This is a genomic window from Yersinia artesiana (assembly GCF_902726545.1).
Classification (GTDB): domain Bacteria; phylum Pseudomonadota; class Gammaproteobacteria; order Enterobacterales; family Enterobacteriaceae; genus Yersinia; species Yersinia artesiana.
Map to the genome: position 1 here is coordinate 1 of NZ_CACVAD010000040.1, position 43824 is coordinate 43824.

Genomic DNA, 43824 nt, shown 5'->3' on the forward strand with positions numbered 1-43824 from the left:
CCCTCATCACTTTATACTTATAACCAGTAACAGGCCTTGTTAATTTTAATAACATATAACGATAAGCTAACTTTTCAATTAACAATAGCCGTATTAAATGAGTAGAAGTTGTTATTCATCAAGAATAGCGTTTCCGCATAAAGATATTATGCACCGCTTAATACCCGTTCTGGGGGAAATATGGAAACAAAACTTAATATTTTGTTAGTACATGGAGCGTGGGCCGATGGTTCACAATGGCGATATATTATTCCTGCCCTACATGCAATGGGACATCGGGTTATTGCAATCCAAAATCCATTAACATCATTGGCAGACGACGTAGAACGTACTATCAAGCAGACTACGGCCTTGTATGGCCCGACACTATTAGTCGGTCATTCTTACGGTGGAATGGTGATTACTCAAGCGGGGCATTTGCAAAATGTCGTCGGGATGGTTTATCTCGCCGCTTTTGCACCGGATGCCGGAGAAAGCTTATCCAGCACTTATGCATTGCGTAAACCACCGGTGGGCGCGGCATATATTCGCCCTGACGATAATGGCTTTTTATGGATCGATGCCGACCAGTTCCACGAGAATATATGTCAGGATATTGATGAAAGTGAAGCGCTAGTGATGGCCCTGACACAAAAACCTTTAGCAGCTCGTAGTTTTACTGATAAGTCTGCGCAGCCAGCCTGGCGAGTCAAACCCTGTTGGTATCAGATTTCAACAGAAGACAGAATGCTGCCCGCTGAAACACAACGCGATTTTGCCGAACGAATTAAGGCGCAGAAAGTGATTGAACTGCCTTCCAGCCATTCAGCTCATCTCTCACATCCGCAACAAATTATTGATTTAATTAATGATGCAGCAAATGCAGTTAGATAATTTTTAGTTACCCATCAAAACTATCACTATAACAGACGAAAAAAATCCGCCCGAAAGCGGATTTTCATCACATACAGCGTTCACCTTTAAAGATGAAGGCTGATCATCCTAAGCTGTTGCTTAGAAAGTGTAACCCACGCCAGCAACCCAAGTACCAACGTCAACGTTACGGATGCGGCTCTGTTCGTAAGAAACGTCCAGGGCAACATTTTGCATTGGGTTAAACTGCATACCCGCGCCGTAGGTGAAACCGTAATCGCTGGTGCTATTTTTGTCGCCAAGAGATGTTGGGTAGTTCTGGCTGAAACGGCCATAACCCACACCGACCAGGCCATAAACGCTAGCCCAATCGTTGATACGGTAAGCTGGGCCAGCAGTGATGGCGTTGTATTGTGCTTTGTTGTAAACAGACGCGCTATCGCCGAAGCTGCTTTTTTCAGTGTGAGTGAAAGAGGTGATATAACCCAGTTGAGAATCACTCCACTCATAACGGTATTTCAGGTTGAAGCCTGAAGATTTGTTAGCAACACCCTGGTAATCGCTCTGGGCATAACCACCAGAAACGGTGCTTTGACCTGCAAAGGCTGAACCTGCGGTCACTGCTAATACACAAGCTGCTACAGCTGAAAGACATGCAATTTTATTCATAACCACCTCGAAAGACGCAAATTTTTAGATGAAACTAAAACACCTCGAAATTATAACAAAAAGTAGCGTGAAACTCTGCTTACTAATGATTGTCTAATCATTTATTTGGTGTAACAAAGAGTTTCAAGTATCATCTATCTTACTAATACACTTATAAATTTTGGCTATGTTACTCCTTTTTGTGACATCCATCACCAAAAGCCATTCCAGACTATTCTTATTTTTAACGTTCAAAAAGACATCAAAAAACGCTTTAAAAATAAGCATTCTTAGCGAGTGATGATTTATTTTTCTTTTTTTTCGGCTTTATTATGTCTGGCGGTAATTTTTAAACACTCAAGCGACATTTCATTTACACTGACAAGAATTGATACTTACTATTCTCTTTGAGGCTCAACAGGATGTCTTTGTCTCCTCCATCCAAACATTCACTTCCGTTACTCCCCATTTTCTTGCTTGTGATCGCCATGATCTCAATACAAAGTGGCGCATCGTTAGCAAAAAGTCTGTTCCCGCTGGTTGGCGCACAAGGGATAACATCGTTACGACTCGGCATCGGTACGCTGATTCTGTTTATTATTTTTAAACCCTGGCGGATGCGGTTTGAAGCGGGTAGCCGGTTACCCTTGCTGATTTATGGGGTGACCTTGGGAGGAATGAATTTCCTTTTTTACCTGTCATTAAAAACAGTGCCATTAGGTATTGCCGTGGCCTTGGAATTCACCGGCCCGCTGGCAGTCGCCATGTTATCTTCACGTCGTCCGGTTGATTTTATCTGGGTGGGGTTGGCGATCCTGGGGCTATGGTTCCTGTTACCTCTGGGAAGTAACATCGGCACTATTGATTTATTTGGCGCAGCTTGTGCTCTGGGTGCGGGTGCCTGCTGGGCGCTTTATATTATTTCAGGGCAAAAAGCGGGCGGTGATCATGGGCCAGGGACTGTGGCAGTTGGCTCTTTAATTGCTGCATTGGTTTTCTGCCCGATTGGCGTGGCTTATAACGGTCTGGCGCTGTTCGATCCCGCAATTTTGCCGGTTGCTTTAGCCGTCGCTATTTTGTCTACCGCTTTGCCCTATTCGCTGGAGATGGTCGCACTGACCCGCCTGCCTACTCGTACATTCGGCACATTAATGAGCTTAGAACCCGCATTGGCGGCAATTTCAGGGCTGGTTTTCTTAAATGAGCATCTGACATTGATTCAATGGCTGGCTTTGGCATCCATTATCAGTGCCTCCATTGGCGCGACTCTGACCATAAAATCTAAACCGCAGATAGACGAAATTGCTTAAACAGGAGCCAAATATGGAAATCAGAATGGCAGCAGCAGCCGATTTTGCTGAAATTTGGCCGCTGTTTCGGGCAGTAATCAGTAGCGGCGACACCTATGTATTCACACCAGAAACCCCAGAACAAGATGCCTATGATTACTGGTTTGGTGCTGGCGTGCGGTGCTGGGTAGCCCTGCACCAGGGGCGAGTGGTCGGCATGTACAAATTAATCGATAACCAGCGTGGCCTTGGTAACCATGTCGCCAATGCATCCTTTATGGTTGATGGGGAAGCCCGCGGGCTGGGTATCGGCAAAGCACTGGGGTTACACTGTATCGAGCAGGCAACCGCTCTCGGTTATCGGGCCATACAGTTTAACTTTGTGGTCAGCACCAATACGCTGGCAGTTGCTCTGTGGCAAAAACTCGGCTTTGAGATTATCGCCACACTGCCTGGCGCGTTTAATCACAGCCAATTGGGTTATGTGGATGCCTATGTGATGCATCGAACTTTGCTCCCTAATTAGCGCTGAACACGCAGTTTCCCGCCCAAGACAGATTCATTAATAGCACGCCAGCCCAGTCATTACGCGGGTTGGCTTTTTTTATTTATTATTTTTCACTTTTTTGCATCCAAAACACCCTGCTGATTCGTATAGGTAGATGTGAGGCAAGGCTTCACCTCAACCTACAGGAATACATTATGAAAACGCTCATTCGTACCGCTATCTGTGCTTCTTTAGTCTTCAGCAGTGTTTCTATGGCCGCCATGATGTCTGACACTGTAATGGTCGGGGGCGCGTCGATGCTCCCAAGCAAAAATATTATCGAGAATGCAGTCAACTCAAAAGATCACACCACCTTGGTTGCCGCAGTTAAAGCTGCCGGGTTGGTGGATACCCTACAAGGGGCTGGCCCCTTTACCGTGTTTGCGCCCACCAATGCCGCCTTTGCAAAATTGCCGGCAGGTACGGTGGAAAATTTGGTCAAACCAGAAAATAAAGCCTTGCTCACGCAAATCCTGACCTATCACGTGGTGGCCGGGAAGTACGATATGAAACAACTGGAAAGTAAGATCAAGGCCGGGGGCGGGACTGCCGAACTGAAAACGGTCAACGGCCAGCCATTATGGATTATGAATAATGGGCCGCATAATATTCAGATTAAAGATGGCAAAGGTAACATCGCGAATATCAGTACCTATGATGTACAACAGAAAAATGGCGTGATCGATGTTATTGATACTGTCCTGATGCCTAAATAAAACCGGTCTATACTGGGTGCAGTGTCTCACTGCACCTGACGGTTTTTTTAGGGATTGGCGCATGAATGAATGTTCTGTGGAACAGCAGGTCGGGCTGATAGATGCCATTGCTCAAGGCGATCAGTCCGCTTTTGAAAAGCTTTACCGTCTCACATCTCCTCGATTATTCGCAGTCGCCCAACGCATGTTGCGTAATCCCGCCCGGGCAGAAGAAGTTTTACACGACAGTTTTCTCACGGTCTGGAGCCGGGCCGGTCATTACAATGCTCAACTCAGTGCGCCACTCACCTGGTTAACTCATATTGTTCGCAACCGGGCTATCGACCTGATGCGAGGCAATGATAATCGCCTGCAACCATTAAGCGATGACGAAACCGATTCGCTGACCGACAACACTCTGACACCACTGGCGCAATTGCAGCAAGACAGTGAGGCTAAGCAACTAGCCGATTGTCTGACACATCTGCCCGTTGAGCAGCGCCAAAGTATTATGCTGGCTTATTATCAAGGGCTTTCTCATGGGGAAATCTCTGTTCATTTACAGCAACCCCTCGGTACGATAAAAAGCTGGATACGTCGTGCACTGGACCATCTAAAGGACTGTGTAGGCTTATGAAAAACAGACGCGAATATGACTCAGCACTCGCCGCAGAATATGCGTTGGGCACCCTGCGCGGGCTGGCACGAATGCGTTTTGAACGCAGGGTCCGCCGCGACCCACGGCTAGCCGCTGATGTTGCCAGTTGGCAAAGCCTATTTACTCAATTAGATAATCAGCTTGCCCCGCTAGCACCACCAGAGCGCGTCTGGAAACGGCTCGAATTGCAGTTGCCCCCTGTCAATATCCGCCACATAAAGCGAAACTCTTGGTCTTATGCCGGTTGGGCCGTCGCTGCGAGCCTGGCCGCAATATTGCTCATCCCGCGTTTATGGGTCGAGCCGCCGACAGCCATTCCGGTGGCCGTGCTGTCCAATAGCCAGCAGAACGGCCAATGGGTGGTCAGTCTGGAAAAATCGACTCGCCGTTTGACATTAACACCACTGAATCCGGTGACTGTCAGTGATACGAATAGCCTTGAATTATGGAGTATTCCAACTGGCGAAAAACCACATTCATTGGGGTTACTGAATACACAAGGACCGACACAACTGACATTGGCTGAAAACCAGTTAACGGGTAATTCAATACTGGCAATCAGTTTGGAACCTCATGGTGGCTCGCCTACTGGCCAACCTACCGGGGCAGTCTTGTTTAGCGGACCATTACAAAATCTATAAGACGTTTTTCTACCGGAGGCCACACATGCAAGACTGGGATCCCGATTTATATCGCCAATTTGAAGCAGAACGCACCCGCCCTGCTCACGATCTGCTGGCCCATATTCCAGCAGAAATACCGCAACGTATCAGTGATTTAGGCTGTGGGCCAGGCAACTCGACTCAACTATTGCACCAGCGTTTCCCAAAGGCGCAGTTGGTCGGTATTGATACTTCGCGGGCCATGTTGCTCAGTGCACAACAGCGCTTGCCTGATTGTGCCTTTCTCGAAGCCGATATCAGCCAATGGCAGCCTACCGAGCCGCAAGACCTGATTTATGCCAATGCATCGCTACAGTGGCTAACTGACCACCAGCAACTTTTCCCTTATCTGTTTTCTCAACTGGCCGCCAATGGGATACTTGCCGTACAGATGCCGGACAATCTGGATGAACCCAGCCATAAGGCAATGCGGGAAGTCGCCGAGAACGGCCCGTGGCAACAAACATTGCAAGAGGCGGGAGTGGTGCGGGCCAAAGTGCTCACCGCCAATCAGTATTATGACTTACTGGCCCCCAATGCTGAACAAGTCGATATCTGGCGCACCACCTATTACCACCCAATGCCGTCAGCGCAGGCGATTGTCGATTGGCTACGCGCGACCGGTTTACGACCTTTTCTTGAGCCGCTCTCTGAGTCTATGCGATTGGATTTTCTGCAAGATTATCTGACTATTATTGATGCGGCATATCCACAGCAAGTGAATGGACGGCGTTTACTCGCATTTCCGCGTTTATTTATTGTTGCTCGTGCGTTGAAATAACCTCTTGAGTATGCCGGTTAAGTTAATTTACCGGCATACGGTACTGATATAACACAATAAAATAGTTTCCATATAAAACCACTTATATTTTAAATATAAAAATACATATAAATCATAGTAATAGTCATTACCAATTGGACGCAATAATAAGAATGATAATATTTTAGTCATGAAACACTAAATTACATTTTCAAACAAATTCAGCAATGAGCTATTTAATTGATAGGCACTATCTGTCCTGCAAAATTAAATATCTTTGTTATACTTATTGCGGTGAAGAAATTGGTAATCAACTCAATAAAGGGATACCTATTATGAGTACAGCAAAACTGGTAAAAGCAAAATCTTCTGAACTCATCTATACACGTAATGATGTTGATGAACATACTAAAGAAAATACCATTAAACTATTAAACGATATGGTTATTCAGTTTATCGATCTGTCGCTTATCACCAAACAGGCGCACTGGAATATGCGCGGTGCCAATTTTATCGCCGTCCATGAAATGCTTGATGGCTTCCGCACCGCCATCAATGATCATCTGGATACCTTTGCAGAACGCGCGGTACAACTTGGCGGCATTGCTCTCGGTACTGCACAACTTGTCACTGATAAAACACCGTTGAAGAGCTATCCAACCCATATTCATAGCGTGCAAGAGCATCTAAAAGAGTTGGCGGACAGATATGGTGTGGTCGCAAACTTCGTGCGTAAGGCCATAACAAAAGTCAAAGACGAGGATAGCGCAGATATGTTTACTGCCGCATCGCGCGACCTTGATAAATTCCTGTGGTTCCTTGAAGCCAACATAGAATAACCAATCTGCATAGGTAACTCTTTGCGACAATACAGGGCCGGCTATCCGGCTCTGTTCAGGAGGTCATATGGCAAGTGGATGGGCTGGTGACGGTGCAGTACAAGAGCAAATTGACTCCACGCTTGAAGATGCTATTGAGCGTGCGCGTCTTGCGCTGGGCAAAGGCGATAGCGAAATATATTGCCTGGAATGTGGTCAAATCATTCCAGAAGCACGACGCAAAGCGCTGGCCGGTGTCAAACATTGCCTGGCCTGCCAAAATGAATTAGATAAGCGTCAAACAACCCATTCCGGTTATAACCGCCGTGGCAGTAAAGATAGCCAACTCAGATAGTTCCCCCTCTCCCCCTTGTTGCCCCCTTTTCGAACAAAAATCCGATACAGTTAACAATATTGTTACATCAATGTTGGTTATGGATTGATTATCATTGGCTCTAGAGTTAATAATAAGTAAATAATTGGATTCTTGCACCATAATGACAGTAACGCACCATTTTGGTGATCTAGTTTGGTGCAACCAAAGCAAGCTAAGTAGTGGCATGCTAATTAGTTTGAGAAAATTCTTTATTTTTAAATGACTTGCATTTCTGGCACGATCTTTTCATATTGCACCCTGAAATATAAAAATGGATCCCCATGCCCCGCGCGGTTGGCGTTGTAGTTAGACCGCAATATCAACCACAAAGGGTAATCCACAAAAAGCACAAAGGAACTCCCACTTATGAAGTCACTTGTCAAAGTTTCATTGGCCGCTCTCGCACTGGCCTTTGCCATTAACTCCCACGCCGCAGAAAAAGAACTGATTGTTGCCACAGACACCGCGTTCGTTCCTTTTGAGTTCAAACAAGGGGATAAATATGTCGGTTTCGATATCGACTTATGGGATGCTATCGCGAAGAAACTGGATCTGAAATACACCCTGAAACCAATGGATTTCAGTGGCATCATTCCGGCGTTGCAAACCAAAAACGTGGATCTGGCTCTGGCCGGGATCACCATTACCGACGAGCGTAAAAAAGCAGTCGATTTCTCTGATGGCTATTACAACAGCGGCCTGCTGGTGATGGTTAAAGCGAATAATAACGACATCAAAGGCGAAGCTGATCTGGCAGGCAAAGTGCTGGCAGTGAAAAGCGGCACCGGCTCTGTCGATTATGCTAAAGCCAACATCAAAACCAAAGACCTGCGCCAATTCCCGAATATCGACAATGCGTATTTAGAGTTAGGTACAGGCAATGCTGATGCTGTTTTACACGACACCCCCAACATCCTTTACTTCATCAAAACTGCCGGTAATGGCCAGTTCAAAGCCGTGGGCGATTCCATTAAAGCTCAACAGTATGGTGTCGCATTCCCACAAGGCAGTGACCTGCGTGAAAAAGTTAACGCAGCGCTGAAATCCCTGAAAGAAGACGGCACTTACGCTGCAATTTATAAAAAATGGTTTGGCGTAGAACCTAAGTAATTCATTTTTAAAATTTTTATACTCTGAAATTTCGAAGAATGACGAGAGTATAGACCAGGAGAATATCCATGCAGTTTGAATGGAGCGCTATTTGGCCCGCCATCCCAATCCTGCTTGAAGGCGCCAAGTTAACCCTATGGATTTCGGTCCTGGGGTTGCTTGGCGGCCTGATTATTGGGGTTATAGCAGGTTTTGCCCGCGCCTATGGCGGTTGGCTGAGCAGCAATATCGCATTAGTGTTTATTGAGCTAATCCGTGGCACGCCAATTGTGGTGCAGGTGATGTTCATCTACTTCGCGTTGCCGATGATGATGCCAGTGCGCATCGATCCCTTCACCGCAGCCGTGGTGACGATCATCATTAACTCAGGCGCATACATCGCGGAAATCACCCGTGGTGCGGTGCTGTCAATTCATAATGGGTTCCGTGAAGCTGGCCTGGCGTTGGGCTTGTCCAAACGCGATACCTTGCGCTACGTGATAGCCCCCTTAGCTTTGCGTCGCATGCTGCCACCATTAGGTAACCAATGGATCGTCAGCATCAAAGACACCTCACTGTTCATCGTGATTGGCGTAGCTGAACTGACTCGCCAGGGTCAGGAAATTATTGCCGGTAACTTCCGCGCCATGGAAATTTGGAGTGCGGTTGCGGTTATCTACCTGATAATCACCTTGGCTCTGAGCTTCGTTCTGCGCCGGTTAGAAAGAAAACTGAAAATAATATGATTGAATTCAAAAACGTCTCCAAACACTTTGGTAAAACCCAGGTGCTCCACGACATCAATCTGAATATCACCAAGGGAGAAGTGGTGGTTATTATTGGTCCTTCCGGCTCGGGTAAGTCTACCCTGCTGCGTTGTATCAATAAGCTGGAAGTCATTACCAGTGGTCAGCTGATTGTCGATGGCCTGGATGTCAATGATCCCAAAGTTGATGAACGCCTGATTCGCCAGGAAGCAGGTATGGTATTCCAACAGTTTTATCTGTTCCCGCATTTGACTGCGTTGGAAAACGTGGCATTTGGCCCCATCCGTGTGCGTGGAGCTTCTAAGGAAGCGGCCAACAAACTCGCGATGGAGCTATTGACCAAGGTGGGGTTGGAAGAGCGCGCTCATCATTACCCGGCAGAGCTGTCCGGTGGGCAACAGCAGCGCGTGGCTATCGCCCGTGCTCTGGCGGTCAAACCTAAGCTAATGCTGTTTGATGAGCCGACATCAGCACTGGATCCGGAATTGCGTCATGAAGTCTTGACGGTAATGAAAGATTTGGCTGAAGAAGGCATGACGATGGTCATCGTCACCCACGAAGTGGGCTTTGCGCAAAAAGTGGCATCGCGCCTGATCTTTATCGATAAAGGCCGGGTGGCGCAGGATGGTGACCCTGATAGTTTAATTTCAAATCCACCCAGTGAACGTTTACAGGAGTTCCTGCAACACGTTTCCTGATGTGCGATTTAGCAGAGCTAAAATCACGATGTTAAACGGGTATCTTTACTGATACCCGCCTGCGCTTAATGGCAAAGCTGTTGATAACTTAGTGAGTGAAGGGTTTACCGCACCTCGGGGCACTCCGGTCGCTTACGCGACTACGACCCCAACGGCACGATTCCCCTTCATTTGACGGTGACAGCAGTCTGTGGCGGGCATTTTTACTGATACCCGCCTTTTTTTGTGCTGATGCTCAGTCATATATGGGGTTGCTGATTCTTGACCTGAGAAAACGCCGTCATCAACTTCACCACATCCTGCATCCCAATATTCACCTGATGAATAACTTCACCGGCATCTTGGGTCAGAGTGACTCCGCCACCGGCCTGCTCGACACACACACCCATGCCCTTGATGGCCGCCATCACCCCGTTCTGAATCGTCTTGGTCATATGCTCGATTTCAGTGGCTGCTTTACGCGAACTTTCTGCCAGTATGCGCACTTCACTCGCCACTACAGAAAACCCTTTACCGTGTTCACCGGCATGAGCCGCTTCTATTGAAGCATTGATTGCCAATAAGTTAGTTTGCGAGGAAATTTTGCGAATGGCTTCAACAATAGTGCCAATCTCGTTCGAGCAACGGCCTAACTCGCTGATAACACCTGAAGTTTCGCGAGCTACCGACTCCACTTCCTGCATACCGCGAACCGCCTGCTGGACAATCTCAGCCCCTTGCGACGCTGACCGGTCTGTGGTTAATGATAAATGGTGCACATCACGAATCAGATTCTCTTCCTGCTCCTGCTGCAACATCAATGGCGTAATATCCTGCGCGATTTTCACCACTTTCAGCACCTGCCCCTCTTTATCCATAATCGGGTTATAGCTCGCTTCCAGCCAGACACGCTGACCGCGACTGTTCATGCGCTCAAAGCGCCCAACAATGAACTCACCACGGGCTAACCGCTGCCAATGCTGACGATATTCATCGGAATGAGCGAATTCTGGAGTGCATAGAATCTGATGAGACTTATGCCGAATATCAGCCAGTGAATAACCAATAACATTTAGCAAATTATCATTGGCATCTAAAATAATGCCTTGGGGTGTGAAGGTGATCATTCCCATTGAGCGATTTAGCGCAGCTAATAAACTCTGGTGTTCCTGAGACTGCAACATTCGCTCAGTCACATCACTGGCAAGTTTAATAATTTCCACTACCCGGCCTTGGCTATCGAGCACTGGCGTATATGTCCCTTGCAGCCAAATAATCGTGCCGTCTTTGCGAATGCGTTTAATATTATCGGTAATGGCCCGCCCTTCATTGAGCAATTGCCAATGGCGGCGGTAAGCATCACTTTGCACATATTTCGGGTCACAAAACAGTTTATGGTGCTTCCCGAGCACCTCTTCTCGTTGATATCCCATAGCGTGTAAAAATAAGGCATTAGCGTATTTTACTGTGCCATCAGGTTTGAAAATAATCATAGGAACGGCACTATCAATCGAAGTCAGTTCGGCGCGCTTTGATACATGAGATGAGCTGAAATTGAACAACATAAGTTGAGTCCTTATGGTGAAAGATCGTGCTACAAATAAGTCATGTGACCATTGACATGTTTGCACAACAAAACCCAGAAAACCCTTAATAGAATTTTCTTTAAGTTTTATTCTTCACCCTGGACGATGAATTAGCTGGGTAAATAAAATTAAATATGGAGAAAAAATCAAAATAAAACCTACACTTGTCGGCTATATTGCCTAACTAATAATTATCTTAATTAGCATAGCCGAAAGTATTTGAATTGACAGCCAACTGAGCGATATTGAAATAAAACAGCAGGAAATAGGGCAATACCCAGATAATTGAATATTGCCACCAAGCTGCCAGTAAACGCATCCCGATGAGTCTATTTATTTTAAGGTCAACGGCAGACAGTGATTCGGATAAGTGCACGCCGCTAACACCCCTGTAGTGTCAAGGACGAAGGTATGCCCAAAGTCATTGGCGCTACAGGTAGGCAGCCAGTAAACGCATCCCGATGAGCTGACACAAGTCAGTGATTCGGGTAAGTGCACGCCGCTAACACCCCTGTAGTGTCAAGGACGAAGGGGATTACCATCGTTCAGCTTTCCAGGCCGCCTGTTGCTCCGGTGTCAGGAACGTCCATGCAACAAAGCGGCTGACTTTCTGCCCTTGAGCCATATCAATGGTTCGAACCTCAACCGCATTGGCGTAACGCAGAGCATGATAGATAGCAGGTAATGTTGTCTTTTTAGAGATCAGTGAAGTAAACCAGAAGCAATTTTGTGCCTTGGTCGCGCTCTCTGCCACCATGCGGCTGACAAAACCTTCTTCGCCGCCCTCACACCACAGCTCACTATTTTTACCACCAAAGTTTTGCACCGGCTTGGCTGCAACTTCACTTTTACCCAGTTTGTGCAGTTTACGCCGCGTGGTGGCTGCTGCTTCTTCCGCTGAGCCATGGAACGGTGGATTACACAATGTGGCATCGTAGCGTTCATTCACCGCCAAGATACCCTCGAAAATCGCTTGTGGATTTTTTTGTTGCTTAAGTCGCAGGGTATTTTTCAATGTCGGATTCATGGATACCACCATTTTTGCCGCACTCAGGGCTTGCGAGTCAATGTCAGTCCCGGTGAAGCGCCAGCCGTATTCTCGCTGACCAATAATAGGATAAATACAGTTCGCACCCACACCAATATCCAACACAGCAATATTCTTACCTTGCGGGATAACTCCGTCATTGCTGCTGGCTAATAAATCAGCGAGATGATGCACATAATCGGCACGACCTGGAATGGGTGGGCATAAAAAGTCAGCCGGAATATCCCAATATTCAATGCCATAAAAATGTTTTAATAATGCCTTATTCAGCATTTTTACTGCCAGTGGGGAGGCGAAGTCGATAGAAATATCCCCGTAAGCTGTTGGTGCCAAAAAAGGGATTAGCTCGGGGCAACTCACTGAAAGAGCATCAAAGTCATAACGTGAGCGATGACGGTTGCGCGGGTGCAATCCACTTTTTTCTTTCGGGAATACTTTTTTGTTTTCCATCGTACTGACTCTCTGATAGGCATTTTCTGGCGCGTAAGATAGCATAAATTCATGTGAAACGGGTCAGCAACACATATTGCTTGCCGTCCGAGAGAATGAAAACCTGGTAATTATAAGTCAAATATTTTGAATGAATAACTCAATTCTATCCGGTTTTAAAATTTCACCGAGGGCGTAATATAGCTTCCATCGAAAGGAAACGCCCTTTCAACCTTAAAACCGAATAGGAATACATCATGAAAAACATCAAAAATTTAGTTGCAGTTATCGCCCTATCTACTTTATCTTTCGGTAGTTTTGCTGCTGAATACGTTAGCAGCCAGGATGCGGCTAAATTAGAGCAAGTTGGTGTAATCTCCGTCAGTGGCGTCACTGACCTGAGCAGCTTGAAAGCACAACTGGCGGAAAAAGCAGATGCTGCCGGTGCTAAAGCCTTCACTATCACTTCAGCAACAGGCAATAACTTGATGCACGGTACTGCGGTTATTTATAATTAATTTAACCTTAGATAGATTGCAGCAATATTGGTGGAGTTTATCAGCCCAATCGTTGCTGTGAGAGAAAAGGCCCATCAGCAACCCTGATGGGCTTTTTTATATAGAAAAAACAACACACTATACTGACTTAAGCCGTGCATTTATTGCGCTCGCGAATGTGCGACACATTGCCTCATCCCCTTGCAAATTGTCAGCCAACTGTTCATCCCCATCAACCACTCGCAGAGTAACGTTTAAATCAAAATCTGCCGCCGGTTGTGGGCGTATTGCCGCCAGTTCAATTGTTTTCTGTGCTTCACGCCAGGATTCTTCAACGGTTTGATTACACACCTTGGCCAGATAATCTGGATTGAAACCCTCTCCGGTCAAGCTGCGCAATGTCTCATCGTGACTGACACTATTACCAGGCCGCCAATAATGCTCAGCGAGATCTGGGCCAATAGCCGGGTTGTCCGTCAGATAACCATCGCGTTTGAGGAAGAATGCCCTGGTCTGCTCTACCGCCATCAATGCCAATAGATAACCTTGATAGGAGCAAGCAGATTCCATTGATAACAAATGCGGGATAGCCAATGTCGGACGTGGACTACCGCTGACACCCAGAATTTTTAGCTCAATATCCCGAGCAAGCTGAGTCATCGCCTCTGGCGTGCATTGTGCATCATCCCACTGATATAGCTGCCATTCAAAATAGGGTACTAATAAAATATGGCGATCATTAAAAGCTCGCATAGGTTGCCGCGCCTGAATACTTTCCTGAATTAATACATCAGGAACGGATTCACCCGCACTATTTTTAGCATAACGTTTTAACCAATCAGCATCATCAAGCAGGCTATCACAGAACATGGATTGCGTTTCGGCATAGGCCATTGAAGTTGGAGGGAATTCTTGTGAGAAACATGGCGAGTTTTGTGCAATATTAGAAAAATGAGCCGCATGACCACCTTCGTGGAATAAGGTATTTAGGCCCGAAGCACCACTTCCTATCTGATCAGGTTTAGCCAAACTCGTGAAGTTGATCCGCGCCGGTATCCATTTTCCCTGATCAACAAAAGGCGGTACTGGCCCATGCATAAACCCATTTTCATACTTCCCTTTGCGTACCAGCAGATCCAAATTCATCTGTGCGCCGCGAAAACCAATATGCAGCCGCTTAAAGCTATTAATCCAGCGGTCGAGTGACTCGGCAAAGGGGAAATAAGGGTCTAATTGACGGGTAACATCGCCCCCACTGGCAAAGCGGATATTCCAGGGTTCCAGCGTTTCAGGGCCTTTCTCTTCTGCTAATTGCTGCAAACTACGCAAGTTCGCCTCGCGGGTCTGCTCTTCGAAGCGCTCCAAAATGGCAAATAACTGTTCCGGTGTCATCTGTTCGGTTTTATTCACTTTGTAATCAAAGTAATTGCGGTAACCCAATTTCCGCGCAAAACGATTACGTAAACGGATTAGTTCAGGCAATCCATTGTGCAATAACCATTGTTCCAGCTCACGTAATGCCAAATGCGAACTGTATCGACATTCCGCATTTTCATTGGTGCCTTGGTTGGTCAATAACTCCCCCAAGGAAGCCGGAACCCGCTCACCGGCTGTATTTAAATGTGTCAAAGTGAAGGTTTTGCGCTGCTGGTAAAGATTTGATTCAGCAGCAATAATCTCATCAAGTAATACTTGTGCGTCCGGATCTTCAATGGCATTACAATCAAAAAAGCGATACCACCCCTGCAAGCCGTGCAGTAACTCATCCCGCTCCACGGTAGCGGGTTCACTTCCTAACTGAGCAATCAGATCACGTAATTCCTTTAAACGATGACTCTGTGCGATAAAGCGCTTATAAACCGTTTCGGCTGCGGAAAATTGCTGTGCAATATCATCTCCCCCCAACCCCATGTAGTTCTGCCAGAAAAGATCTTCTTTGGCCTGATGGACAGCCAGATAATCCTTATTCAGAGCAGTAAAGTAGTTCAATGCTTGTTGCATAGTGTTCCTTTTCAGCAATTATTCATTAAAACCTGATTAAGACAGGAAAACCAAACGACTTATTCAGTCTATCACCGTAAAAAAAGACAACAAGCCGTGATCACATTAAAATAAAAAACTTTATATTTTATTAAGTAAGAGTTATTTAAATAGGAAAATAGCCAGTACAAACTTAACAAAAACTAAAAGCCAATAAAATACACAAAACGTCATGATAACTACCGAATAATGGTGATTCCGTATAAGTCATTAATCCGTTGTTGTGCAAGTTCGACTGTGTTCGCCTGCCCTGCGGCAACTAAACAACATGCCAGCTGTTTTTGGATAGAATCAGGAATAGGTAACACTCCAGCCAAACAATCTTCAATCCAGCGTGCGGTTTTAGCTGCATCTTTCGACGAGGGTAATTCAAGCTCGCCCGACTCAGGTTGGCGTTCCAGTAAAACTTGCTGCTCACCGTTATTGATATAGTGAATTGGCGGGCAACGTAGCGGGTTAGCATAAACTTCCCCTTCAGTCCCTTGCTGCAACAAGGCGGGAGCATTAATCGCCTGGAAAAAGCCGCCGACTTTTTGCATATATTCTGGATGGGAAACACTGGCCAGGCGCAGGTGGGGTTCGTGAATAAAGGGCGCTGCCAACTTTGCCAGGGTATGGCTACTGTTTCTGACGCCCATACGCCAGCGTTGCTGTAATTGTTCGTCCAATTGAGCGGACAGCGCTGAAACGGGAATAAACACCGGCAGCCCGTTATCCAGACGCTGTTGAGCCTCTGCAGCGTTATGTGACCAGGGAATGTTTAATTGCTGGAAAATCTCGGCACTGGTCACCCGACTGCTATCTTCTGTCACGCCGTGAACCACCACGGGTAGCCCAAGACGCGCGAGCAATAACGCCAATAACGGGGTGAGGTTGGCTTGTTTACGCGCTCCGTTGTAGCTTGGAATAACGACTGGCAATGGGCGGCCAGTGGGTACACGCAGTGACATCATCTGTTCTTGCATCGCCTGATAAAATCCCAGGATTTCCTGCTCAGATTCACCTTTAATACGAAATGCAATCAGGATCCCACCCAGTTCCAGCGCCGGTACTTGTCCTGCCAGCATGGCTTTATATAATTCGTAAGCGGTATCCTGATCCAGGTCGCGGGCATGATTTTTACCGCGCCCAATCTCTTTGATAATTTTGCTGTAATCCATGGTGCGGTATTTCTCCTATCAATATTCCGTAAATATAAATCAGTTAAATATAACTGAAACTTTATCATTGATAGGGATAGATATGCCCGAAATAGTTATCAGGTTAAGTAGGGGATAAAAGCTGCGGGTAACAATATCGCTGACGACGTTAGCGGGGGAAACAGACCACTGCGGAGAATGAATCAGTGGTCTGTCTATCTCTATCAATTATTCAACTCTTCCGGTGGGCTAAACAGTACACGGTAGATAGCCCCCCCTAAGGCCCCGCCCACTAAAGGCGCTAACCAGAATACCCATAATTGCTGTAATGCAATTCCACCGGCAAAAATGGCTACCCCGGTGCTACGGGCTGGATTAACTGAAGTGTTATCTACCGGAATGCTGATTAAGTGAATCAGTGTCAGACACAAACCGATCGCCAGCGGAGCGGCTACTGCCGGAGAACGTATATCCGTCGCCCCCATAATCACCATCACGAACCCCATAGTTAGAATCACTTCGGCGACCAATACCGCTTGTAAGCTATAACCCCCCGGTGAGCGCACGCCAAAGCCATTACTGGCGAATCCGGCAGTCACATCAAAACCGGCCTTACCACTGGCGATTAAATACAAAATTGCCGCCCCGGCTAGCCCCCCCAGCACTTGTGCGATGATATAGGGGATCAATTGTGCGCCAGAAAAGCGGCCTCCGACCCATAAACCAAGCGACACTGCAGGGTTAAAATGCGCACCAGAAACGTGCCCTAATGCATACGCCATTGTGACAACAGTCAGCCCGAATGCCAACGCCACACCGAGAAATCCGATCCCCGCCACCGGGAACATTGCCGCCAATACTGCGCTGCCGCACCCGCCTAACACCAGCCAGAAAGTGCCAATAAACTCTGCCATTAGCTGTTTCATTCTGATCTACCTCTGCCCGCCAAATATGTCGATAGCAGTTAGCATTGCCGCTAACCAATAACCAGCAATTTTCACCGGAGGTACTGCCAGGCTTAACTTGTCAGAGTCAGCTCACCAGCGGTTGATATAATATTAGTCACTGGATTTATGCCTATCAGAAAAGATTTCAGATCAAATGGTTTTTTTCAGAAATGATTAACTTGAGGGATGATATTTGCCATAAAATTTCAGTGAAATCGCAATATAGGCTGGCCGATTATCAATCGGAGTAATCACTCGCTCCGTTTCAATAATCAAACCAGCATACCAAGCGACCACTAGCTATAAGGTCGTTCGTTTTCTTCGTACTTTCTTCCCTGCCGCCTTAGCAGCCACCTTCGCCATGGGAGTGACCACAACGTTGCCTTCCGGCATATCCGGTTGCTCGATAGGAAAAACAGGTAACGCCGCCAGCAACCGCGAACCATAACCCTTGGTTAATAAGCGCCGGTCATAAATAATAATTTCACCATGGCATTGGTTACTGCGGATCAGACGTCCAACTTGTTGAATCAAATTAAATGACGCACTTGGCAAACTTTGCACCTCAAACGGATAGCGATTCAACGACTTAAGCCATTCCCCTTCAGTCAAGATCACCGGGCTATCGATAGGGGGAAATGAAATTTTGTGGATATGAACCTGAGTCAATAATTCACCTTTCAAATCCAATCCCTCAGCAAAGGATTGCAAGCCTATCAATACACTGGCTGTGCCCTTTTTCACCCGCTTGCGGTGCTCTTCTACCAGCCGGTAGCGCGGTTGATCCCCTTGAACCAGTAGCATCAAGCGCAGATCAGTGACATGACTGAGGAACGTTTGCATCGCCCGGTGGCTGCTAAATAGGATCAACATGCCCTTATGCTGCCCGCTGGCCTGTTGCGCGCGGAAGAATTGCGCCATTTCCGCCAGATGCTCAGCCTCATGGGCCATAGTGGGTTCAAAGCGCATTTTGGGAATAATCAGCTTCCCTTGCTCTATATGATTAAACGGTGATGACAGGGTTTCAAACCGGTCTCCGGCTTTCTCGCTCAATCCGCTAAGTTCCTGCAAACGCGCAAAACTATTAAGCGAACGTAAAGTGGCCGACGTGACAATGACATGTGGCACTTTACGCCACAGCATTTTATCCAACTGATCACTGACGCGTATTCCCACACAGTGGAAATAGAGGTGCGTCTGATTCTCGCGATAATCGCGGGTAATCCATTTGGAAATCGGCGCATTCGACGCTTTTGCCATCGCCGCCAAGCGCCAAAGTTTGCTCATGGCCTCCAGATAACCCAATGTCCGGCTCATTTGCAAAATGGCACGATGTAACCGCACGATATCGTGCTTGCCGGTTTGTTCGCTTAAATCATTGAGAACAAACTCAGCCAGACCACGTAACGCATCGGTTAACTTGAATAATTTGGCGCAATCTTCCGTCAAACTACCGGGTAGTTCACCCATTTCAAAACGATATACCGCCGGACTGCCATCGGCTGGCAGCAGTTGGCTAACTTGCTGCTCAACACTCAGCATCAGCTCACGCAGTTGTTCACAATGATCTTTTAAACGTTCGGGATTAGCCAAACCGGGTGGGTTTTTAGGCCGATATTGCACCATGCATTGATCCACCAGCCGGACAATCATATCCAACTGCATATTGGCAAAAAACGCGGTGATTTCACCCTCAATCTCAAGTGCATCACGGGCAACATCTGGCAAATGATGGCCCTCATCCAACACCAGCAGCAGCTCTTTAGGATTGGGTAATACGGATTCGGTTTCCAGTGCCGCCATGACTAATGCATGATTGGCGACCACGACATCGGCGCTTTCTATTTCCTTGCGGGCAATAAAGAACGGGCATTCACGAAAATAATGACAATTACGGCCCAGGCAATTGGCTTTGTCGGTACTTAATTTGGCCCACAAACTGTCACTGAGTGATAACTGATGATGGTCACGCAGCCCATCCCAGACATGGCTGTTCAATGATTTGGACAGCGCTAAACAGGTTGCCTGCTCCTCGCCATTGGCAGGAGCCAGTTCATCACCGAGAAAGAGTGATAAATCCCCTTGCCCGGAGACATCGGTGCACATCGCCGCCAGATTGCGCGGACAGACATAGCGCCCACGCCCAAAGGCACCGGTGAACTTAAGGTCGGGAATAATCTTCTTCAACAGCGGCAAATCTTTGCTGTAAATCTGATCCTGTAACGCCACATTTGCGGTACTGACCACCAGCGGCTTGCTTTCCGCCCGGCCGACGGCAATGCCTGGGATCAGATAAGACAGGGTTTTGCCGACCCCCGTCGGGGCCTCAATAGCCAAATGGCGACCAGCATCACCCGCCAGCGTTTTCGCCACTTCGGCAATCATTTGGCGCTGCGGCGCTCGGGAAATAAAATCCGGAATCTGCTGCGAAAGAGCCTTATACCACTGACTAATTTGTTCTTTTACTGCCGGGGACAACGCCATGCATATCTTATCTAAACTGAATGTTGCCCTATTGTCCCACACCGCAACGCTCACGTCAGCCCGAAAGCAGCATAAGTACTGGTTGAAGTGTCAGTTTATCGCCAATAAAAATGAACAATATTTACGCAATGTCGCAATTATTTATCTTTTGTCATAAATATATCACACAGATGCGGTAAAAATTCTGCGCTGGATGAATTCAGACAGATATTGAATACAGCAAAAAATTCTACTACTCGCGTCTTTTTAAATAAGAGAAACAGGGCAAAAATATGAAACGTAATATTCTGGCAATCCTGGTACCAGCCTTATTAGTTGCCACAACTTCACATGCAGCAGAAATCTATAATAAAGATGGTAACAAACTCGATTTATACGGAAAAGTAAAAGCTCTGCACTACTTCTCTGATAATAACAAAAGTGATGGCGATAAATCTTACGTTCGTTTTGGTTTTAAAGGTGCGACTCAAATTACCGACCAACTGACAGGTTATGGTCAGTGGGAATATAACGTTGCAGCTAACTATGCTGAAAGTCAGGAAACAAAAGATAATAAAACACGCTTAGCCTTTGCCGGTTTGCGTTATGGGAAATTAGGTTCGATCGACTATGGTCGTAACTACGGCGTGTTATATGATATCGCCGCCTGGACCGATATGTTGCCAGAGTTCGGTAATGACAGCTACACCAGAACCGATAACTTTATGACTGGCCGTACAACTGGCGTTGCTACTTACCGCAACACCGACTTCTTCGGTTTGGTTGATGGCCTGAAGTTCTCCCTGCAATATCAGGGCAAAAACGGCAGCGAAACTGACAATACCAATGGTCGCGCAGATGCCACCAAACAGAATGGTGACGGCTTCGGTTTGTCTTCCAGCTATGAAATTGGCGCAGGTGTCAGTGTCGGTGCGGCCTATGCTTCATCTAACCGCACCACCGCGCAGAAAGAAGGACGATTTGGTAAAGGCGATAAAGCAGATGCCTGGACTACCGGTCTGAAATATGATGATAACGGTGTTTACTTAGGTGCAACTTATGCCGAAACACGTAATATGACGCCTATTTCCGGCACCGCCGTTATTAATAATGTCTCAACCAGCGTCAGTGGTTTTGCTAATAAAACACAAAACGTTGAATTAGTTGCGCAATACCTGTTTGATTTCGGATTAAAACCTTCTTTGGCTTATATTCAATCTAAAGGAAAAGATATCGAAGGAATTGGTGATGCCGATTTAGTTAAATATGTCGACATTGGCGCTTACTACTACTTCAACAAAAACATGTCTACCTATGTTGATTACAAAATCAACCAACTTAACGACGATAATAAGTTAAAACTGAACACTGATAACGTTCTGGCTGTTGGCCTGGTCTATCAGTTCTAATCGTTATTAATTAGCATTACCCTCATCGTTTTATTGTTTTAATGTTTCATCGTGTTTTGTGAATTTATTTTATTCGCAGTCATCAAATTTTGCCGGGAGATCCCTCCCGGCTTTTTATTATCCACTATTTGTTAACCGATACAGATAATAACCCAATCTCACGCAAAGCTTCAGTTACCGCACCGCTTCGCTTGTTATTGGTAGCGGAAAAATCAGCTTGCCGTATCCATCGTTGGTAGCGATTTTCACCCAGCGCCTTGTCTGCCTGAACCATCAGAGGGACTAGCCGTACACCAATATGATCAAGGCTACGATAGGGCCATTTACTCTGCTCCACAGAATAAGGAGCCATAAAATCAAGCGCTTTAATTAAACCACTACCATTCGGTGTTTGATAATGCCACAGATCGACATGAACTTTATCTGCCAATTGGGCCATCAGTATGGCCGCTTGCAAACTGAAATAGCTGTAATGGAAAGAACGTGTTCGTGCCAACTCCAGCGGTTGTGAACCCTCTGCTGCTAATTGGCTATTCAGTTTGGTTTTCAGCAACTCAGCCATCTCAACCACAATAGTCGGTTGTTGCAAATACCAGGCGATAGCCGCCACTTGTACCACATACCAATTGCCGTGATTATTCTGCGCCGCAGCTTCTTTTTTACCTGCTGCGCTGTAGCGTAACCACTGTAGATATTCCGTCATCCAGTGGCGAGTCTGCTTTTCATCTTGCACTGTCCAGCTTTTATTTTGCTGTAGCATAATCAACGAATCGACAATACGAGTGGCAAAATAACGCCCATCTAACACCCCAGTCCCGCGCCCTGCGGCGATCCCTGGTACTCCCTGAGCAAAATCCAGATTAGGATTCATGCGAGTATCCGGTTCAATGAACCAGGTTCGAATCAGGCTAATGGCTTTATCCGCATATTTCTGTTCACCGGAGAAATACCAGGCCAGCGTCAATGTCTGTACCTTCGCCGTAAAATCAGCCAAACGTACACCATCGCTGTCTTCATTTTTACTGGCGGGATTAATCTGCCCATCTTTGCGAATCCAAGGTAAACCATCACTTTTTTGACTATCTGGCCACCAATACGCACTGAGACTTAGATAGTCATGCTTAGAGCCACTGGGCGGAACTCTGGTTTTATCCATGACACTGGAGTTGGGTTGTTTCAGTGCTTTGTCCGCCTGCTGCAATAACTGGTGATAAGCCTGCTGTGTCGCCACAGGGATCTGCGCTTGTCCTTTCTCGTTATTTTGCGCGACAGCCCGTTGGTTATGCTGTAACGCACTGGCAGATAAAAAAGCATATTCACTCTGTACCGCCTCGGCGACTGGCGTCATAAGCAGTGACAACAGTGCCACCAGGCCGGAATAAGCACGTATAAGATTCGTAATGCGTATTCTAATCTGGCTCCCCATCAGCCCCATAAATCACTCACCTTATCTGATAATTGTCATATAAGCTCAGTTGAGCTACTTGATTTTATGCATCATGCCTGAAGCAATTTTGGCTTTCTTGGGAAGAGTAGTTTTTGTCACTGTCTATTAAGCCAGCAATTGTTAACCATAAGAATAACCCTCTGTTTTAACGAAAATTTTAGACGAAAAATTAAAACATAAAAAAATAATAAAAACCTTTGGTAACGATCACTATTCTCATGTTTACTGATACCTCTCTGTTTTACTGCTCCTTTTCTATTGAATAACTATGCTAAAGCAAAATAGCCGTAATCTGTGGTTGCTAGTCGGTTCACTGTTCACTTTATACTTCGTCTGGGGTTCTACCTATCTGGTCATTCGAATCGGGGTCGAAAGCTGGCCACCGTTGATGATGGCGGGATTACGCTACCTGATTGCCGGAGTATTATTGTTCAGTTTCCTGGCTATTCGAGGCCACGCCCTGCCCACTTTGCGCCAATGGATGGGGGCCAGCGCAATTGGTATTTTATTATTGGCTATCGGTAATGGGTTGGTCACCATTGCAGAACACCAACATGTCCCCTCCGGTATTGCTGCCGTTATGGTCGCGACCGTTCCACTATTCACTTTGTGTTTCAGCATGTTATGGGGAATGCGTAATACTAAGCTGGAATGGTCGGGCATTGCTCTCGGGTTAGTGGGCATTATACTACTCAATACCGGCAGTAACTTATTAGGTAACCCGCTGGGTGCGATGTTGATATTACTGGCGTCAGCCAGTTGGGCATTCGGTTCGGTCTGGAGCTCACGGCTGGCGTTGCCCAGTGGAGCGATGTCTGGTGCAGCACAAATGCTGGTTGCTGGCGTTGTTCTGTTACTTGCCAGTGCATTAAGCGGCGAAGAACTCAATCAAATGCCCTCAATGAGCGGAATTCTCTCACTACTCTATTTGATTGTTTTTGGTTCCATGCTGGCTATCAGTGCTTACATGTTCTTGCTGAAAAATGTCCGCCCCGCTGTCGCCACCAGTTATGCCTATGTAAATCCGGTAGTTGCGGTATTGTTAGGCATTGGTTTTGCCGGTGAAAGTCTATCCACCACGGAATGGTGCGCGTTAGCCGTCATTGTTTCTGCGGTAGTTTTGGTGACGCTGGGGAAATTTTTGTTCAAACCGCGTTAATCTCTAAAAATGCAACATAGTTGTTTCATTTAGCCAACGGGCTATAATTCACGCTGTTTAGATAAAAAGTGAAAATAATTATGCTGAGAAAAGCACTCATTATCCTGATTGCGGTAATGGCTTTGAGTTCATTAGGTGGCGTTTTTCTGGCTGGACTGAACATTTATACCCGTTCAACCACCCCACATGAAACTGAAACTACGGAGTCCAGCCCATTGTCTGATATTGGCCCTGCGGGCTTGTCCAATAATGGTCAGGAATCACCGTAACGGGCAAGATGGGCAGTTTTACCTTATCTCAATAAGCAAGGCTTGATGTTGAGAGCGGCGGCCTGCTGTAATGATGAATAATCGTGCATGAGGCGGATTTTTATTGCCGTCTTATGTACTTAATCAGCTAAATACCGCCTGATGCTAGGACTGCAACACCCATAGATAATATTGCCCATCTTTTTGTTCAGCGCCTTCCAGTATCTTCTCAAATCCGGGGAAATGCTGGCCCCACTGCGCGATGCTGCGAATATAGCGTAACCACGGTTCGTCATCGTGACCAAAACTTTCCCCCGGCATCACAATCGGGATACCCGGTGGATAAGGAATAACACCAACAGCAGAAACACGCCCAGCTAACTTATTGAGTGGCAATAGTTCGCAGCGCCCAGCCATATGTGCTTGAAAAGCCTGACGGGGTAGCATTTTCGGCACGGGTAAATGACTAAATGCTTCTGCCTGTAAGTTATCCATTTCGCTGGTTTTCATATAAGCGAATATCTTGTCACACAGTGCCTTCAGACCAATATCTCCATAGTGTTGTGGGTATTTATTAGCCAGTTCGGGCAAGCAAATAGAAACCGATGTGTTGTCATCGTAGTGCTGTTTGAACTCCAGTAGCACATTAATGAAGGTCCCCCACTTACCTTTGGTCACGCCAACCGAGAATAAACATAACACCATAAAATCAGTGGTGCGCGAAGGCACTATCCCCCGCTGACCAAGAAATTCAGTCACCACCGCAGCGGGAATCCCTTGCTCCGACAACTTGCCGTCGTCCCCCATGCCAGGCACCATGATCCCGACTTTGATAGGGTCAAGCATGCACCAATCTTCCTCCAATTGATCAAAGCCATGCCACTGCTCACCCGGTTTGAGAACCCAACACTGGGGATCAGTTGTTAACTGGTTTTTGGCGGCTTGCGCGAATGGGACTTTTTTACCACTTTTTTCATCTGTGACTTCCAGTGCATTCCAGGGTTTAAAAAACCACTCGCCTTGTTCAGCAAACGCATCATGTGCTCGCGCCAACGCCAGGCGGAAATCAACAGCTTCATCAATAACCTCCTGCGTTAGAGCTAACCCTTGATCCCCTTCCATCATGGCAGCACCGATTTCATTGGCAGCAATGATGGCGTACAGCGGCGAGGTGGTGGATTGCAACATATAAGACTCATTAAAACGCGAATGTTGGATAGGTTTTTTGCCATTCCTCACATGGATATATGATGCTTGTGACAGCGCTGCCAACAATTTATGTGTCGATTGTGTGGCAAAAACTGTCGGCCCCTGCGCTGGATGCTCAGTGGGAGAACCCCGCATAGCAAACCGGCTTCGATAAAGAGGATTAAAGCGGGCATAGGCATACCAGGCCTCATCAAAATGTATTTGATCGACACTTTTTGCCAATAAATCCTGAGCTTGCTCAGCGTTATAACACATACCGTCATAGGTACAATTAGTGACCACTGCATAGACAGGGGTAATATCAGGCACCAATGATATCAATGGGTTTTGAGCAATTTTTTGCGTGATGCTGCTGGGGTGAAATTGAGCTTTGGGGATTGGGCCGATGATACCATAGCGATTACGGGTCGGGATAAAAAACACCGGTAATGCCCCCGATAGCACCAACCCCTGCTCGATTGACTTATGGCAGTTGCGATCACATAACGCGACCTGCTTCTCTTCCACTACGGCAGACATGATGGCGCGGTTAGATCCAGAGGTACCATTAAGCATTGAGTAACTGATATGCGCACCAAAAACCTGTGCAGCATAAGCTTCGGACTCTTTTATTGGACCGCTGTGATCGAGTAACGACCCCAATGCTCCTCGCTCAATACCGGTATCCGTTCGAAACAGGTTCTCACCGAAGAAATCAAGGAATTCTCGCCCCACGGCTGTTTTAGTAAACGCCACGCCCCCCTGATGTCCGGGAGCTGCCCATGAATACTCTGGATTTTCTTCAGTATATTGCAATAAGGCTTTAGTAAAGGGGGGAAATAGCTGCTGGTAATATTTGCTGATCAGCGCTTTGGCGCGGGCAGCAATAAATTCCGCAGTATCTTCATGCATCCAGACAAATTCATTCACCAATTTCATAGTATCTAAATTCAGGCTATCAATGCATGAATGCTCGGCCATCAATAACACCGGAATGGATTTATTACGGCGGCGAATATCTTGCAGCAAAGCAAATGCCTGGCTATGGGATTCATCATCATTACCGCCAGACGTCCAATCGATAAAAATACAACATAAAGAAGAATCTGACGCGACTGTTGCACTACCATCTTCAAATGTTGCTGCGACCATGACATTAAAATTAATATCATCCAACGCAATGATCAATTCGTTGACTGCGCGACCATTAGCCGTATTAATGTCACGAATATTACTGTCAACAATCAAAACATTACGTTTCTTATGGCGACTTAATTCAATCATCGTATTTGTCCCTTTATTGATAACTCATCAAACAGCAATCAATCTGGCTACTAAAGCCGCGGTTACTGAATATTCTTAACAGATGAATTGAGTGGAAATGGGCTTTTGTGAGTACGGTTATAATTAAAAGTATAAAGTGCAGTAATAACCATCAAAGTAACGAATGACCACATAACTTCCTCGGCCCCAGAACCGACTACCGCCCAAATACAATAGACAAAAGCAATGAGCGTAATACCAACATAGGTTTTGACTTGCTTGCCCAAATGACCATGACCGACCAGCAACAATGCCGCACAGGTATATAAATAAGGCACTAATGTAAAAATAACCGTCACGGAAGAAACCAAAGCAAACTCTTTGGCTGCATTAGGCGAGATACTGCCAATCTGAAATATCGTCATTAGCACACCGATAATCAGCAGCCCTGCAACAGGCGTTCCGACTTTATTGACCTTACCGAAGATAGGGGGAAATAGCCCATCATCAGCGGCAGCTTTTGCTGTTTGTCCGGCCACTAACGTCCAGCCACCTAACGAACCGAGGCAGCCAATTGCAGCACAAAGTGACACAATTGCACCTGCGGTGTCCCCAAGAGCCAATCGTGCGGCATCGCCAAAGGGTGACGCTGACACCCGCAATTCTGCATTAGGGATCATCCCCATAATGGCGCTACTGGAGAGCACATAACACACCGCCGCAATTAAGACTCCGCCAACGGTGGCAATCGGCACATTACGTTTTGGATTCTTCACAACACCTGCGGCGACTGAAGCTGTTTCCACCCCAATAAATGACCATAAAGTGACATTTAAGGTGCTTTGAATAGCACCCAATGTACCTAAGCCGCTAACATTCCAGGCGGCCATATAGGTTTCGCCTTTAAACCAGAACCAACCAAATAAAGCGATCCCAACAATCGGTATCAGTGCTAATGATGTTGCGACTGCTTGTACTCGGGTAATCATTTTAGGCCCGATAATATTCAACCCGACAAAAACCCATAGTATGACAATGCAAGTTATGGTTAATATCATCGGCTCTTTTAACAGTGGGAAAAAATAGCTAAGGTAACCAACACCGATCACTACCATGGCGATATTGCCAATCCAGCAAGCTAACCAATACAGAACGTTAGTTTGATAACCTAAGAACGGGCCAAAAGCTCGTCGGGCATAAGCATAAGATCCGCCAGGGCTATCATCCAAAGATGACATTTTGGCATAAACCATTGATAGTGCTAATGCACCAATAATAGTAATTAGCCATCCCCATATCGCTATTCCACCGGTAGAAGCCAAACTTGCAGGTAACAAGAAAACACCTGACCCCATTATATTCCCTGCAACCATTAGGGTTACGGGTATAAGCCCGACCTTTTGATCATCTGTAGACATAGGCAATCCTTACAAGTCCCTATAAAAGGATATAAATGATGATGTAAATCTCCTATATATAAAGGTAGCGGATATAAACAATAAATAAAGAATCTTTGAGGTATAAATCATTAAAATAAAAAGACCAAAAGGTATTTATATTCATAGAAAATATATCCATTTAAATTAAAAACACTATAATTTATTTTATTTGAAATTAACTATTAGTAAATAAGTCGAGACGAAATAATAAATATTTGTTTTAAAGTGTTATTACACCTAATGCCAACGCCTTTTCTTGCATCTGTTTAATGACGTCATAGGCCGACAACGGCAATGTGCTAAATCCTCTGATCAATAATTGATCCTTAGCAGAACTTGCCTCCAGAGAGCTGACTGTGGCTGTAATAGCCTGACGTATCAGGATAAGTTGCTTTTCCGATGTTGTTAATGACGTAATCAGCGGTAATCCCGGTGCGGCCTCGGTTTGCGCGATAATTTTTAATCCGGCAACAGCTGCTGGATTATCACGCTGCAATAATGCAAAACTCACACAGTCGATAGCAGCAATATCAGCTTGCCGCTGTTGAATCATTTCGATGGAACGATAGTGTCCCCCCGAAGCTACTGCACGAGAAAAGAGCTTCCCATTGATCGCCAATGGCGCAATCAAAGCACGCAAAGCATTGTATCCTGACTGGGAGTCGGTACTGTTGAACGCAACGACACGATGGCGAAAGTCAGAAAGCTGCTGCCCTTCTTCATTTTCACGAACCACTACTAAACTGCGGTAATACTCCCCTGAGCAATAAGGTGATTGATAACTGAATGCGCCGACCAATTGAACTTGCTGTTGCAATAAAGTCACGAGAGGAAAACCACAGGTCTGGCTCAAAAACAGTGCAGGATCACGCCAATGTTGCAGTAAATCTGAGGGCCAACATAGCTGTTCGGGGACTGCCGTAACGCCATGCTTGCGCAATTGCTGCAACAATAATTGCCAAAAAGGTTGCACATCTTGTTGTGGTCGAACCCCATACATAGGCAGTGAAATCAGCATTGACACCTACTTAAGAAGATCAGTAAAAACCGAAATATCAGTGATCTTTTGCTTCAGGAAGAGACTGCAATTCTCGCCAGCGAGATAAACGTCGATTCCAACGGGTAAAAATCATATCGGTAATAATCGCTAATAGAGCGACTACAATCGCGCCCTGGATAACATAAGCAGTATTAAAACCGCTCAGCCCGATAATAATTGGCGATCCCAAGGTTTTCGTCCCTACCGTGGAAGCAATCGCAGCAGTCCCGATATTGATAATGACTGACGTTCGGATCCCCGCCACAATAACCGGTGCAGCCAACGGTAATTCCACGCGCCACAAGATCTGTCTGGCGCTCATTCCTACCCCTGCAGCAACCTCACGGATATCCCGGGAAACAGATTCAACACCTGTAATAGTTCCTTGTAAAATAGGCAATAAACCATACAGCACTAAAGCAATAATGGCGGGCTTTTCGCTAAAACCCATTACCGGCACGGCGATAGCAAGCACTGCCACCGGAGGGAATGTCTGCCCCATCGCGACAATAGTTTCTACCACCGAACGAAATTCTTTCCCCGCAGGACGCGTCACGGCAACACCAGCACTAACCCCAATAAAAACAGCGATAATGCTGGAGATAAGCACCAGAAAAACATGGGCAACCACCAGTGACCAAAATGTATCTTGCACATATATCGGCCTGTCGAGGTCAGGGAATAACGCAGAAAAAAAGCCCCACAAGGAGGTCATACCAAAAACCAGACCAGCCAATAAGAGCAATGCCCAACAAAGAGGATCGGTTAACCCACACTGTAGCGCTGATTTAAGCTTATCAATCAGACGCTTTTTGCCTTCACCCATTTTGATGGCAGTCGGTTTCATACTCCTCCCCTATCTGCATCCGCAATCAAATCAGCAAAGTAAAGTACCCCCAATGGTTGCCCCTGTTCATCGACTACCAACAATTTATCTGTCTGGCGTGACACAAACAGAGAAAGTGCTTCACGCAAGCTAGCCGTACCCAGTATGGGTTGCCCTATCATAGTTTCACCGCGTCTGATACGTTGTTCGGCTCGCCCGAGTGACAACAACTTAATACCTAAGTCACTGCGGCCAAAGAAATCACGAACAAAGTCATTCGCGGGCTGAGTCAACATTTCCAAAGGGGTCCCTTGCTGGATAACTCGCCCGCCATCCATCAACACTATACGGTCAGCCAAAGCTAAAGCTTCATCAATATCATGAGTAACCAGCACAATAGTCCGACCCGATAATTGATGAATACGGGTAATTTCGAATTGCAATGCCGAACGTGTCACTGGGTCTAATGCCCCAAAGGGTTCGTCCATCAGTAATACTTCTGGATCTGCGGCCAAAGCTCTAGCAACACCTACCCTTTGTTGCTGGCCGCCGGATAATTGATGAGGATAACGATGAAGAAATTGTTCTGGATCCAGATGCAATAACTCAAGCAATTCAATCACTCGCTGCCGTATCCGCTCCTGCGGCCATTTGAGTAATTGTGGTACGGTGCCAATATTGCGTTCCACAGTCCAATGGGGGAATAGCCCTATTGATTGGATGGCATAACCCATGCGACGGCGTATATCTTCGGGCTTATAATTACGAATTTCCTCTCCAGCAAAATGGATTTCCCCTTCATCATGTTCAATCAGTCGGTTAATCATTTTTAGTGTGGTCGACTTACCGGAACCCGAGGTACCTATCAATACCGTAAATTCCCCTTTAGCTATTTGTAACGTTAGGTTATCTACAGCCCGTTTACCGGCAAAATATTTACTTACCTGATGGAAATGAATCATCGATGCGAAGTATCCATAAAAATAACGATGAATTTAAACAGCGAATCAACTACTACCGCCATCACTATCACGGGGATTACCCCCAACAGCACTAAATCCAGTGCACTGCTGAGCAAACCTTGAAATACAATCGCGCCTAAACCACCCGCACCAATTAGTGCGGCAACAACAGCTAATCCGACTGTTTGCACTGCAATAATCCGAACTCCAGATACAATAAGTGGCATGGCAATGGGTATCTGCACCCGAAAGAATAACTGGCCGCGGGTCATTCCCATTCCTCGTGCCGATTCAACAACACTGTCAGGTACAGCGTCTAGCCCGGCAACGACATTACGTACCAACGGCAATAAGGCATAAAGTACCAGAGCAACAATCGCTGGCGCTAACCCGATACCACTCACTCCATGCTCAGCCAACCAGGGCATAGCCGTAGCTAACCCCGCCAAAGGCGCAATTAGCAGACCAAACAAAGCAATAGATGGGATAGTTTGAATAATATTTAATATAGAAAAAACAGCAGTTTGAAAGCGAAGAGAGCGGAAACAAAACAAACCAAGGGGAATACCCAAAAGCACCGCTGGCACTAACGTTGCAAACAGGATTTGAAGATGTTGCCATAACGCATCATCAAACACGTCTTGACGATTAACGTATTCTTTCAGCAATGACAGTTGATCGAGTTGCCCGGTAGCCAGCAATATTACGACGGGCAGAAGTAGCAAAACATTAGCCATACTACGCCAGATAGGATTCACAACCGCACGAGACAAGCTATCGATAGCAATCAAAATACTCATCCCACTCATCAGCCAGAACCCACCGCCAAGAGATGTGCGAACCAGGCTTTCTTCGCCGCCAGCAAGTTGTGTAGCAGTGGTGCCAGCCAGTAACAGCAAACCGAATAACAGCAGTTCGGCTATCAAAACTGTGGCCCAATACAGCACAGTACTTGGTTTAAAGAAAGCGAAGCTAGCCAACATCAATATTGGCACTAACAACCACCAAACTGGCCCTGTCACTAACGATATTAATGAAATTCCCTGCCCTGATATCAACCGATTGGGTGCATGGCTGACAAAAGAAAGCCCGACTCCTGATAAAATCATCAAAATAACCAGCGCTAACAGGACTCGGTTTTTTACAGACATAAAAATCCATCTCCATGACAAATAATCCTAATCGAAGCAATGAATTATCTGTTTATTAGAGAGTGCTATACATATTGATAGCTATAGCATCCTCCCTGATACACATGACTACCCTTTCACAAACCCTTTTTCTTTCAGATAATTGGCCGCAACTTTCTTGGCATCCTGACCTTCAACCGCAATTCTGGCATTCAGTTTTTGTAAGGTTGCACTATCAAGAGTGGCAAATACGGGATTGAGCAAAGCAGGAATATTAGGATGTGCTTTCAGTGTGGCTTCACGGATTATTGGGGTTGGCGCATAGATAGGCTGCACACCTTTGGTATCCTCCAACGTTTGCAGACCTAATGCCGCTACCGGGCCATCGGTACCATACGCCATGGCGGCATTCACTCCCGAGGTTTGCTCAGCGGCGGCTTTAATTGTTACCGCAGTGTCACCACCCGCCAATGATAGGAGTTGGTCTTGGTTCAATTTGAAGCCATAAGCTTGTTGGAAAGCAGGCAGAGCATCAGGTCTTTCAATAAACTCAGCTGAAGCCGCCAATTTGAATTTGCCACCCGTATTAATCCATTTACCTAAATCATCCAGGGTTTTCAAATTATTAGCGCTAGCTAAATCCTGGCGAACAGCAATAGTCCAGGTATTGTTCGCTGGCGCAGGTGAAAGCCACACCAGTTTATTTTTCTCATAATCCAGCGCTTTTACTTTTTCATAACCTGCTTTCGCATCTTTCCAGGCAGGATCTTTTTCATCAGAAAAGAAAAAGGCACCATTACCCGTGTATTCAGGGTAAATATCAATCTCACCTGCAATGATAGCTCCGCGCACAACTTTGGTGGTGCCCAACTGGGATTTATTGGTGGTTTTAATCCCATTAGCATCAAGAACCTGCACAATAATATTGCCCAGCAATGAGCCTTCAGTATCAATTTTTGAGCCAACACGGACAGTATCAGCAGCCTGCGACGCACCACCTGAAACAGCCAACATTACTGTAGCTAACGCAAAAATCCGGCTACGAGTTAGGGTCTTTGCCATGCTTTACCTCTTGTGCTCAAGGGTTAATGAAAGTTCATTCGTTAATGTCGGTGAAATGCCCATGTCAACAAGGCATACAAACTAAAACCATTAACAAATCAGCAACCATATTAGATTTAGTCGAAAATGAACCAAATAACCAATTGATATTAAATATATTATTCAAGTCAGACTAGGCTAACTGGCCTGCCACTTCTATAGATAACAGTATGATAGCTAAGTATTTAAACGCGCTTTACTGACAAGGATGACTGTTAAGATTACATAAATAGCTGTATATAACAACAGTAAACTACAGATAAATGAAAACAATACCTCCGATTTTGTAGATAGCCTGATGCCTTCGTTTTCACTTTGATAAGCCACTTTAGACTGACTCGCTATACCCATCTCCCCTGTCAATTACAGTGTGCAGCCTTTCCTCAGCCGGAGCTTTATTTTCACTATCGTAAAAGGGATGAATTTTTATCTCCAAGGCTGTAAAAACAAATGTTTCCAACCATTCAGTATAGCCGTGCACCACAAATTGCTCGCTGCGATGCTGATACTCAACCCGATTTTCCAGATAAATCCGGCGCAATCCATACCAGGGTAAAGCCGGTAAATCATGGTGAACTAAATGATAATTGAGGTTTAAAAAAAGTAGCCGCCATGGCCATGCTGCCTCATTCAAAGTAGAACGTGCTGCACTGTTTTCCGCCGCGCGATGCTCAAAAAAGGATCTTATTTTGGTCAGACTAAGAGCTGGGTAGCTAATCATCAAAATATAAAAAATAGCCGAAATACCATAACCAGCCATCCAGTAAAACAATAAGCCAAGTAAACCAAAATGAACCAACCACATTGCAATGGCAGGACGATCGCCAGTAATAAATGCACGGGTTGCACTGCGGATAGTGGCGATGATATCTAACGCGGGCCCCAAAATTAATCGGCCGGCAAAAGTATTGCTAATACGGACAACACCTTTGAATAATTGGGAAAAATGTTGCCATTGTTTTGCGGTGTAATAATAGCATTCTGGATCTTTTTCAGGATGAGTCAGATCTTCATCTTTATGGTGTTGAATATGGGAGTCACGATATAGACCATAGGGATACCATATTGCCAGCGGCAAAGTGCCTAACAGCTGATTTACCCGTCGCCAGCGAGTTGGATGACCATGAATCAACTCATGCTGTAGCGACATATACCACGTGGTCAGTAATATTAGCGATACGCTTCCCAGCACTGCGCCTAATTGCTGCCAATAAATAACACAGGCAAACCAGCCAGTATGAATTACTCCTATCAATATCCAGGTAGGCAATTCCAGCCGCCATAGCCAAGAGCGAGACAACAGTTTTATTCTGGCCCGTTGTTGCTCGCTAAGGTAATAAGCGGCCCCGGCTCCACAGCGATTAAATTTGGTATCAGCAGCAGGCATATTGAGGCTCATACTTGGCATAATTCCCGCCAGTATCACCTTAATGATCCCTGCTGCTAACTAACTTAAAATACTATGTAAATATGAGAATGTGATAATCGCCTTCTGTTTTGATCTGACTAAGCTCGAAAAGCGTTGAGCGATGACGAATCACATCAATTTTCAACTACATTGACCCAGCACAACTCCTCTGCTGAAGCAGCAATCGCATCAAGTACTCGGGAGACTTTCCAGCCTTCTTCGAAATCCGGCCACATACGATCACCGGCAGCAATGCCGTTAATCAAATCACGGATCTCGACCGTTTTTTGGTCGTTAAATCCAATACCATGCCCGGAACTTACACAAAATGCTGCGTAGTCGGGGTGCAATGGCCCTGTAAGCAGTGTTTTAAACCCTTGTCTGGACTGGGGTTCATCGTGACGATAGAGTTGCAATTCAGCCATTCGCTCTTGAGAATAACTGATTGTGCCTTTGGTTCCTGTGACCACATAGGTCAAACCCATTTTGCGACCACAAGCAATGCGTGAAGTCTCTATAGTTCCCATTGCTCCATTGGCAAAACGAACTAGCGCACTAGCCTGATCTTCATTTTCTACTTCACGTAACAATGAGGGATTTTTTGGATCAGGTCGCTGTTTAATCACCGTCTGCATATCAGCACATACATCAGTGATATCACCCACCAGATAATGGGCCATATTGACAATGTGTGCGGCTAAATCACCTAATGCTCCTAGCCCCGCCTGCGCCTTAGTGCAGTGCCAATCCAACGGTGTTTGCGGGTCTGCCAAATAATCTTCATTATGAGTGCCATAAAAATGCACGATATCGCCAATCTCGCCATTGGCAATGATCTCTCGGGCTAGCTGGCTAGTTGGGTTCTTCATATAGTTGAACCCCACCAACGTTTTCACCCCTTTAGCGCGTGCTGCCTCAGCCATTTCTTTGGCATCTGCGGCATTAAGAGCCAGCGGTTTTTCGGAATAAACATGCTTACCATGGCTTATCGCTGCAAGGGCCATTTCTTTGTGTAAGAAATTTGGCGCACAAATATCTACGACATCAATAGCTGGGTCAGAGACCAATTCTTGCCAATTTGCAGTCGATCGGGAAAAACCAAACTCTTCAGCTCGTTGTTGAGCCAATTCAGGAGTGACCTCTGCCAGCATTTCTAATACGGGCAAGCCCTTTAAAGGAAAAACAGTCGCAACCTGCGCATAAGCAATAGCATGACAGCGACCAATATAACCGGTACCAATGAGGCCAATTCGAACCTTTTGCATTCTATTCCCCTCGCTTATTTAGGATTAAGGCCCCACGAAGAGCCTCTACTTGTCAATGGTTATACGAAATTAAAATTTCACACTCAAGGTAAAATCAGAATGAAAAACCTTTTTTGCGAAGCAACTCATTTAATCTGCTCAGTCCGATGAAATTTTGCATTAACAAGTAGTAAACCAAGCTACCTAGCTCACAAAAGGAAATCATAAAAGCCAAAAAATGAATTATTTATTCTTTTTATGAAACAAATGAAACTATAAATTTAAACTTTGCGAAGCAATATGCATTGCTGACAACTCTGGGTTTCAATACGGTGATTTCGTTATATAGTGAACACCGCGATGAAGCACTCAACTAAGCCGCTTCTTTATAATTTCGACAGGTAACTTGCTATGAACTCATCTTTTTTGGTTACACCACAATGGCTGGCAGAACATATTGATGATGCCAACATCGTTATTCTGGATGCCAGAATGTCACCGCCAGGATTAATCCCTAAAAGAAATATTCAGGCCGAGTTTGAGCAAGGGCATATTCCCGGCGCTGTTTACTTTGATATTGATGCAATTGCAGATAACAGCACCGATTTGCCTCATATGTTGCCATCTCCACAAGTATTCAGTGAGATGGCAGGCCAATTAGGGGTTAGTGAGCAGCATACCTTGGTCATTTATGATGATGGCAACCTATTTTCAGCACCACGGGTTTGGTGGACACTCCGTATCTTCGGTGCCAAAAACGTATATATACTGGCCGGTGGTTTTAGTGGGTGGCAACAGGCAGGTTTTGCATTAGAAAGCGGCCCAACATTTCCAACACCTCAAACCTTCAACGCAACATTCAATGATGCTGCTGTCAAAAATGTTCATGAGGTTTTAGCCGCACTGGGAAACAATGAAATACAGATTTTAGATGCTCGTCCAGCCGGCAGATTCAAAGCCCTGGAACCAGAACCTCGTCCTGGATTGCGTCTTGGTCGCATCCCCGGCAGTATTAATGTGCCTTGGGGGAGTATGGTTGAAAATGGTAACCTGAAATCACCACAAGAACTGGAAGCTATTTTTGCCGCCCAAGGGGTGGATTTAACCAAACCCATTATTACCAGCTGTGGCTCAGGTGTTACAGCTGCGGTGGTTGCTCTGGGATTAGCCGCAGTCAATGCACCATCGGTAGCACTGTATGACGGTTCTTGGGCTGAATGGGGTGCTTCTGATTCGCTCCCAATCGATAGCACTCAAATATCATAAAATAACTCAAATAGCGACCAGGCTACGGACACCCTCAAGCTCCATATCGGTACCGTGACCTCGCTGGACAATTTTGCCGCGGGACATCACCAAATAGCTATCCGCCAGCTCTGCGGCAAAATCATAAAATTGCTCAACCAACAAAATAGCCATATCCCCACGGGCCGCCAGTTTCTTGATGACTAGCCCGATTTCCTTAATAACCGAGGGCTGAATGCCTTCTGTGGGTTCATCAAGAATGAGCAAACGAGGTTGGCAAGCCAGCGCCCGCCCGATGGCCAGTTGCTGCTGCTGTCCGCCCGATAAATCGCCGCCACGGCGATGTTTCATTTCCTGCAAAACTGGGAAGAGTTGATAAATATGTTCTGGCACAACCTGACTTTGTGAACCGGAAAAGCGGGAAAGACCTAACAGGATGTTCTCTTCTACTGTTAATCGCGGGAAAATTTCCCGCCCTTGTGGCACATAGGCAATCCCCCCTTTGACTCGCTGATGGGGTGATTGATGGCTAATATCTTTCCCCTCCCAAGTAATGGTACCGTTCTTGGCAGGCACTAACCCCATCAGGCATTTGAGTAATGTTGTTTTACCCACACCATTACGACCCAATAAGCAGGTTACCTCACCTATGGCAGCCTCGAATGACAAGCCACGCAAGATATGGCTTCCACCATAATATTGATCAAGTTCATTCACTTGCAGCATATTTTGCCCTTAAATACCCAAATAACGAGATATAATAAGAAGAAAGCGACGCAACTACAGCAGACTGCTGACAAACCGCAACAACTCGATATTGCAAGGTGAGGGGGAGACAACGTAGAGTCAGAGCGGTTCAGCGCCCTAAATACACCTCAATCACCTGTTCGTTTGCTTGCACCTCGGTCAATGTCCCCTCAGCTAATACTTGCCCCTGATGTAATACGGTAACATGGTCGGCGATGGTCTCCACAAACCCCATATCGTGTTCCACCACCATTAATGAATGCTTCCCTGCCAATTGATTAAACAGCTCGGCTGTATAAGCCGTTTCTGCATCCGTCATCCCAGCGGCTGGCTCATCCAGCAGCAGTAAATGTGGGTCTTGTACTAACAACATGCCGATTTCAAGAAACTGTTTCTGCCCATGAGATAACAAACCTGCAGACCGCTGACGCATATCATTTAGGCGCAGCATAGTTAGCGTTTCATCAATTTGATCCCGCTGTTCAGTATTTAACTTAGCGCGCAAACTGGCCCAAACAGTTTTGGTGCTTTTCTGAGCCAGTTCAAGATTTTCAAACACGCTCAATGCTTCAAATACTGTCGGTTTTTGGAATTTTCGCCCAATACCCGCCTGAGCAATTTCAATTGTATTCATAACAGAGAGGTCATGGTGTTGGTCGTACATCATCTTACCGCTCTGTGGGCGAGTTTTACCGGTAATGACATCCATCAGCGTTGTTTTTCCTGCACCATTTGGACCGATAATACAACGCAGTTCACCAACGCCTATTTGCAGCGAAAGGTTCCTCAACACATGAAAACCATCAAAACTGACATTGATATCTTCCAGAGTCAGCACCGGGTCCCGTTGTTGACGGTACTTATCCGCAGCATGCTGTACCGCACCTGGCTGCTGAACAATCATTTCCGGGTAAATCAGTTGTTCTGTGATTTGAAACCGACTCATTTGCCTTTCCCCCGTCTCAGCAAGCCAATAACCCCCTTAGGTAAGAACAAGGTCACCAAAATAAAGATCAAACCGAGGAAGAATTGCCAATATTCGGGCATAGCCATGGTGAACCAGCTTTTGGCACCATTGACAATGCCAGCCCCCAGCACCGGGCCAACCAACGTGCCGCGTCCACCCAACGCAACCCAAATTGCAGCTTCAATTGAGTTAGTGGGTGACATTTCACTGGGATTGATAATGCCCACCTGTGGCACGTATAGTGCCCCCGCCAGAGCACACAATATGGCTGATAATGTCCAGATAAACAGCTTGAAACCTTTAGGATCATAGCCACAGAATGTCAGGCGGTTTTCTGCATCGCGTACAGCAGTCAGTACCCGACCAAATTTGGTTCGTGCCACGGCAAAGCCGAGTGCCAAACTGGCAATAAGCAGCGCGAGTGTTGCCAGGAATAAGGCAATACGTGTGGAGGTTGCTGATACGGAAAAACCCAACATAGTCGTAAAGCCGGTGAAGCCATTATTGCCACCAAAACCGGTTTCATTGCGGAAAAACAGTAGCATTCCGGCATAAGTTAATGCCTGAGTCATAATGGAAAAGTAAACACCTTTTATTTTGGAGCGAAAGGCAAAGTAACCAAAAATAAAAGCCAAACAACCGGGGACTAGCACGATCAAGCACAACGCCCAAACAAAATATTGGCTACCACGCCAAAACCACGGCAACTCAGACCAAGAGAGAAAGGACATAAATGCGGGCAAACCATCACCAGCAGCTTGCCGCATCAAGTACATTCCCATGGCATACCCCCCTAGGGCGAAGAATAAGCCATGACCGAGTGATAATAATCCGGCATATCCCCACACCAGATCTAATGCAATGGCAACCACCGCATAACACAGAATCTTACCCACAACGGTTAAGGTATATGTCGAGATTGCCAGTGGATTATCCGCAGGCAATAGTGCCAAAAAAGGAAGAATAATCAGTAAAATAGTGACTATACCTGCTAATGACAGACTAAGGTTTGGGGCTTTTTTCGCCAGGGTTATCGCCAAAGGTTGATTCATTAGTCACTCACCCTGCCCTTGAGGGCAAACAGACCTTGTGGTCGTTTTTGAATAAACAAAATGATCAGCACTAAAATCAATATCTTGCCCAGCACTGCTCCAATCTGCGGTTCCAGAATTTTATTCAGCATGCCCAGCCCCAAGGCGGCCACAACACTACCGGCTAATTGCCCAACCCCGCCGAGCACCACCACCAGGAAAGAGTCGATGATATAACCCTGCCCTAATTCCGGGCCGACATTCCCAAGCTGCGATAGTGCAACGCCACCCAAGCCGGCAATACCAGACCCTAATCCAAAGGCCAACATATCGACTTTCCCAGTTGCTACCCCGCAACACGCGGCCATTGCACGATTTTGTGTCACTGCACGCACCTGTAATCCGAGGCGGGTTTTATTCAGCAATAACCATGTGAGCAGCAAAACAATCACAACGAAAGCAATAACGGCAATGCGATTCCAAGGTAGAACCAAATTCGGTAAAAGCTGTACCCCACCCGATAGCCAGGCAGGATTGGCCACTTCTAAATTTTGCGCGCCAAAAATCATCCGTACCCCCTGAATAAGCATCAAGCTTATTCCCCAGGTTGCCAGCAGGGTTTCGAGTGGGCGACCGTACAGATGTCGAATCACTGTTCGCTCTAAAACCATACCAATTCCGGCGGTAATAAAGAAAGCAACCGGTAAAGCGACTAACGGATAGAGTGCCAACCAATGTGGAGCAAGCTGTTGAAACAGGGATTGCACCAAATATGCAGAGTAGGCTCCCAGCATCAGCATTTCGCCATGAGCCATATTGATGACACCCAATAATCCATAAGTGATAGCTAATCCAAGCGCGGCCAACAATAAGATAGAGCCCAGCGACAGCCCGCTAAATACCTGCCCGATCACATCGCCCACCATCAAGCGGTTTTGCACCTGTTTTAAACTGCTGGCTGCCGCAGCACGTACCTGTGCATCTGGCTCTACTTTGACATCGGTTAAGCTTTGCAGCCGTGATTGAGTCTGCGGTGAACCCGATTGCCCTAACAGTTGCACGGCATTTAACCGTATTTGCGGATTGCTGTCGGTCAGTTGCAAATTAGCCAGCGCAATACTCAGCGCTTCTTTAACTTTACTGTCCATTTCTAATTTCAGACGCTGATTGAGGAGTGGCAACTGATCACTTTGCGCCTGCCGTTGTAATTCCAATGCTGCTTGTAAACGCACAGACTCGTCGTCACTGACCAGCCGTTGAGCCGCTAATGCATTGGCAATCAAAATACGTAACCGATTGTTGAGCCAGATTTTCTTCGGTATGCCAGTCGGCTGTAACTGCCCCTCCAGCGGGGTGAAAACCTGATGATTCTGAATGAAAACCTGCCCAGCACTGTCGATCACTAACGCTTCTTGTTTCAGCGCTTGTAATAATGCTAAACGACTCGCATCCGGCTCTGTCGCCCATTGCTGCAACATCGTGGCCTGTTGCGAACGATTAGCCGCAGCAAAATCATGAGCTGGCCCTGCCACCGCAAATGTCGACATGCCTAATAACAGGCACAGCATCGCCCTAAGCCAATCATTGGCCGTTCTACTCCAAATAAGAATTAACGATTCCATAGGCTCACTCATCACAGATATGTGGCAAAAAAGAGCCGGAGGCAGCAACATCTGACTGACTCCGGAGAGCCAGCGCTACTGAGCACTTTTCACTGGATGGTCCGGTTTTTTGTCATTTCCGGCGATAAATGGGCTCCACGGCTGAGCGCGAATAGGAGCATCCGTCTGCCACACCACATTGAACTGTCCATCAGCTTCGATTTCGCCAATCATCACCGGTTTATGTAAATGATGATTTGTCTTATCCATGGTTAAGGTAAAACCGGAAGGTGCCGGATAGGTTTGCCCAGCCATTGCGGCGCGCACTTTATCAACATCAGTTGATTTGGCTTTCTCCACCGCCTGCGCCCACATATGCATGCCAACCCAGGTTGCTTCCATCGGGTCATTGGTCACAGCGGTATCAGCATTCGGTAACTTGTGAGCTTTGGCATAAGCTTTCCATTGCTCAACAAACTTTTTGTTAGTTGGATTATCTACCGATTGGAAATAGTTCCACGCCGCGAGATTACCCACTAATGGTTTAGTATCAATACCGCGTAGTTCTTCTTCACCCACGGAGAAAGCAATGACTGGCACATCAGTGGCTTTAATGCCCTGATTAGCTAATTCTTTGTAGAAAGGAACATTCGAATCACCATTGATGGTGGAGATAACCGCAGTTTTGCCATCGGCTGAGAACTTTTTAATATTGCTCACTATCGTTTGGTAATCGCTATAGCCGAACGGGGTATAAATCTCCTCGATATCTTTGTCCTGAATACCCTTGCTATGCAGGAAAGCGCGCAAAATTTTATTGGTTGTTCGCGGATAAACATAATCAGTACCTAACAAAATAAAGCGTTTTGCCGCACCGCCATCTTCACTCAATAAATACTCGACAGCGGGAATAGCTTGCTGATTTGGTGCTGCGCCGGTGTAGAAAACGTTCGGTGACATCTCCTCACCTTCATACTGTACCGGGTAAAACAGTAAACCATTAAGCTCTTCAAATACTGGCAAAACTGATTTACGAGAGACCGAAGTCCAGGCACCGAAAACAACAGCGACTTTATCTTGTGTTAATAATTGCCGTGCTTTTTCGGCAAATAACGGCCAGTTGGATGCCGGGTCAACAATAACCGGTTCGAGTTGTTTGCCTAATACTCCACCGTGAGCATTGATATCATCAATGCTCATTAAAGCCATATCTTTCAGGGGAGTTTCAGAAATAGCCATCGTGCCGGACAACGAGTGCAAAATACCTACTTTAATTGTATCAGCGGCCAATGTGCCAAAAGCCACACCCAGACTGACAACCGAAGCTGAAAGTGCAAAAACCTTAATTAAGTTACGATATTGCATAGCGTTAACCTCTGGTCGTTGAGTAAAACACACAAGATTGAATGACTCTGCGCAATCGCCGTGCCAGTTTTATATCTTGATGATTTAATTTAACATTATAAATATTTCGGCCAGATAGCCTGATATACAGCCTAATTATCTGCACCATTAATGCGCAACAGACGAGCACATATAGTGCAAGACGGTGAGGAGGGATATAAAGAAAAGACTAACTGTGATGGGCTAATTTAAAAATAGAGTGAGGTTATCTCGTTAATTAACGAAAAACAGGAATAGCAAATTGCCACTCCTGTTCTTGTACTGGTAATCAATATCCGATTTTATATCGACATGATTTTTTCTATTTTTTAGGACCGCGTATGCGTAATGTCAAACCCTTAAGGAAATAGCGCAACACCTGATCGCCACATGGGCGGAAGTTTTTGCTCCCTTCTTTACGGAACAAAGCATTTAACTCAGGTTTGGATACTGGAAACTCGACGGCGTTGAACACATCATGCATATCGGTGTCTTTCAATTCAAACGCCACACGCAGTTTTTTTAGCACGATATTGTTAGTGATAACTGGCTCTACCGCAGGTGCCGGGAACTTGTCATCTTTACCGCGCCTAAAGAAAATCAGGCCATTGAGGAAATGTGCCATCACCAGATCAGGGCAATCCTGATAACCGGCTTCATCTTCTTTTTTAAGAAAATTAACGACATCCGCATTGTCCACTTCAAAGTCAGCCAGCTTAATGATTTCAGTTATCTTGGTATCGTTTACGTTAAGCATATAGCGAACACTACGGAGCACATCGTTGTTGATCATATTACTGCCCTATTCCTATTATTTAGATTAGACGTGCGCGAATATCGCAAGAAAAACAAAAATCTTCTTTAACGTCTAGCGGGCAGTATTGTATAGATCCACGCCGATTTTCTCAATGTAAATCTGGTTGATGATAAAATATAGCAGAAAATAAAAGAATCATGGTATACAATTATTAATTGGCTATTCCCAATAAAAAAACAAATT

40 protein-coding genes are annotated in these 43824 nt (G+C 46.0%); 17 read left to right on the plus strand and 23 right to left on the minus strand.

Annotated elements, in window-relative coordinates:
- The first annotated feature begins 180 nt into the window (after nucleotides 1-180).
- Entirely contained in the window at nucleotides 181-873 is a 693-nt protein-coding gene (locus HU019_RS14005; protein ID WP_174848394.1) for an alpha/beta fold hydrolase, read from the plus strand.
- 120 nt (nucleotides 874-993) lie between these two features.
- On the opposite strand, the gene ompX is transcribed toward HU019_RS14005, so the two are convergent.
- Nucleotides 994-1521, minus strand: a complete 528-nt coding sequence (gene ompX / locus HU019_RS14010; protein WP_174848393.1) for an outer membrane protein OmpX — start codon at nucleotides 1519-1521, stop codon at nucleotides 994-996.
- A 401-nt stretch (nucleotides 1522-1922) separates the two neighbouring features.
- Here ompX and rhtA point away from each other — a divergent pair, with 401 nt between their 5' ends.
- The 11 genes from rhtA to glnQ all read left to right on the plus strand — a co-directional run bounded on the left by rhtA (nucleotide 1923) and on the right by glnQ (nucleotide 9859).
- Complete coding sequence (rhtA, locus tag HU019_RS14015; RefSeq protein ID WP_174848392.1) at nucleotides 1923-2810, plus strand: threonine/homoserine exporter RhtA; 888 nt, start codon at nucleotides 1923-1925, stop codon at nucleotides 2808-2810.
- 13 nt (nucleotides 2811-2823) lie between these two features.
- On the plus strand, nucleotides 2824-3315 hold the full coding sequence (locus HU019_RS14020) for a GNAT family N-acetyltransferase (protein ID WP_174848391.1): 492 nt from the start codon (nucleotides 2824-2826) through the stop codon (nucleotides 3313-3315).
- Nucleotides 3316-3491: 176 nt separating this feature from the next.
- The gene (locus HU019_RS14025; RefSeq protein WP_019081065.1) at nucleotides 3492-4052 is read left to right on the plus strand and encodes a fasciclin domain-containing protein; all 561 of its coding nucleotides are present in this window, start codon (nucleotides 3492-3494) and stop codon (nucleotides 4050-4052) included.
- 61 nt (nucleotides 4053-4113) lie between these two features.
- Nucleotides 4114-4668 (plus strand): sigma-70 family RNA polymerase sigma factor, encoded by a 555-nt coding sequence (locus tag HU019_RS14030; RefSeq protein ID WP_174848390.1) that lies wholly within the window; start codon nucleotides 4114-4116, stop codon nucleotides 4666-4668.
- Nucleotides 4665-5330 carry an anti-sigma factor gene (locus HU019_RS14035; RefSeq protein ID WP_174848389.1) on the plus strand — a complete coding sequence of 222 codons (666 nt, stop codon included), beginning with the start codon at nucleotides 4665-4667 and terminating at the stop codon, nucleotides 5328-5330. The genes HU019_RS14030 and HU019_RS14035 overlap by 4 nt, the downstream gene beginning before the upstream one ends.
- A gap of 25 nt (nucleotides 5331-5355) precedes the next feature.
- On the plus strand, nucleotides 5356-6132 hold the full coding sequence (gene tam / locus HU019_RS14040; RefSeq protein ID WP_174848388.1) for a trans-aconitate 2-methyltransferase: 777 nt from the start codon (nucleotides 5356-5358) through the stop codon (nucleotides 6130-6132).
- A 314-nt stretch (nucleotides 6133-6446) separates the two neighbouring features.
- Nucleotides 6447-6950, plus strand: a complete 504-nt coding sequence (gene dps, locus HU019_RS14045; RefSeq protein ID WP_174848387.1) for a DNA starvation/stationary phase protection protein Dps — start codon at nucleotides 6447-6449, stop codon at nucleotides 6948-6950.
- A 67-nt stretch (nucleotides 6951-7017) separates the two neighbouring features.
- The gene (locus HU019_RS14050; protein ID WP_019081070.1) at nucleotides 7018-7284 is read left to right on the plus strand and encodes a DksA/TraR family C4-type zinc finger protein; all 267 of its coding nucleotides are present in this window, start codon (nucleotides 7018-7020) and stop codon (nucleotides 7282-7284) included.
- Nucleotides 7285-7671: 387 nt separating this feature from the next.
- Nucleotides 7672-8415 (plus strand): glutamine ABC transporter substrate-binding protein GlnH, encoded by a 744-nt coding sequence (glnH, locus tag HU019_RS14055; RefSeq protein WP_174848386.1) that lies wholly within the window; start codon nucleotides 7672-7674, stop codon nucleotides 8413-8415.
- 68 nt (nucleotides 8416-8483) lie between these two features.
- Complete coding sequence (gene glnP / locus HU019_RS14060; protein WP_174848385.1) at nucleotides 8484-9140, plus strand: glutamine ABC transporter permease GlnP; 657 nt, start codon at nucleotides 8484-8486, stop codon at nucleotides 9138-9140.
- Nucleotides 9137-9859 carry a glutamine ABC transporter ATP-binding protein GlnQ gene (gene glnQ / locus HU019_RS14065; RefSeq protein WP_005168188.1) on the plus strand — a complete coding sequence of 241 codons (723 nt, stop codon included), beginning with the start codon at nucleotides 9137-9139 and terminating at the stop codon, nucleotides 9857-9859. Before glnP ends, glnQ begins: the two co-directional genes overlap by 4 nt.
- Before the next feature lie 239 nt (nucleotides 9860-10098).
- Here glnQ and HU019_RS14070 read toward each other — a convergent pair whose 3' ends face one another.
- Nucleotides 10099-11403: a methyl-accepting chemotaxis protein gene (locus HU019_RS14070; protein WP_174848384.1), complete on the minus strand. Its 1305-nt coding sequence runs from the start codon at nucleotides 11401-11403 to the stop codon at nucleotides 10099-10101.
- 556 nt (nucleotides 11404-11959) lie between these two features.
- On the minus strand, nucleotides 11960-12922 hold the full coding sequence (rlmF, locus tag HU019_RS14075) for a 23S rRNA (adenine(1618)-N(6))-methyltransferase RlmF (protein WP_174848383.1): 963 nt from the start codon (nucleotides 12920-12922) through the stop codon (nucleotides 11960-11962).
- 236 nt (nucleotides 12923-13158) lie between these two features.
- Between rlmF and bhsA the strand changes: the two genes are divergently transcribed.
- Entirely contained in the window at nucleotides 13159-13419 is a 261-nt protein-coding gene (gene bhsA / locus HU019_RS14080) for a multiple stress resistance protein BhsA (protein ID WP_174848382.1), read from the plus strand.
- Nucleotides 13420-13536: 117 nt separating this feature from the next.
- On the opposite strand, the gene HU019_RS14085 is transcribed toward bhsA, so the two are convergent.
- The 4 genes from HU019_RS14085 to dinG all read right to left on the minus strand — a co-directional run bounded on the left by HU019_RS14085 (nucleotide 13537) and on the right by dinG (nucleotide 20008).
- Nucleotides 13537-15399: a M3 family metallopeptidase gene (locus HU019_RS14085; RefSeq protein WP_174848381.1), complete on the minus strand. Its 1863-nt coding sequence runs from the start codon at nucleotides 15397-15399 to the stop codon at nucleotides 13537-13539.
- 218 nt (nucleotides 15400-15617) lie between these two features.
- Complete coding sequence (gene ybiB / locus HU019_RS14090) at nucleotides 15618-16598, minus strand: DNA-binding protein YbiB (protein WP_174848380.1); 981 nt, start codon at nucleotides 16596-16598, stop codon at nucleotides 15618-15620.
- Nucleotides 16599-16801: 203 nt separating this feature from the next.
- Nucleotides 16802-17503, minus strand: a complete 702-nt coding sequence (aqpZ, locus tag HU019_RS14095) for an aquaporin Z (RefSeq protein ID WP_174848379.1) — start codon at nucleotides 17501-17503, stop codon at nucleotides 16802-16804.
- Between the two features lie 321 nt (nucleotides 17504-17824).
- Nucleotides 17825-20008, minus strand: a complete 2184-nt coding sequence (gene dinG / locus HU019_RS14100) for an ATP-dependent DNA helicase DinG (protein ID WP_174848378.1) — start codon at nucleotides 20006-20008, stop codon at nucleotides 17825-17827.
- 272 nt (nucleotides 20009-20280) lie between these two features.
- Between dinG and ompF2 the strand changes: the two genes are divergently transcribed.
- Nucleotides 20281-21396 (plus strand): porin OmpF2, encoded by a 1116-nt coding sequence (ompF2, locus tag HU019_RS14105; RefSeq protein WP_019081077.1) that lies wholly within the window; start codon nucleotides 20281-20283, stop codon nucleotides 21394-21396.
- A gap of 124 nt (nucleotides 21397-21520) precedes the next feature.
- Here the strand turns inward: ompF2 and HU019_RS14110 are convergent, their stop codons facing one another.
- Nucleotides 21521-22831, minus strand: a complete 1311-nt coding sequence (locus tag HU019_RS14110; protein WP_174848376.1) for an alginate lyase family protein — start codon at nucleotides 22829-22831, stop codon at nucleotides 21521-21523.
- Between the two features lie 280 nt (nucleotides 22832-23111).
- Here HU019_RS14110 and yedA point away from each other — a divergent pair, with 280 nt between their 5' ends.
- Both yedA and HU019_RS14120 read left to right on the plus strand, forming a co-directional pair.
- Nucleotides 23112-24002, plus strand: a complete 891-nt coding sequence (yedA, locus tag HU019_RS14115) for a drug/metabolite exporter YedA (RefSeq protein WP_174848375.1) — start codon at nucleotides 23112-23114, stop codon at nucleotides 24000-24002.
- Between the two features lie 80 nt (nucleotides 24003-24082).
- Nucleotides 24083-24271: a hypothetical protein gene (locus HU019_RS14120; protein ID WP_025377722.1), complete on the plus strand. Its 189-nt coding sequence runs from the start codon at nucleotides 24083-24085 to the stop codon at nucleotides 24269-24271.
- Nucleotides 24272-24415: 144 nt separating this feature from the next.
- Here the strand turns inward: HU019_RS14120 and HU019_RS14125 are convergent, their stop codons facing one another.
- From HU019_RS14125 to HU019_RS14165, 9 genes are all read right to left on the minus strand, one after another.
- A complete protein-coding gene (locus HU019_RS14125; protein ID WP_174848374.1) occupies nucleotides 24416-26722 on the minus strand; it encodes an Orn/Lys/Arg family decarboxylase in 2307 nt (768 codons plus the stop codon).
- A 62-nt stretch (nucleotides 26723-26784) separates the two neighbouring features.
- Nucleotides 26785-28119: an arginine/agmatine antiporter gene (adiC, locus tag HU019_RS14130; RefSeq protein WP_174848373.1), complete on the minus strand. Its 1335-nt coding sequence runs from the start codon at nucleotides 28117-28119 to the stop codon at nucleotides 26785-26787.
- Between the two features lie 241 nt (nucleotides 28120-28360).
- Nucleotides 28361-29140 (minus strand): phosphate/phosphite/phosphonate ABC transporter substrate-binding protein, encoded by a 780-nt coding sequence (locus tag HU019_RS14135; protein WP_174848410.1) that lies wholly within the window; start codon nucleotides 29138-29140, stop codon nucleotides 28361-28363.
- A gap of 55 nt (nucleotides 29141-29195) precedes the next feature.
- Nucleotides 29196-29894: an ABC transporter permease gene (locus HU019_RS14140; protein ID WP_174848409.1), complete on the minus strand. Its 699-nt coding sequence runs from the start codon at nucleotides 29892-29894 to the stop codon at nucleotides 29196-29198.
- A 128-nt stretch (nucleotides 29895-30022) separates the two neighbouring features.
- Nucleotides 30023-30967 carry an ABC transporter ATP-binding protein gene (locus HU019_RS14145; RefSeq protein ID WP_174848372.1) on the minus strand — a complete coding sequence of 315 codons (945 nt, stop codon included), beginning with the start codon at nucleotides 30965-30967 and terminating at the stop codon, nucleotides 30023-30025.
- A complete protein-coding gene (locus tag HU019_RS14150; protein WP_174848371.1) occupies nucleotides 30964-32118 on the minus strand; it encodes an ABC transporter permease in 1155 nt (384 codons plus the stop codon). Before HU019_RS14150 ends, HU019_RS14145 begins: the two co-directional genes overlap by 4 nt.
- 108 nt (nucleotides 32119-32226) lie before the next feature.
- Entirely contained in the window at nucleotides 32227-33159 is a 933-nt protein-coding gene (osmF, locus tag HU019_RS14155) for a glycine betaine ABC transporter substrate-binding protein OsmF (RefSeq protein ID WP_174848370.1), read from the minus strand.
- Between the two features lie 367 nt (nucleotides 33160-33526).
- Nucleotides 33527-34585 (minus strand): fatty acid desaturase, encoded by a 1059-nt coding sequence (locus HU019_RS14160; protein ID WP_174848408.1) that lies wholly within the window; start codon nucleotides 34583-34585, stop codon nucleotides 33527-33529.
- A 155-nt stretch (nucleotides 34586-34740) separates the two neighbouring features.
- A complete protein-coding gene (locus HU019_RS14165) occupies nucleotides 34741-35871 on the minus strand; it encodes a Gfo/Idh/MocA family protein (protein WP_174848369.1) in 1131 nt (376 codons plus the stop codon).
- A gap of 390 nt (nucleotides 35872-36261) precedes the next feature.
- Between HU019_RS14165 and sseA the strand changes: the two genes are divergently transcribed.
- A complete protein-coding gene (gene sseA / locus HU019_RS14170; RefSeq protein WP_174848368.1) occupies nucleotides 36262-37116 on the plus strand; it encodes a 3-mercaptopyruvate sulfurtransferase in 855 nt (284 codons plus the stop codon).
- A gap of 6 nt (nucleotides 37117-37122) precedes the next feature.
- On the opposite strand, the gene urtE is transcribed toward sseA, so the two are convergent.
- The 6 genes from urtE to HU019_RS14200 form a co-directional block, all read right to left on the minus strand.
- Entirely contained in the window at nucleotides 37123-37821 is a 699-nt protein-coding gene (gene urtE / locus HU019_RS14175) for an urea ABC transporter ATP-binding subunit UrtE (RefSeq protein WP_174848367.1), read from the minus strand.
- Nucleotides 37822-37951: 130 nt separating this feature from the next.
- Entirely contained in the window at nucleotides 37952-38788 is an 837-nt protein-coding gene (gene urtD / locus HU019_RS14180) for an urea ABC transporter ATP-binding protein UrtD (protein ID WP_174848366.1), read from the minus strand.
- Entirely contained in the window at nucleotides 38785-39861 is a 1077-nt protein-coding gene (gene urtC, locus HU019_RS14185; protein ID WP_174848365.1) for an urea ABC transporter permease subunit UrtC, read from the minus strand. Before urtC ends, urtD begins: the two co-directional genes overlap by 4 nt.
- Nucleotides 39861-41462, minus strand: coding sequence for an urea ABC transporter permease subunit UrtB (gene urtB / locus HU019_RS14190; RefSeq protein WP_174848364.1), 1602 nt, complete (start codon nucleotides 41460-41462; stop codon nucleotides 39861-39863). The genes urtC and urtB overlap by 1 nt, the downstream gene beginning before the upstream one ends.
- A 75-nt stretch (nucleotides 41463-41537) precedes the next feature.
- The gene (gene urtA / locus HU019_RS14195; protein ID WP_174848363.1) at nucleotides 41538-42806 is read right to left on the minus strand and encodes an urea ABC transporter substrate-binding protein; all 1269 of its coding nucleotides are present in this window, start codon (nucleotides 42804-42806) and stop codon (nucleotides 41538-41540) included.
- Nucleotides 42807-43146: 340 nt separating this feature from the next.
- Nucleotides 43147-43617 carry a YehS family protein gene (locus HU019_RS14200; RefSeq protein WP_005168133.1) on the minus strand — a complete coding sequence of 157 codons (471 nt, stop codon included), beginning with the start codon at nucleotides 43615-43617 and terminating at the stop codon, nucleotides 43147-43149.
- Between the last annotated feature and the right edge of the window lie 207 nt (nucleotides 43618-43824).

Bases quoted from the DNA above. Each gene is read 5' to 3' on its own strand.
- HU019_RS14050 (WP_019081070.1), top strand. From the start codon at position 7,018: ATGGCAAGTGGATGGGCTGGTGACGGTGCAGTACAAGAGCAAATTGAC.
- glnQ (WP_005168188.1), top strand. From the start codon at position 9,137: ATGATTGAATTCAAAAACGTCTCCAAACACTTTGGTAAAACCCAGGTG.
- ybiB (WP_174848380.1), bottom strand. From the start codon at position 16,598: ATGGATTACAGCAAAATTATCAAAGAGATTGGGCGCGGTAAAAATCAT.
- glnH (WP_174848386.1), top strand. From the start codon at position 7,672: ATGAAGTCACTTGTCAAAGTTTCATTGGCCGCTCTCGCACTGGCCTTT.
- HU019_RS14145 (WP_174848372.1), bottom strand. From the start codon at position 30,967: ATGATTCATTTCCATCAGGTAAGTAAATATTTTGCCGGTAAACGGGCT.
- tam (WP_174848388.1), top strand. From the start codon at position 5,356: ATGCAAGACTGGGATCCCGATTTATATCGCCAATTTGAAGCAGAACGC.
- bhsA (WP_174848382.1), top strand. From the start codon at position 13,159: ATGAAAAACATCAAAAATTTAGTTGCAGTTATCGCCCTATCTACTTTA.
- HU019_RS14165 (WP_174848369.1), bottom strand. From the start codon at position 35,871: ATGCAAAAGGTTCGAATTGGCCTCATTGGTACCGGTTATATTGGTCGC.
- osmF (WP_174848370.1), bottom strand. From the start codon at position 33,159: ATGGCAAAGACCCTAACTCGTAGCCGGATTTTTGCGTTAGCTACAGTA.
- HU019_RS14140 (WP_174848409.1), bottom strand. From the start codon at position 29,894: ATGACCTCCTTGTGGGGCTTTTTTTCTGCGTTATTCCCTGACCTCGAC.
- adiC (WP_174848373.1), bottom strand. From the start codon at position 28,119: ATGTCTACAGATGATCAAAAGGTCGGGCTTATACCCGTAACCCTAATG.
- HU019_RS14150 (WP_174848371.1), bottom strand. From the start codon at position 32,118: ATGTCTGTAAAAAACCGAGTCCTGTTAGCGCTGGTTATTTTGATGATT.
- aqpZ (WP_174848379.1), bottom strand. From the start codon at position 17,503: ATGAAACAGCTAATGGCAGAGTTTATTGGCACTTTCTGGCTGGTGTTA.
- glnP (WP_174848385.1), top strand. From the start codon at position 8,484: ATGCAGTTTGAATGGAGCGCTATTTGGCCCGCCATCCCAATCCTGCTT.
- sseA (WP_174848368.1), top strand. From the start codon at position 36,262: ATGAACTCATCTTTTTTGGTTACACCACAATGGCTGGCAGAACATATT.
- dinG (WP_174848378.1), bottom strand. From the start codon at position 20,008: ATGGCGTTGTCCCCGGCAGTAAAAGAACAAATTAGTCAGTGGTATAAG.
- HU019_RS14085 (WP_174848381.1), bottom strand. From the start codon at position 15,399: ATGCAACAAGCATTGAACTACTTTACTGCTCTGAATAAGGATTATCTG.
- dps (WP_174848387.1), top strand. From the start codon at position 6,447: ATGAGTACAGCAAAACTGGTAAAAGCAAAATCTTCTGAACTCATCTAT.
- rlmF (WP_174848383.1), bottom strand. From the start codon at position 12,922: ATGGAAAACAAAAAAGTATTCCCGAAAGAAAAAAGTGGATTGCACCCG.
- HU019_RS14025 (WP_019081065.1), top strand. From the start codon at position 3,492: ATGAAAACGCTCATTCGTACCGCTATCTGTGCTTCTTTAGTCTTCAGC.
- HU019_RS14030 (WP_174848390.1), top strand. From the start codon at position 4,114: ATGAATGAATGTTCTGTGGAACAGCAGGTCGGGCTGATAGATGCCATT.
- urtC (WP_174848365.1), bottom strand. From the start codon at position 39,861: ATGAATCAACCTTTGGCGATAACCCTGGCGAAAAAAGCCCCAAACCTT.
- HU019_RS14020 (WP_174848391.1), top strand. From the start codon at position 2,824: ATGGAAATCAGAATGGCAGCAGCAGCCGATTTTGCTGAAATTTGGCCG.
- HU019_RS14135 (WP_174848410.1), bottom strand. From the start codon at position 29,140: ATGTATGGGGTTCGACCACAACAAGATGTGCAACCTTTTTGGCAATTA.
- ompX (WP_174848393.1), bottom strand. From the start codon at position 1,521: ATGAATAAAATTGCATGTCTTTCAGCTGTAGCAGCTTGTGTATTAGCA.
- HU019_RS14120 (WP_025377722.1), top strand. From the start codon at position 24,083: ATGCTGAGAAAAGCACTCATTATCCTGATTGCGGTAATGGCTTTGAGT.
- ompF2 (WP_019081077.1), top strand. From the start codon at position 20,281: ATGAAACGTAATATTCTGGCAATCCTGGTACCAGCCTTATTAGTTGCC.
- HU019_RS14035 (WP_174848389.1), top strand. From the start codon at position 4,665: ATGAAAAACAGACGCGAATATGACTCAGCACTCGCCGCAGAATATGCG.
- HU019_RS14125 (WP_174848374.1), bottom strand. From the start codon at position 26,722: ATGATTGAATTAAGTCGCCATAAGAAACGTAATGTTTTGATTGTTGAC.
- urtE (WP_174848367.1), bottom strand. From the start codon at position 37,821: ATGCTGCAAGTGAATGAACTTGATCAATATTATGGTGGAAGCCATATC.
- rhtA (WP_174848392.1), top strand. From the start codon at position 1,923: ATGTCTTTGTCTCCTCCATCCAAACATTCACTTCCGTTACTCCCCATT.
- HU019_RS14110 (WP_174848376.1), bottom strand. From the start codon at position 22,831: ATGGGGCTGATGGGGAGCCAGATTAGAATACGCATTACGAATCTTATA.
- HU019_RS14160 (WP_174848408.1), bottom strand. From the start codon at position 34,585: ATGCCTGCTGCTGATACCAAATTTAATCGCTGTGGAGCCGGGGCCGCT.
- urtB (WP_174848364.1), bottom strand. From the start codon at position 41,462: ATGGAATCGTTAATTCTTATTTGGAGTAGAACGGCCAATGATTGGCTT.
- HU019_RS14200 (WP_005168133.1), bottom strand. From the start codon at position 43,617: ATGATCAACAACGATGTGCTCCGTAGTGTTCGCTATATGCTTAACGTA.
- HU019_RS14005 (WP_174848394.1), top strand. From the start codon at position 181: ATGGAAACAAAACTTAATATTTTGTTAGTACATGGAGCGTGGGCCGAT.
- urtD (WP_174848366.1), bottom strand. From the start codon at position 38,788: ATGAGTCGGTTTCAAATCACAGAACAACTGATTTACCCGGAAATGATT.
- HU019_RS14070 (WP_174848384.1), bottom strand. From the start codon at position 11,403: ATGTTGTTCAATTTCAGCTCATCTCATGTATCAAAGCGCGCCGAACTG.
- urtA (WP_174848363.1), bottom strand. From the start codon at position 42,806: ATGCAATATCGTAACTTAATTAAGGTTTTTGCACTTTCAGCTTCGGTT.
- yedA (WP_174848375.1), top strand. From the start codon at position 23,112: ATGCTAAAGCAAAATAGCCGTAATCTGTGGTTGCTAGTCGGTTCACTG.